This is a genomic window from Fodinicurvata sp. EGI_FJ10296, from assembly GCF_040712075.1.
Taxonomy (GTDB): domain Bacteria; phylum Pseudomonadota; class Alphaproteobacteria; order DSM-16000; family Inquilinaceae; genus JBFCVL01.
The window spans coordinates 7501-65171 of the sequence record NZ_JBFCVL010000001.1; the positions used below are offsets into that span (position 1 = coordinate 7501).

Annotated in this window: 48 protein-coding genes (2 of these 48 only partly in view); 15 read left to right on the forward strand and 33 right to left on the reverse strand. The window is 64.5% G+C overall.

The window, feature by feature from the left end:
- Positions 1–369: the 3' portion of a rhomboid family intramembrane serine protease gene (locus ABZ728_RS00030; protein ID WP_366653474.1), read on the forward strand. 324 nt of this gene lie to the left of the window's left edge; the window shows 369 of its 693 coding nt (coding positions 325–693); its start codon lies beyond the left edge, outside the window; its stop codon occupies positions 367–369.
- Between the two features lie 6 nt (positions 370–375).
- Here the strand turns inward: ABZ728_RS00030 and ABZ728_RS00035 are convergent, their stop codons facing one another.
- From ABZ728_RS00035 to petA, 4 genes are all read right to left on the reverse strand, one after another.
- Positions 376–927 (reverse strand): DUF924 family protein, encoded by a 552-nt coding sequence (locus tag ABZ728_RS00035; RefSeq protein ID WP_366653475.1) that lies wholly within the window; start codon positions 925–927, stop codon positions 376–378.
- A 186-nt stretch (positions 928–1113) separates the two neighbouring features.
- Complete coding sequence (locus tag ABZ728_RS00040; RefSeq protein WP_366653476.1) at positions 1114–1884, reverse strand: cytochrome c1; 771 nt, start codon at positions 1882–1884, stop codon at positions 1114–1116.
- A gap of 2 nt (positions 1885–1886) precedes the next feature.
- The gene (locus ABZ728_RS00045) at positions 1887–3155 is read right to left on the reverse strand and encodes a cytochrome b N-terminal domain-containing protein (RefSeq protein ID WP_366653477.1); all 1269 of its coding nucleotides are present in this window, start codon (positions 3153–3155) and stop codon (positions 1887–1889) included.
- Positions 3156–3183: 28 nt separating this feature from the next.
- Positions 3184–3735, reverse strand: coding sequence for a ubiquinol-cytochrome c reductase iron-sulfur subunit (gene petA, locus ABZ728_RS00050; RefSeq protein WP_366653478.1), 552 nt, complete (start codon positions 3733–3735; stop codon positions 3184–3186).
- 338 nt (positions 3736–4073) lie between these two features.
- On the opposite strand from petA, the gene ABZ728_RS00055 reads away from it, so the two are divergent.
- Together ABZ728_RS00055 and hemF are read left to right on the forward strand one after the other, a co-directional pair.
- Positions 4074–4595 (forward strand): tRNA (cytidine(34)-2'-O)-methyltransferase, encoded by a 522-nt coding sequence (locus ABZ728_RS00055; RefSeq protein ID WP_366653480.1) that lies wholly within the window; start codon positions 4074–4076, stop codon positions 4593–4595.
- Between the two features lie 89 nt (positions 4596–4684).
- Positions 4685–5530 (forward strand): oxygen-dependent coproporphyrinogen oxidase, encoded by an 846-nt coding sequence (hemF, locus tag ABZ728_RS00060; protein ID WP_366654330.1) that lies wholly within the window; start codon positions 4685–4687, stop codon positions 5528–5530.
- A 19-nt stretch (positions 5531–5549) separates the two neighbouring features.
- On the opposite strand, the gene ABZ728_RS00065 is transcribed toward hemF, so the two are convergent.
- The 5 genes from ABZ728_RS00065 to ABZ728_RS00085 all read right to left on the reverse strand — a co-directional run bounded on the left by ABZ728_RS00065 (position 5550) and on the right by ABZ728_RS00085 (position 10545).
- On the reverse strand, positions 5550–7250 hold the full coding sequence (locus ABZ728_RS00065; RefSeq protein WP_366653481.1) for a GGDEF and EAL domain-containing protein: 1701 nt from the start codon (positions 7248–7250) through the stop codon (positions 5550–5552).
- A 266-nt stretch (positions 7251–7516) separates the two neighbouring features.
- The gene (locus ABZ728_RS00070) at positions 7517–8905 is read right to left on the reverse strand and encodes a CCA tRNA nucleotidyltransferase (protein ID WP_366653482.1); all 1389 of its coding nucleotides are present in this window, start codon (positions 8903–8905) and stop codon (positions 7517–7519) included.
- An 11-nt stretch (positions 8906–8916) separates the two neighbouring features.
- Complete coding sequence (locus tag ABZ728_RS00075) at positions 8917–9189, reverse strand: DUF6111 family protein (RefSeq protein ID WP_366653484.1); 273 nt, start codon at positions 9187–9189, stop codon at positions 8917–8919.
- The gene (locus ABZ728_RS00080) at positions 9186–9923 is read right to left on the reverse strand and encodes a CoA pyrophosphatase (protein ID WP_366653485.1); all 738 of its coding nucleotides are present in this window, start codon (positions 9921–9923) and stop codon (positions 9186–9188) included. Before ABZ728_RS00080 ends, ABZ728_RS00075 begins: the two co-directional genes overlap by 4 nt.
- Before the next feature lie 52 nt (positions 9924–9975).
- Entirely contained in the window at positions 9976–10545 is a 570-nt protein-coding gene (locus ABZ728_RS00085) for a DUF1285 domain-containing protein (protein WP_366653486.1), read from the reverse strand.
- Positions 10546–10729: 184 nt separating this feature from the next.
- On the opposite strand from ABZ728_RS00085, the gene ABZ728_RS00090 reads away from it, so the two are divergent.
- From ABZ728_RS00090 to ABZ728_RS00110, 5 genes are all read left to right on the forward strand, one after another.
- Entirely contained in the window at positions 10730–11809 is a 1080-nt protein-coding gene (locus ABZ728_RS00090; RefSeq protein WP_366653488.1) for a MoxR family ATPase, read from the forward strand.
- Positions 11806–12879: a DUF58 domain-containing protein gene (locus ABZ728_RS00095; protein WP_366653489.1), complete on the forward strand. Its 1074-nt coding sequence runs from the start codon at positions 11806–11808 to the stop codon at positions 12877–12879. Before ABZ728_RS00090 ends, ABZ728_RS00095 begins: the two co-directional genes overlap by 4 nt.
- A 19-nt stretch (positions 12880–12898) precedes the next feature.
- Positions 12899–15730: a DUF4159 domain-containing protein gene (locus ABZ728_RS00100; RefSeq protein WP_366653490.1), complete on the forward strand. Its 2832-nt coding sequence runs from the start codon at positions 12899–12901 to the stop codon at positions 15728–15730.
- Entirely contained in the window at positions 15727–17862 is a 2136-nt protein-coding gene (locus tag ABZ728_RS00105) for a hypothetical protein (protein WP_366653491.1), read from the forward strand. The genes ABZ728_RS00100 and ABZ728_RS00105 overlap by 4 nt, the downstream gene beginning before the upstream one ends.
- A gap of 299 nt (positions 17863–18161) precedes the next feature.
- On the forward strand, positions 18162–20999 hold the full coding sequence (locus ABZ728_RS00110; RefSeq protein WP_366653493.1) for a PAS domain S-box protein: 2838 nt from the start codon (positions 18162–18164) through the stop codon (positions 20997–20999).
- 91 nt (positions 21000–21090) lie between these two features.
- On the opposite strand, the gene ABZ728_RS00115 is transcribed toward ABZ728_RS00110, so the two are convergent.
- From ABZ728_RS00115 to ABZ728_RS00155, 9 genes are all read right to left on the reverse strand, one after another.
- Complete coding sequence (locus tag ABZ728_RS00115) at positions 21091–21408, reverse strand: autotransporter outer membrane beta-barrel domain-containing protein (protein WP_366654331.1); 318 nt, start codon at positions 21406–21408, stop codon at positions 21091–21093.
- Positions 21409–21516: 108 nt separating this feature from the next.
- The gene (locus tag ABZ728_RS00120) at positions 21517–23187 is read right to left on the reverse strand and encodes a urocanate hydratase (protein ID WP_366653495.1); all 1671 of its coding nucleotides are present in this window, start codon (positions 23185–23187) and stop codon (positions 21517–21519) included.
- Between the two features lie 52 nt (positions 23188–23239).
- On the reverse strand, positions 23240–24334 hold the full coding sequence (locus ABZ728_RS00125) for a DUF917 family protein (protein ID WP_366653496.1): 1095 nt from the start codon (positions 24332–24334) through the stop codon (positions 23240–23242).
- A 61-nt stretch (positions 24335–24395) separates the two neighbouring features.
- Positions 24396–25940, reverse strand: a complete 1545-nt coding sequence (locus ABZ728_RS00130) for an aromatic amino acid ammonia-lyase (protein WP_366653498.1) — start codon at positions 25938–25940, stop codon at positions 24396–24398.
- 164 nt (positions 25941–26104) lie between these two features.
- On the reverse strand, positions 26105–26842 hold the full coding sequence (locus ABZ728_RS00135; protein WP_366653500.1) for a class I SAM-dependent methyltransferase: 738 nt from the start codon (positions 26840–26842) through the stop codon (positions 26105–26107).
- A gap of 165 nt (positions 26843–27007) precedes the next feature.
- On the reverse strand, positions 27008–28192 hold the full coding sequence (gene nagA, locus ABZ728_RS00140) for an N-acetylglucosamine-6-phosphate deacetylase (protein ID WP_366653501.1): 1185 nt from the start codon (positions 28190–28192) through the stop codon (positions 27008–27010).
- The gene (locus ABZ728_RS00145) at positions 28189–29214 is read right to left on the reverse strand and encodes an SIS domain-containing protein (protein ID WP_366653502.1); all 1026 of its coding nucleotides are present in this window, start codon (positions 29212–29214) and stop codon (positions 28189–28191) included. The genes nagA and ABZ728_RS00145 overlap by 4 nt, the downstream gene beginning before the upstream one ends.
- On the reverse strand, positions 29214–29996 hold the full coding sequence (locus ABZ728_RS00150) for a GntR family transcriptional regulator (protein ID WP_366653503.1): 783 nt from the start codon (positions 29994–29996) through the stop codon (positions 29214–29216). The genes ABZ728_RS00145 and ABZ728_RS00150 overlap by 1 nt, the downstream gene beginning before the upstream one ends.
- Positions 29993–30871, reverse strand: a complete 879-nt coding sequence (locus tag ABZ728_RS00155; RefSeq protein WP_366653504.1) for a BadF/BadG/BcrA/BcrD ATPase family protein — start codon at positions 30869–30871, stop codon at positions 29993–29995. The genes ABZ728_RS00150 and ABZ728_RS00155 overlap by 4 nt, the downstream gene beginning before the upstream one ends.
- Positions 30872–31001: 130 nt before the next feature.
- Here ABZ728_RS00155 and ABZ728_RS00160 point away from each other — a divergent pair, with 130 nt between their 5' ends.
- From ABZ728_RS00160 to ABZ728_RS00185, 6 genes are all read left to right on the forward strand, one after another.
- Positions 31002–31895, forward strand: a complete 894-nt coding sequence (locus ABZ728_RS00160; protein ID WP_366653505.1) for an N-acetylmuramic acid 6-phosphate etherase — start codon at positions 31002–31004, stop codon at positions 31893–31895.
- A gap of 55 nt (positions 31896–31950) precedes the next feature.
- Complete coding sequence (locus tag ABZ728_RS00165) at positions 31951–33222, forward strand: ABC transporter substrate-binding protein (RefSeq protein ID WP_366653506.1); 1272 nt, start codon at positions 31951–31953, stop codon at positions 33220–33222.
- Between the two features lie 96 nt (positions 33223–33318).
- Positions 33319–34257, forward strand: a complete 939-nt coding sequence (locus ABZ728_RS00170) for a sugar ABC transporter permease (protein WP_366653507.1) — start codon at positions 33319–33321, stop codon at positions 34255–34257.
- 9 nt (positions 34258–34266) lie between these two features.
- The gene (locus tag ABZ728_RS00175; protein ID WP_366653508.1) at positions 34267–35112 is read left to right on the forward strand and encodes a carbohydrate ABC transporter permease; all 846 of its coding nucleotides are present in this window, start codon (positions 34267–34269) and stop codon (positions 35110–35112) included.
- 51 nt (positions 35113–35163) lie between these two features.
- On the forward strand, positions 35164–36231 hold the full coding sequence (locus ABZ728_RS00180) for a Gfo/Idh/MocA family oxidoreductase (RefSeq protein WP_366653509.1): 1068 nt from the start codon (positions 35164–35166) through the stop codon (positions 36229–36231).
- The gene (locus tag ABZ728_RS00185; RefSeq protein ID WP_366653510.1) at positions 36231–37304 is read left to right on the forward strand and encodes an ABC transporter ATP-binding protein; all 1074 of its coding nucleotides are present in this window, start codon (positions 36231–36233) and stop codon (positions 37302–37304) included. The genes ABZ728_RS00180 and ABZ728_RS00185 overlap by 1 nt, the downstream gene beginning before the upstream one ends.
- Positions 37305–37799: 495 nt before the next feature.
- On the opposite strand, the gene ABZ728_RS00190 is transcribed toward ABZ728_RS00185, so the two are convergent.
- The 8 genes from ABZ728_RS00190 to bcsA form a co-directional block, all read right to left on the reverse strand.
- On the reverse strand, positions 37800–39059 hold the full coding sequence (locus ABZ728_RS00190) for a HAMP domain-containing sensor histidine kinase (protein ID WP_366653511.1): 1260 nt from the start codon (positions 39057–39059) through the stop codon (positions 37800–37802).
- The gene (locus ABZ728_RS00195) at positions 39056–39766 is read right to left on the reverse strand and encodes a response regulator transcription factor (protein WP_366653512.1); all 711 of its coding nucleotides are present in this window, start codon (positions 39764–39766) and stop codon (positions 39056–39058) included. The genes ABZ728_RS00190 and ABZ728_RS00195 overlap by 4 nt, the downstream gene beginning before the upstream one ends.
- Positions 39767–39791: 25 nt before the next feature.
- On the reverse strand, positions 39792–40397 hold the full coding sequence (locus ABZ728_RS00200) for a Spy/CpxP family protein refolding chaperone (RefSeq protein WP_366653513.1): 606 nt from the start codon (positions 40395–40397) through the stop codon (positions 39792–39794).
- A 136-nt stretch (positions 40398–40533) separates the two neighbouring features.
- Entirely contained in the window at positions 40534–41166 is a 633-nt protein-coding gene (locus tag ABZ728_RS00205) for a hypothetical protein (protein WP_366653514.1), read from the reverse strand.
- On the reverse strand, positions 41144–42679 hold the full coding sequence (locus ABZ728_RS00210) for a hypothetical protein (protein ID WP_366653515.1): 1536 nt from the start codon (positions 42677–42679) through the stop codon (positions 41144–41146). The genes ABZ728_RS00205 and ABZ728_RS00210 overlap by 23 nt, the downstream gene beginning before the upstream one ends.
- On the reverse strand, positions 42664–43701 hold the full coding sequence (locus ABZ728_RS00215; protein ID WP_366653516.1) for a glycosyl hydrolase family 8: 1038 nt from the start codon (positions 43699–43701) through the stop codon (positions 42664–42666). Before ABZ728_RS00215 ends, ABZ728_RS00210 begins: the two co-directional genes overlap by 16 nt.
- 17 nt (positions 43702–43718) lie before the next feature.
- Positions 43719–46370, reverse strand: coding sequence for a cellulose biosynthesis cyclic di-GMP-binding regulatory protein BcsB (locus ABZ728_RS00220; protein WP_366653517.1), 2652 nt, complete (start codon positions 46368–46370; stop codon positions 43719–43721).
- Positions 46367–48835, reverse strand: coding sequence for a UDP-forming cellulose synthase catalytic subunit (gene bcsA / locus ABZ728_RS00225; protein WP_366653518.1), 2469 nt, complete (start codon positions 48833–48835; stop codon positions 46367–46369). The genes ABZ728_RS00220 and bcsA overlap by 4 nt, the downstream gene beginning before the upstream one ends.
- A gap of 397 nt (positions 48836–49232) precedes the next feature.
- On the opposite strand from bcsA, the gene ABZ728_RS00230 reads away from it, so the two are divergent.
- Entirely contained in the window at positions 49233–49619 is a 387-nt protein-coding gene (locus ABZ728_RS00230) for a hypothetical protein (RefSeq protein WP_366653519.1), read from the forward strand.
- 281 nt (positions 49620–49900) lie between these two features.
- Here the strand turns inward: ABZ728_RS00230 and ABZ728_RS00235 are convergent, their stop codons facing one another.
- The 7 genes from ABZ728_RS00235 to ABZ728_RS00265 all read right to left on the reverse strand — a co-directional run.
- Positions 49901–50935, reverse strand: coding sequence for an oligopeptide/dipeptide ABC transporter ATP-binding protein (locus ABZ728_RS00235; RefSeq protein WP_366653520.1), 1035 nt, complete (start codon positions 50933–50935; stop codon positions 49901–49903).
- Positions 50932–51954, reverse strand: coding sequence for an ABC transporter ATP-binding protein (locus ABZ728_RS00240; RefSeq protein WP_366653522.1), 1023 nt, complete (start codon positions 51952–51954; stop codon positions 50932–50934). The genes ABZ728_RS00235 and ABZ728_RS00240 overlap by 4 nt, the downstream gene beginning before the upstream one ends.
- The gene (locus tag ABZ728_RS00245; protein ID WP_366653525.1) at positions 51954–52805 is read right to left on the reverse strand and encodes an ABC transporter permease; all 852 of its coding nucleotides are present in this window, start codon (positions 52803–52805) and stop codon (positions 51954–51956) included. The genes ABZ728_RS00240 and ABZ728_RS00245 overlap by 1 nt, the downstream gene beginning before the upstream one ends.
- Positions 52802–53752 carry an ABC transporter permease gene (locus ABZ728_RS00250; protein WP_366653527.1) on the reverse strand — a complete coding sequence of 317 codons (951 nt, stop codon included), beginning with the start codon at positions 53750–53752 and terminating at the stop codon, positions 52802–52804. Before ABZ728_RS00250 ends, ABZ728_RS00245 begins: the two co-directional genes overlap by 4 nt.
- Before the next feature lie 75 nt (positions 53753–53827).
- Positions 53828–55342: an ABC transporter substrate-binding protein gene (locus ABZ728_RS00255; RefSeq protein ID WP_366653528.1), complete on the reverse strand. Its 1515-nt coding sequence runs from the start codon at positions 55340–55342 to the stop codon at positions 53828–53830.
- A gap of 31 nt (positions 55343–55373) precedes the next feature.
- Positions 55374–56372, reverse strand: a complete 999-nt coding sequence (locus tag ABZ728_RS00260; protein WP_366653529.1) for a P1 family peptidase — start codon at positions 56370–56372, stop codon at positions 55374–55376.
- 60 nt (positions 56373–56432) lie between these two features.
- Positions 56433–57671 carry the 3' portion of an acetylornithine deacetylase/succinyl-diaminopimelate desuccinylase family protein gene (locus ABZ728_RS00265; protein ID WP_366653530.1) on the reverse strand. Its footprint extends 93 nt past the window's final position, so 1239 of the gene's 1332 nt are visible here — the last part of the coding sequence; its start codon lies off the right edge, out of view — the gene reads right to left on this strand; its stop codon occupies positions 56433–56435.

The window sequence follows — 57671 nt, forward strand, 5'->3', positions numbered from 1 at the left end:
TTTGTCTTACTCTACGCCTTCTGCGCCCTGTTGGCCGGATACGCACATATGATCGCTTACCCGACCAGCCACACGCCGGTCATCGGCGCTTCCGGCGCCATCGCTGGCGTTCTCGGCGCCCACGCCAGCCTGTTTCCGACAGCCCGCATCATTCTTCTGATACCAATCGTCTTTATCCCGATCTTTCTGCCGATTTCCGCCTTTTTCTATGTCGCGCTCTGGTTTGGCTTCCAGGTGTGGCAAGGGGCAGGCGACCTGACCCGCGCGACGGGCGGCGGCGTCGCCTGGTGGGCGCATGTCGGCGGCTTCATCGCCGGACTCATATTTGTCCGTGCGCTGACACCGCCGGCCGCACCGTCCCGGCATTAAGGCCGGTCAGAAGCTGGAGTTCGGCTCCTGAAGGAACGCCGCCTCTTCTTCGGTTGTCGGGCGGCCGAGCGCGGCATTGCGATGGGGAAATCGGCCGAAGCGCTCAATAATTTCCAGATGCCTCTCCGCGTAGAGTACCGCTTGCGGGTCACCGACTCGCTCGTGGAACAGGCGCACCGACAGGCGCTGATCCTCCAGCGATTCGCTGTGCTCCAGCGGCAGATAAATGAATGTCCGATTGGTGGGCTGGAAGCCGGGATAAAGGTCGAAACCTTGATCGATCGTCTGTTTCGCCAGCCGCAGGGCCTGTTGATCGGCACGAAATTGGTCGGGCTGGCCACGAAACAGATTTCGCGGGACCTGATCCAGCACGATGGAAAGCGCCAGACATCCCCGCGGGGAGTCCGACCATCTGGCCAGTCTGCCGGCCTCTGCCTCTTCAAGCGCGGGCATCAGCCGGTCACGGACGCGCTGGTCGAACGCGTCGTCCTTCGCAAACCAATTGGCCGGGCCGGATTCTACGAACCAGAACCGCAATACGTCGTCAATGGCTACCATATTCCGCTCCCCCATGAGTCGGCACCATCATTGCCAATATGCCACCGGGCACGCCATCCCTGTCGAATTCATGATCAATCGACAACGGCAATATCCAGATCGAATCCGTCGGCCATTCTCGATCAACGAAAAAGGGGCGCCCGTCGTGAGCGCCCCTTTGTCAGTCATCCGGTGCCAGGGCCGGGATCAGTGGTCGACATCCGACCATACCTTGCGCTTCACGGCATAGAGCATGCCGGTGAAAACGACCAGAAACAGCAGGACCTTCGCGCCCATCCGCTTGCGGTCTTCCATATGTGGTTCTGACGCCCAGGCCAGGAATACCGAGACATCATGTGCCTGCTGGTCGACTGATGCCGGCCCGGACCGCGCATATTCGACACCGCCATCGGAGAGCATATCCGGCATGGCCAGCAGGTGCCCCGGAAAATAGCGATTATAGTACTGACCGGGGGCTGGCTCCACGTCGTCGGGCGGATCTTCATAGCCGGTAAGGAGAGCATAGATGTAGTCCGCTCCCCCGCCCCGAGCCTTGGTGATCAGCGAAAGGTCTGGCGGATAGGCACCATTGTTCGCGGCCCGCGCCGCGGCCTCGTTGGCAAATGGGGCAACGAACGAATCGGTGGCCTCTGCCGGCCGCTCGAACATGTTGCCCGAACCGTCAGGCCCGTCAGTCACTGTGTAGTCCGACGCGACGGCTGTCACTTCTTCTTCCGATAAGCCGATCTGCTCCAGATGGCGATAGTCCAGCAAATCCATCGAGTGGCAGCTGGAGCACACTTCCTGGTAGACCTGAAACCCCCGCTGCGCGGCGGAGCGGTCATACGTCCCGAAGATACCCTCGAACGACCAATTCTGAGACGGGGGCGTCGGGGCTTCACCGGCCGCCAGTGCGGATCCACCGATGAGACCGAATGCAACGCCCAACGCCAGGGTGGCTGTTTTCAATGAACGCATGATCAGCTCTTCTCCATCGGCTTGGCTGTAGCGCCGGCCGGCAGCGGACCGCCGCCCTTGGTCACCGGTTCGCTGATGGAGCGCGGCAGCGGTAGTGGCCGCTCCAGCTTGCCCACGACCGGTGTGATGACCAGGAAGTGCAGGAAGTAATAGAAGGTTGCGACCCGGGAAATAACAACCCAGATGCCGTCCGGCGGATTGGCGCCGGCAAAGCCCAGAACGACGACCGTCAGAACGAAAATCCACATGAACTGACGATAGACCGGACGGAACCGACAAGAACGGACCTTCGACGTGTCAAGCCACGGCAGGAAGAAGAGAACAGCAATTGCCGCGAACATCAGCAACACGCCGCCCAACGCGTTGGGAACGGCCCGCAGGATGGCGTAGAATGGCAGGAAGTACCATTCCGGCACGATATGTGCGGGCGTCACCAGCGGATTCGCCGGGATGTAGTTGTCGGCATGGCCGAGCCAGTTCGGCGCAAAGAACACGAAACCGGCGAAGATCATCAGGAACACGCCGATCCCGACACTATCCTTGACCGTGTAGTAGGGGTGGAACGGGAGCGTGTCCTGGGACCCCTTGGGATCGATCCCGAGCGGATTGTTCGAACCGTGAACGTGCAGCGCGGCGATGTGCAGGACCACGACGCCCACGATCACGAATGGCAGCAGAAAATGCAGCGCGAAGAAACGGTTCAGCGTTGGATTGTCGACTGAGAAGCCACCCCACAGCCAGATCACGATGTTGTCGCCGATCAAGGGGATCGCCGAGAACAGGTTTGTGATCACTGTCGCACCCCAGAAGCTCATCTGGCCCCAGGGAAGCACATAGCCCATGAACGCGGTCGCCATCATCAACAGCAGGATGATCACGCCGAGGATCCAGATGAGTTCCCGTGGCTCCTTGTACGAACCGTAGTACAGGCCCCGGAAAATGTGGATATACACGACGGCGAAGAACATATGGGCGCCGTTCATGTGGATATAGCGCAGCAACCAGCCGTAATTCACGTCGCGCATGATGCGTTCGACGCTTCCAAAAGCCAGATCGGCACTGGGTGTATAGTGCATGGCCAGAAAGATACCCGTGAGGATCATCGTGGCCAGAATGAACATCGCGAGCGCACCGAAATTCCAGAAATAATTGAAATTCCGGGGCGTCGGGAACTGTCCGTATTCCCGATTCAACATTGTAAAGATCGGCAGCCGGTGGTCGACCCAACGCACTACCGGGTTCGAGAAACTGGCTTTGCCCGTACTCGCCATAAGAACCGTCTCCTAGCCCAAGCGGCAATCAGCCGATACGGATGCGCGTATCGTCAAGAAATTCATAAGCCGGCACCTCGAGGTTTTCCGGTGCCGGTCCCCGCCTTATGCGGCCGGATGTATCGTAGTGAGAACCATGACACGGGCAGAACCATCCGCCGTACTCCCCCCGATTGTCGCCGGATCTCTGGCCCAGCGGTACGCAGCCGAGATGGGTGCAAATGCCCACCATGACCAGCCACTGAGGCTCGATGACGCGATCCTCATCGGTTTGCGGGTCTCGCAGGTCATCGATATCCACCGCCCGCGCGGTTTCAATTTCCTCGGGCGTGCGATGTCGAATGAAGACCGGCGATCCGCGCCACGTCACGGTAATTGCCTGACCCTCGGAGACTTGGGACAGATCGACATCGATCTGGGCTTCCGCCAGGGCGTCGGCAGCGGGATTCATCGAATGGATAAACGGCCAGATGACCGAACCCGCCCCGACAACGGCCATGGCCCCAGTCGCCAGATAGAGAAAATCGCGGCGTGTCTCGCCCTCGCCCTCCGGCTTTTCGTCATGGGTAGTGTCGGCCATCGCTTCAAACGATCCTTAATTGACTGTACATCTCACGGTATCGTCGGAGGCGTACCAGGGATGCCCCGGAGCGTAGCCCCCGGTCCCGGAGTCGGGAACCTTTGCAGAAAGTGGGTATACATGGCCGCGCCCCCCGTTGCAAACCGGATGTGACCACATGCCCGCCACATTCGCGGCATGCCGGCCGATCGGAGAACGCATGCGCCGAAACCCGCAGTAACCGAAGAGGAAGGCTCAGCGGCAGAGCGCCGCAGTTACTGACCGGCCAGGATCCGGCTGGTCCATTGTTGGCCACTGTTGACCACTATGGTCGCGAAACTCTGGAAAGATACTAACCGATGACCGTTGACTCGCCCGCTGGTGACCGACCGCCCAATCGGCAGCATGACCGGCTTCCGCGGCTGGTGCTGTTCGAGCCCGACATACCGCAGAACACCGGCACTCTGATGCGGATGGCAGCATGTCTCGGAATTGGCCTCGACATCATCGAGCCCTGCGGCTTCGTTCTGGATGACAGGCGCTTGCGTCGGGCGGCGATGGACTATATCGACCGTCTGGACTGGCGCCGTTTCCGTTCCTGGCGCGCCTATCAGGAGACCGGTCATTCCGGACGGCTTCTGGGACTGACCAGCGGCGGCGACACCTGCTATACGGACTTCTCTTTTGCTGCCGGCGACCGTCTTTTGGTGGGCCGGGAAAGCGCCGGACTGCCCGCCGACGTGCTGGCGCAGGCGGACGCCCGGCTCCGCATTCCGATTGCCGCCCCCATGCGGTCGTTGAACGTCGCGATCGCGGCCGCCATGGTCAGCGGTGAAGCGATCCGGCAGATCGCAGCGGCGACCGGCGCCGACGGCTCCTGATTTCGACCCGTTTCAATCGGAGGCTCTCCATGAGCAATGACGACCAATACCCTGTTGCAAGCAGCCCGTCGGCCGATCCTGCCGCCGACATGACCGCGGAGTCCCGGCTGTCGCGCGCCCAGGAGTGGTTCAGGGAACTGCGCGATGCGCTGTGCCGGCGTCTGGAAGAGGTCGAAGACGAAGCAGCGGGGCCGCTCGCCGACCAGCCGCCAGGACGATTCGAGCGCAAGGCCTGGACAAGGGCCGATGGCGGCGGCGGCGAAATGTCGACCCTGCGCGGCCGCGTGTTCGAGAAGGCCGGAGTGAATATTTCCACGGTCCACGGCACGTTTTCCGAGGAATTCCGCAAATCGATTCCAGGCGCCGACACTGACGGCCGCTTCTGGGCCGCGGGTATCAGCGTCGTCGTTCATCCCCAGAACCCCCATGTTCCGGCGGCCCACATGAACACGCGGCATATCGTAACGACGAAATCATGGTTCGGCGGCGGCGCTGACCTGACCCCCATATTCTCCGACGACCAGGACACACGAACGTTTCACCAGCGCCTACAACAGGCCTGCGACGCGCACGATCCGGAATACTATCCCCGGTTCAAAGATTGGTGCGACGAGTATTTTCACTTGAAACATCGTAACGAAGCGCGCGGCGTCGGCGGTATTTTCTATGACTATGTCGACAGCGGAGACTGGGAAGCTGATTTCGCCTTTACACAGGATGTCGGGTCCGCCTTCTTCGACGTCTATCCGGCCATTGTCCGCCGACATATGAATCGCCCGTTCACCGAGGAGGATCGGGAACAGCAGTTGATCAAGCGCGGCCGCTATGTCGAATTCAATCTTCTTTACGACCGGGGAACGACTTTCGGGCTGAAGACCGGCGGCAATGTCGAAGCGATCCTGATGTCGATGCCGCCGACCGTCCGCTGGCCCTAGCCCGCGAGCCAGCCCTGTTCTAGGGAACGGCGAGGCCGGTCGTCGCCGATCGACGCACTGCCGCCTCGTCGGCATCGTCGTCCAGCCATGGCGGCTGCACGGTCGGTCGCGCGAAGTAGTAACCCTGTAACAGATCGATCCCCTCGTCGACGAGAATGGCGGCGTCTTCGGCGGTCTCGACGCATTCAGCCACGGTCGTCAATCCGAAGCCACCGGCCAGTCCGGCCAACGTGCGCACGAACAGGCGATTATCCCTGTTCCGGCAGATGTCGTAAACGAACGAACCGTCAATCTTGACGATGTCGACCCGCAGCGATTTCAGGTGCCGAAAGCTGGTATAGCCGGCGCCGAAATCGTCGAGCGCCACGCGGCAGCCCAGATCGCGGACCGCCGCCACGAATCGGCCCGTTTCGTCGATATCCTCGATCGCCGCAGTTTCGGTTATTTCGATCAGCAGGCGCTCTGCAAGGTCGGGCCGGCGCTCCACCAGGCGGATCAGTTTGCGCAGCCAGCTGTGATCCGAAGACGTTAGTCCGGATATATTCATCGCAAGGTTGATTCCGGGCGTCTGCTCCAGGGCCTGAACCACGAGGTCGAGGACATGATGGTCCAACAGGCGCGTCAGCCCCATCTGCTCTACCACCGGTATGAACACGCCGGCGGGAACGAACGAGCCGTCGCGCGAGCGCATGCGGATCAGGCATTCGTAGAACGTTGGCTCGAAGTCAGGCGTGCCAACAACGGGCTGGAACGCCAGCACCAGACGATCTTCCTTTAGCGCCTCTTTCACCTGCTCGCCGATTGCGATCGACCGTCGCTGGAAGGTGCGCTGCTCTTCGGTCATCATATAGACCTGATAGGTGTCGCGCCCCTGACGCTTGGCGTTCTGCATGGCCGCCTCGCCCCGGGTCATGATCTCGAACGAGGACTGGACCATGGAGGGGAAGCACACCACGCCGACCGAGACGCTGACATGGATCGAACCGCTCGGCGTCTCGAAGGGGTGATTGCGGAACGCCGAGAGCACGCGCTCGGCCAGCGCGGTTGCCTCGGCCTCGGTCGCTACCGGCATCAGAACGCCGAAGACATCGCCGCCGACACGGCCGATAAATGTGTCCTCGGCGGACAATTCCGAAAGCCGCCGCGACGCGGCAACGATCACGGCATCGGCGGTCAGATAGCCGTAGGCGTCGTTCAACAAGGCGAACTTGTCGATGCCCACGCTCAGATACGCGCCCGAACGATCATAGCGCTGGCTCTGGACCAGGGATTGATACAAGGCATCGCGCAAGTGGTTACGGTTGGAGAGGCCGGTCAGTTCATCGAAATTGGCCAGTCGCTGCAATCGCTCCTCATGCTCTTTGCGCTGGTGGACGACCCTGAGAATACCCCGCATTCGTTCGGCTCGGCCATCGGCATCAAATTCGGCCCGACCGCGGTCATGAATCCAGCAAGACGAGCCGTCGGCCTTGACGATCCGGTACTCGCAATCGAAATCAGCGCGCCGTTCGAAGTGATCCGTCAATCCTTTACGGCGAAACGGCAGATCCTGAGGGTCGATGACGGATTCCAGGGCCGTCACGGATGTCAGATCCTGGGCGCCGAATATCTCGTCGACAGCGCCGCCCCACCGGATCGAATCGTCCTCGACGTTCCACTCATAGGCCACGTCGCCAGACGCCAGCGTGGCTTTGGTGACGAACAGATCCTGATCTGACATGCGGACTTTCCCAATCTGACCTCGATACCCGCCCCACGAATGAATGCGGAGAGACCGCGCATCCCGTAATACGGGTGTAACGGAGCGGTATTGCACCTATCAGATTAACCGGGTAATTCTTGAAAGACGGTAAAAATTGCTGATTACGTAAACGCAAATATCATCGTTAACCGATTGATTCTTCTTAACCAAAGATCGGGCTGATCTTGCATCGCAAAGTAATTTGATGGATTTCTAATCATTGAACATGCACACTGTCGGAATGATCAATCCGAACCCGTCTCGATCCGGCCGATCAGCTCGGCAAGACAGGCATTCCGGTCCGGGCCGCAGTCGCGATCGAGCCACCATTTCCTGATTTCGTCGAGATGGCGACCGACGTCCGGCCCCGGCGGAAGTCCGGCTGCCACGAGGTCCCGCCCCCGAAGCGGGAACGGCGGCGGCGACGATGCCACCTGCACCAGATCTGCCAGATCGGCCCGATCAGAAGGAACGGCGCTCGCGGTGCCCACTTTAGATTCCGCGCCCACAGCGGTTGGCGGCCAGGAGAAAGCCAGAGCGGCCAAAGCTGCGTCGACGCCGCGCTCTACGGCCAAGCGCCGAAGCGGACGACGGTCGCGGCCGATTTCCGCATTCTCCGTCACCGCGGCGAGACCGGCGGCCACGTCGCCCACGCGGCGCTGCTCCTCGCGGCTCAGCCGAAGGCGACTGGCAACGGCCCCGATACGCCCACCGGCAATCGGCGCCAGCACCAGCCCCAGCCGGAAGACCGAATCGGCCCCCTCCAGTCTGGTCAAGCCGTAGCGCAGTGCTGTCTCCAGCGCCGTCGCCCCGCGTTCGCCCGCCTGTTGGTCGCCCGCCTGTTGGTCGCCCACCTGTTGGTCGCCCGACTGGTCATCGTCTCCGGCTGTGTCGGCCGCGAGCACCGCCAGGACGCCGCAGGCCAACATCGACCGCCACGCCGGCAACGGGTCAGCCGCCGCCAGAAGCCGCAGCAGTTCGGCCCTCACACGCTCGCCGGACAACCGTCCGACTGCCCCGCGACGAGCGCGGCACGCATCCGTCGCGCCAGGATCCGGGCGTCCAGACCCATACCAGGCGAAGAACCGGAAGAAGCGCAGAATCCGCAACGCGTCTTCGTCGATGCGGCAGATCGGGTCGCCGATGAACACAACGCGGCCGTTGAGCGCGTCGTCAGCACCGCCGAACGCATCGAGCACTGCGCCCGTGCGGTGCGCGAAAAGGGCGTTCATGGTAAAATCCCGTCGACCGGCATCCCTGACCCAGTCAGTCGTGAAATCGACCACGGCATGCCGGCCGTCGGTTTCGACGTCGCGGCGCAGGGTGGTCACCTCGATCGGACGGCGGCCGCCATCATCACCACCGACCGCCACAAGCGCCGTGATCGTGCCATGGTCGATACCCGTCGGCCGGTGGTCAATGCCGGCCCGATCCAGCGCCGCCATGGTTTGTGTTGGAAGCAGGGTCGTCGCAATATCGACATCGTTGGCCAGGCGGCCCAGCAGCGCGTCCCGGACGCACCCCCCGACGAACCACGCTTGACCGCCGTCAGCTTCCAGACCGTCGAACAGTCGCCCGATCGCCGGGTCGGTCATCCAGGCCGGTGGCTCGACGAGGCAGAAGGTCGTCGTCATCGGGGTGTCTCTCAGGTGAAACCGCCTGGCATGATTTCACCATCCTGCATCCTGGGCGGCGTATAGGTGGACCCCGGCGGTGCCCCGCCGCTCAACCCCCAGATACCCAGGACGACTGCGCAGAGCACGACGCCGGCCAGCAAGAGCCAGAACACCGGTGGCTTGTCCAGCGGATCGTCGACCTCGCGCCCCTCGCGTTCGGCCCGCGCCCGTATCGACCAGGCATAGACGAAATAAAGGACCGTCGGCAACGCGACCAGGATGACGGGTACAAGCCACCTCAACGACCATCTCCTTGACTTGAGTCGCGGCACCGCTGTGGTCTGGCACCGCCTGAATCGTCTGGACCAACGGAGCCGGGACCAACAGAGCCCGGACCAACAGAGCCGGCATGAAGGGTGCCGGGATCGGAGGCCTGCGCCCCCGCCGTAAGTGCGTCGCGCAAATTCACCAGCATGCCGGCGGTCGCTCCCCAGATGTACCACTCCCGATGCGGGTAAGCGTAATAGTATCGGTCGCGGCCTTCAAATTGACGGCTGTGACGCTGAGGGTTGTTGTCGTCGAGAATCAGATCGATCGGTATTGTGAATATCTCCGCAACCTCTTCAGAGGTGATCCGCGGCACGAAAGCGGACGACAGCCATCCCACGATTGGCACAATCTCGAATCCAGTTCGGGTGACATAGGTGTCGAGCCGGCCCAGAGGCGACACGGCAGACGGCTCCAGACCGATCTCTTCCTCGCTCTCGCGCAGCGCCGTCGCGACGTGATCGCGGTCGGTCACGTCGCACCGCCCGCCGGGAAAGCTGATCTGGCCGGCATGGGCCGTAAGGTGAGCCGCCCGGCGGGTCATGACGATCACCGGCCCATCGGCAGCCGGCTGCAGACCGATCAGCACGGCTGCAGGACGAAGGCGCGCCGGGAGGGCTATATCGGGATTGAGGTCGTGGTCGCCTCTGAGGCCGCGCCCTTTTCCGAAGTCATCGAGTTTCGACCTGACGACCGTTTCGTTCAGCATGCCAGCGTTTCTCCCCGCCCCCTGATCATCGCCGACCGGCCGGCGTCCGGTATCACGAATCCTGGTCAAGCGGATGGAATGTGTTCTTGCTCCATACACCGATTCGGCCCGCGTGCGGCTCTGCGACCTCGACCAGTTGGTAGTATACCGAACGCACGATCAAGGCTTCCAGCCCCTCCTTCACCCTGACGTATGGTCGCGGTTCGCCGGTAGCTGAATCGTGAGCAACCCGGATCGGGTGATCCCGGCCGACCTCGACCTGATGGTCAAGATTGGTCCGGAACCTCAGGATCCGGCCCGGACCATCGCCTTCGATCGTCAGCTCCACAGCGACGAAGGGGGCGTCCTCGACCTCGATCCGCCCCTTCTCGGCCGGCGTCACCAGCCAGTAATCGCCATTGTCATCGCGAGTCAGAACCGTCGCGAATAGCTTCGCGATCGCCAATCGCCGGATCGGCGCCCCTTCGTGATACCAGGTGCCGTCGGCCGCGATTCGGATATCGAAGGCCGGCCCCGCGTTCTGGCCGCCGCCCGCAGCGCTGTCCGGCGCCTTTTCGACGCCGTGGCCGCGGTTCTCGGACGAGTTGATCATTGTGCGACGGTCGTCGATCGGGCTACTCATTCGGTGCTTCCCTCTTTTGGACCAGCACGATTGGGCCGGGGTGGATTTGTCGGGGCGAATCGATCGCCGGGCCGCATTCGCGGTCCGCCGAAGATGATGGTGCCCGGCGGTGACTGTACCATTCAGATTTCCGCCATAGTCTTTAGATAGTAAATCCGATCAACGCGGACCAGCGGTGAGCTCAATGCAATCTCGGTTTTCAGACGCCTCCTCCGACGAGGATCGCTCTTTGCTTGCAACGGGGCCCGGGTCGGGAGTCGACTCCGCTTTCGGGGCGGGTGAGACCCCGATCGATCTCGTTGCCCAGGCGGAGCGGGTGGCCGACCAGCTCTCTCGTCTGCGGGGTATGATCGGGCGCGTGATTTTCGGCCAGGAGGCCGTCGTCGAACAGGCGCTGACGACGTTCCTTGCCGGGGGGCATGCGCTGCTGATCGGCGTGCCGGGTCTGGCAAAGACACGGCTGGTCGAAACCCTGTGCACCGCCGCCGGTCTGGAAGGGCGGCGCGTTCAATGCACGCCCGACCTGATGCCGGCCGATATCCTCGGCTCCGAAGTTCTCGACGAAGACGAGGACGGCCGCCGGCATTTCCGCTTCATACCGGGGCCGGTGTTCTGCCAGCTGCTGATGGCCGACGAGATCAACCGTGCCAGCCCGAGAACGCAATCCGCTTTGCTTCAGGCGATGCAGGAACGCAGCATTTCCGTGGCCGGGCAGACCCATGACCTTCCACGCCCGTTCCATGTGCTGGCGACGCAGAATCCGATCGAGCAGGAAGGCACTTATCCGCTGCCCGAGGCGCAGCTCGACAGGTTTCTGATGCAGATCGACGTCGATTACCCCGATGCCGATGCCGAACGATCGTTGCTGATCGCCACGACCGGCGCCGAGGAAGATCCCGTGCGCCCGGTCATGGATGCCGAAGCGCTGCTGGCCGCACAGACGCTTGTCAGACGGACACCCGTGGGCGAAAGCGTCGTTGATGCCATTCTGACCATCGTGCGCCAGGGACGGCCCGAGACGACCGATATTGACAGCGTCAGCCGCTTCGTCGCCTGGGGCCCCGGTCCGCGCGCGGGCCAGGCGCTCATGCTCGCCTGCCGGGCCAGGGCTCTGCTGCAAGGGCGGTTCGCCCCGTCGGTCGACGATATCGTCGCTCTCGCCGCCCCTATTCTGAAGCACAGGATGGCGCTGACCTTCGCGGCGCGGGCCGATGGGCGAACCGTCGACGATGTCGTCGCCGACCTCTGTCAGCGCATCGTATGATATCGCCGATCACATCGATATTCGACTTTATCCGGCGCAGTGGCAGCCGGAACAACGGGCGGCGATCGCCGGGCAACGCTGCAACGGCTCAGGGCGCCGTGCCGGGAATATCCGTTTCCCGGCCGGAAGGGTGGTCGCCGGACAAAAGGCAGCGCTACGGCGCCCCTGATACGCCGACTGCCCGCCGCCAGGCCGATGCCGCCGCCGGAATGCTGCCGTCGCTATTGGTCGAAGCGCAGTACGTCGCGTCGACGGTCGCGCAGGGCGTTCACGGCCGACGACGGGTCGGGCCGGGCGAGAGCTTCTGGCAGTTCCGTCGCTACACCCATGGCGACACGCTGGCCCGGGTGGATTGGCGGCAATCGGGCAAAAGCCGGCATGTTTTCGTTCGCGAGTACGAATGGGAGGCATCGCAGACTGTGGCGTTGTGGCGCGATTCGGGCGCCTCGATGACCTATCGGTCGATGGACACGCTGCCCACCAAGCGCCACCGCACCGACGTTCTGGTGCTGGGTCTGGCGCTACTCCTCAACCGGGGTGGCGAACGGATCGCATTGCTCGGCGCACCGGCCCCGCCCACCGCCGGACGGATCAATCTCGATCGCTTCGCCAGCCAGCTCGAAGGTCTGGGGCCGATCGACGACGCCGCCCTGGCGGCCATTCCCCGTCATGCTTCCGCGGTGCTGATCGGCGACTTCATCGACGCCCCCGAAAGGGTCGAATCGGCGTTGACGACGCTGGCCGCCCGTTCGGTACATGGACACCTTTTGCAAGTCCTGGACCCGGCTGAGGCAACATTGCCCTTTACCGGCCGGATACGCTTTCGCGACGTCGAATCGCCGCGGGAAATGCTCGTGCCTCGCGTTCAGGGAATACGATCGGACTATCTGCGCCGGCTGGCGGAGCGTCAGGACCGGCTGGCAAGGGCCGCCAGACGGGCGGGCTGGACCTTTGCAGTTCACCGCACGGATCACACCGTACAAGCCGGTCTGATCTATCTTTACGGGGCGCTTTCCGGCGATCCGGCGATAACGGGGGTTGCCGGCCGTTCGTCGGCGACCCGGCGATGACGACGGCGAGGTGGAGAGTATGACCACCCTTGGGACCATCCCTGGTATCCCGGTCTGGGGCTCCCTGGTTTTTGTCATGCCATGGATCCTCGCGGCACTGGCCGTGCTGCCGATCATTTACTGGCTGCTGAAAGCCACGCCGCCATCGCCGCGACGCGTGACCTTTCCGGCCATCCGACTGCTGCTCGATCTGCGCACACAGGAGGAAACGCCCGATCGAACGCCCTTGTGGCTCCTGGCTCTGCGCCTGCTCGTGGCGGCATTGATCATCGTCGCCCTGGCCCGGCCGATCCTCAATCCCGGCGACGATCTGCCAGGAACCGGTCCGGTTCTGGTGGTTGTCGATAACGGCTGGGCCGCAGCCGCCGGGTGGGACGACCGTCAGGAGGCTTTGTCGTCGATCATCGACCGCGCCGCCCGACAGGACCGCCGGATTGCCATACTGCCGACCGCACCCGCTGCGGATGCGACGCCCGCCTCGGCGCCGCGTGCCGTCCGTGCCGACGACGCCGACGACATTGCGGCGGGTCTGGCGCCGCTTCCCTGGCCGGTGGACCGGGCAGCGGCGGCCGAGGCATTGGCCGAATTCGAGACGGGCAGCGGCGTGCATTCGATCTGGCTCAGCGACGGCCTGGATGCGCCGGGAACCGATACGCTGGCCACCGTTCTGGCAGACATGGGCAGCGTTCAGGCGACGGTGCCCGACACGACCCAAACAGCCCGGCTGTTGGCGCCGCCTGATCTGGACACTCGGCAGTTAACGGTTCCCGTTCATCGGTCATCGGCGGGCGACGAGGAAGAAGTGGCGATTCGTCTGATTGCCGCCGATGGCCGGCTTCTGGACCAGCGACCGGCACGCTTCGCCGAAGATGCGACGACGGCGAGTGCATCCTTCGATCTTCCGGCTGACCTGCGCAACGAAGCGGTTCGGGCCGAGATCGACGGCGCCTTTACGGCCGGGGCGGTCGCCCTGCTTGACGAACGGTGGCGCCGGCGGCCTGTCGGGATTGTCGGCGATCCCTCCGACAGCGGCGCTCAGCCGCTTCTTGACGAGTATCACTATTTGTCCAGCGCTCTTGAGCCGTTCAGCGACATCCGGACCGGCTCGCTGACGGACCTGGCTGACGGCGGGGCGGCCGTTATCATGGTGCCGGACAGCGTCCCGCTCTCCCTGGCCGACCGGCAGAGGGCCGAAGAATTCGCCCGGACCGGCGGCATCGTCGTTCGCTTCGCCGGCCCCCGGCTCGCTGTCGCCGAAGATCCGCTGGTGCCGGTGCCGTTGCGATCCGGCGACCGTATTCTGTCGGGTGCCCTCACGTGGTCCGAGCCGATGGCGCTCGCCCCGTTTGATGACGCCAGCCCGTTCGCCGGCCTGTCGGCACCGGAGGACATACGGGTCGAACGTCAGGTTCTCGCCCAGCCCACCGGCGACCTCGCGTCCCGGAGCTGGGCGCGGCTTGAGGATGGAACCCCGCTGGTGACGGCCGTGCGGCGTGACGACGGCTGGCTCGTCCTGCTTCACACCACCGCAACGCCTGAATGGTCCAACCTGCCACTGACCGGCGTTTTCGTCGAAATGCTTCAGCGTCTGGTCGCCCTGTCCGAAGGCCGGTCGACAGCAACCGATGCAAACGAAGCAGCCACGCTGGACCCGCTGCAGACGCTGGCCGCAAACGGTCAGCTCGGCCCGGCCCCGCCGACGGCGCTGCCGATTGCCGTCGCATCCCTGGGCGAGCCACAAATCGGCCCGCGGCATCCGCCGGGCTTTTATGGAACCGCCGATGCGCGGCGCGCGGTCAGCCTCGGCGCCGGTGTGGCACCGCCCGCACCGCTCGTGTTCGAACCGGAAGGCATTGCCACGGCAAGTTATGAGACGGCGCCCGAGATCGATCTCATGCCCTGGCTTCTGACAGCCGCGCTGTGCCTGCTTGTTATCGACGGTATCGTGGCTCTGGTGCTGCGTGGTCTCGTGCCGTTCGGCGAGCGCGTTGCGCAGCCGGGCGGCACCGGAACCGTCGGGAGTCTGCTGATCGCCATCATGATCGCCGGCATCGGGGCCGGAGCGGGAATCGGAGCCGGGACCATCATGGTACTGTCGGCCGAAAGCGCCCGGGCGGACACAGGCGTCACCGACGACCGGACACTGAGGGCGGCAACGAACACCTATCTCGCCTATGTGGAAACCGGCATGCCAGGTGTTGATGACGTCAGCCGATCCGGGCTTGAGGCTTTGGCGGCGGTCCTGCGGGGCCGGACATCGGTCGACGCGGCCGGCGCGATGGCGGTCAACCCGGCCAGCGATGACCTGACGTTCTTTCCATTGATCTACTGGCCGGTGCCCCCTGAACATCCCGACCTGTCGTCCGAAGCGGTCGACCGGGTAAACGACTATCTGGCCCATGGCGGAATGATCGTCTTCGATACCCGCGATCGCGGATTATCGACACAGGGGTTCGGTGGAACGCCTGCCGGGCGAAGACTGCAGAGTCTGGCCGGCACCCTGGACATCCCCGCCCTGGAGCGGGTGCCCGAGGACCACGTTCTGACCCGGGCCTTTTATTTGCTGCAGGATTTTCCAGGTCGTTATGCTGAAGGAGACGTCTGGGTCGAGACGCCCGCCGAACGGGTCAACGACGGCGTTTCCGGCGTCGTCATCGGCGGCAATGACTGGGCTTCGGCCTGGGCCCGCGACGACACCGGACGAGCGATGTATCCGATCGCCGGCGGCGGCGAACGCCAGCGCGAAATGTCCTACCGCTTCGGCGTCAATCTCGTGATCTACGCTTTGACAGGCAACTACAAGGCCGATCAGGTCCACGTACCGGCGATCCTCGAAAGGCTGACGCAATGATGTCGATGGCCCCGCTGATCGGCGCCCAGTCCGCGGCCACCGTGACGCGGACCACGGCGATCGATTTCGCGCCGTTCCTGCCGGTGTGGCTCATCGCCGTCTTCGCCATTCTGATTGCGGCGACCTCGGTCTACGGGCTGTACCGGCGGGCGCCGGGCGTCATGGTGCGGCTGGGCGTCTGCACCGTGCTGATTCTGGTGCTGGCCAATCCGTCTCTGGAACGCGAAGACCGCGCGGCCATCGCGGACACGGCCGTCATCCTCGTGGATGAAACGCCGAGCCAGCGCTATGGCGCGCGCCGCGAGCGGGCCGAACAGGCTGCCGCCGAATTGCAGGAACGGCTCGAATCAGAAGAAAACCTTGAAACCCGCGTCGTCCGGGTTGGTCTCGACGGGCCAGCCAGCCTTGAGCAAACGCGCCTGTTCGATGCCCTTGACCAGGCCGTCGCCGATACCCCTCGTCGACGGATCGGTTCGGTGTTCATGGTGACCGACGGTCAGGTCCACGACGTCCCATCGGGCGTGGGCACCCTTGACGGTATCGGTCCGATCCACACGCTGCTGACGGGCGAACGCAACGAGATCGACCGCCGGCTGACGATCGTGCAAGCGCCGTCCTATGGCATCGTCGGGCAGGATGCCTCCGTGACCGTGCGAATCGATGATCTTCCCGAGGTCGGCGCAAGCGGTATGGCCCGCGTCGACGCGACGGTCGACGGTGAGCATGTCGTTACCCGCGATCTGACGGTCGGCCAGAATTACGAGATGACGTTCCCGCTCTCGCATGGCGGCCAAACAGTAATCGAACTGGAGGTGGCGCCGATCGACGACGAGATTACGACCGCCAACAACCGGGCGGCCGTCGTCGTCAACGGCGTGCGGGACCGGCTTCGGGTCCTGTTGGTATCCGGCGAGCCTCATGCCGGACAGCGTGCCTGGCGCAACGTCCTGAAATCGGATCCAGCGGTCGATCTGGTGCATTTCACCATTCTTCGGCCACCCGAGAAGCAGGACGGCACACCGATCAATGAACTTTCCCTGATTTCGTTTCCCATTCGAGAGTTGTTCGAAATCAGCCTGTTCGAGTTCGACCTCGTGATTTTCGACCAGTACCAGCGCCGCGGCGTGCTGCCGTCGACCTATTTTCACAATATTGCCGACTATGTCCGGCGCGGTGGTGCCTTCCTTGAGGCCAGCGGACCCGACTTTGCCCAGCCGTTCAGCATTTACCGGACCCCGCTGGGCAGCATTCTGCCGGGCGAACCAACGGGCGACATCGTCGAGCGGGCCTTTCGGCCCGGACTGACCGAAGACGGCACCCGCCACCCGGTGACGGCCGGATTGTCCGGCGTCGCAAATGGCCTGAACGGATCCGGCGAAGCCGCCGACTGGGGGCGCTGGTTCCGCCAGATCGTGGTGCGGCCGACCGCCGGTGCAACGGTCATGTCGGGGGCCGACAATCAACCGCTCATGATTCTCGACCGCGTCGGTGAAGGTCGCGTGGCACAGTTGATGTCGGATCAGATGTGGCTATGGGGGCGGGGTTACGATGGCGGCGGTCCGCAATCCGAGATCATTCGGCGTGTGGCCCACTGGCTGATGAAAGAGCCGGAACTTGAGGAGAATGATCTGGTCGCTACGACCAACGGGGCGACGATCACCGTCGAGCGGCGCCGGCTCGATGGTGAAGAGGCTACAGTGACGCTGACATCGCCGTCCGGGCAGGAGGCCCGGGTCGACATGACCCGGACGGCTCCGGGACGCTGGCAGGGACAGACCGCAGCAACCGAGCCGGGGGTATACCGCGTCGCGGACAACGACGAGACGACGCTGGCCGTCGTCGGCGCTCTCAACCCGCCGGCATTGCGCGACGTTCGGACCACCGAAGAAAAACTGGCCGGCATCGTCTCATCAACCGGCGGCCGCTTTCATTGGCTGGAGGATGGGGACATGCCGGCCATTCGCCGGGTGGACGCCGGAGCGCCGACGCAGGGGCCCGGCTGGATGGGCGTGCGGCGCAGCGGCGATTATCTGGTCACCGGCGTCAGTGACATTCCCTTGCTGCCCGCGGTGCTGGTGCTTCTGCTTCTCGTCGGCGGCTTGCTGGCGGCCTGGCGCCGAGAAGGGCAGTAAGGCACGCAGGCGCAAATAGCGATCCTGCCGGATCTGGAGCTTCATCCTCCTTGTGTGTGCCTGCTCCTGTGTTACCTTGGACGCAATTGGAGGAACGGGCACAAAACAACTCACGATTTTAACTAAATGCAGAAACTTGAATACGAAAATCAGGGGTTTTTGCCGGCCGTGGTGCGATGATGATCGATCGTATAAATAAGATTACGAAAAAATTGTCATCTGCAGAGAAGGCCGACTTTCCAGCGTTAATAGAGCACATTTTGCTGGAGATCTCTGCTTCTTCGCACTCGGATTCAGCCTTGTTCAGCCAGATATCCGCTGACGCAACTTTATTCAGCATCGCGTCCCCTGATTCTACGGCACTTTCGACCTCACTGGACCGCTACCATGCCGCCGCGATCGAAGACGCACGACGGCGGTTTACGGAATTGAGCATCGAGGAAACAGCCGCGGTTTGTGGATATCGCAGTCTGTCGCTCAAGGGGACGCTGTTCGACTATCGGCATCTGTTTCTGGAAACACCGTCCCAACCGATTGGCATCCTGACGCTCGCCGCGACCGGGCCGGCCGCGGACTTTGAGATCGACAGCCCCGAATTCGGGATCCTGCTGAACCTGTTCGTTATCGCGATGATCCGAATGGAACGCAGCGCAATTCTCAGCGGATTGACGACAGCGTCGGCCGCGTCAAGCGGCAGAACGGCACTGGAGGACATTGCCCATAATGCGAGCGAGGCCCTTGGTGCAGATATCGTCCTGATCGGCGAGACGCGCCCGGAATGCGAGGCCGTCGACGTCCGGGCGATCGTTGATCGACGCGGCCCCCGGCACATCACGTCGTATCCGCTCGCCGGATCGCCGTGCGGGACCATTGTGCCTGATCAATGTCTGATCGTCGCCAATGACGTGGCGCACCATTACCCGCACGACGCCATGCTCGCCGAAGATGGCATCAAGGGTTACGCGGGGCTTGGACTTCAGGACGCAGACGGCAGAAGCATCGGCCTTCTTGTTGCCCTGTTCCGCGACCGCATCATTCTTCGCCATCGGATAGAGAAAGTTATCCGGACCTTCGCCCAGCGTGCCGGATCCGAAATCCTGCGGGAACGAACCGAACGCTCGCACGCCGATATGCAGCAACGTCTGAAGCAGATCGTGGACGAGATCCCGGACGGACTTGTCGTCCTGGACGGTCACGGCCGCATCGCCTTCTGCAACCCGGCCGGCTCCGAAATCTTCGAAACATCGTCGGCGGAACTCGTTGGCGCGCGGATTTGCGAACGACTGGGGGTTTCGGCGGACGCGCTTCCGACATCCGGCTCCGCCGCAGACCACAAGTCGGGTAATGTGCCGGATCCCAGGCCCGTGGGTGCCAAGGCTTCCGATCTTGTAGGGCGAATTCTGTTTGCACCGAACCTCGGCAAGTGGCTCTCGCTGCGCGGCTATGCCAATCAGGACAACCGGACGCTGTTCTTGCGGGATATCAGCGAATACGCCGAACGGGAAAAACGGTATCAGGAGCTCTCGACCCTCAATCGGCGGTTCCTGGAATGCTCGCCTGACATCATTACCACCATCGATCGACAGAGGCGGCTCGTCTTTGTCAGCGATCGGTGCCGGGATGTGCTGGGATACGAACCCTCGGAGATGATCGGCCGCCATACCTGGGAATTCATACATTCCGAGGATCAGGAACTCACCGCACGTCATGCCGCCGACAACCGCACCCACGAGGGGACGGGCACGGTCGAGAACCGCTATCTTCGGAAGGACGGCACTGCAGTGCCCATACTGTGGGCATCGGTCTGGTCAGACGAAGACGACATGGGTTTCGCCGTCGGCCGTGACATGTCCCCCTGGCGTCAGATGGAATTGCGCGTCCGCGAGGCGCAACGGGTCGAAGCGCTTGGCCGTCTGACCGGCGGCATCTCCCATGACTTCAACAATCTCCTTGCCGTGGTCATGGGCAACGCCGAGATGCTGGCCGATGCGCTCGAAGGTCAGGAATCAATGGCGCGCATGGCCAACCTGATACTGTCGGCCGCCGCGCGCGGGCGCGATCTGAACGAGCGCCTGCTGACCTTCGCGCGCCAGAAAGCGCTGACGCCGGCCGTTGTCGATCTGGCTGAATTGCTCGAACGATTCGAACCCCTGATCCAGCAGGCCATCGGTCCGCGCATTCGGCTGGCGCTGCGCTTTGCGCCGGATCTGCCGGCAGTGACCGTCGATGTCACACAGCTTGAGGCCGCCGTCCTGAACCTGGCAATCAATGCGCGGGACGCCATGCCCCGGGGTGGCGTTCTGGGCATTCGCGCTTCCCGGACCGACATTTATCAGGAAGAGCAGATCGACAGCGGGATCCTCGCTCCCGGACCGTATGTTCGACTCTCGGTCAGCGACAGCGGAACCGGCATGACGGACGACGTTCGCAGACGAGCCTTTGACCCGTTCTTCAGCACCAAGGATGCCAGCAAGGGGTCCGGCCTGGGTCTCAGCACGATCCACGGTTTCATGAACCAGTCCGGGGGCGGGATCTCGATCGATACCGCGCCGGATATCGGCACCGTCGTCCATCTCCATTTTCCAGCGCCGCAAATTCAGGACGCCTCCGGAAGAAGCCGCCCCGGCGCCCCCGACGAAAAAACCGATCGAAACGCGGTTTCCCAAACCGATGCCCCGCTGCCGTCATCCATGCCGGTTGCCGCCGGCAGCGCTGAACAAACCTGCATTCTGGTCGTCGAGGATGACCCGATGGTCTGGGAATATGTCACCGGCCTTCTGGAGGGGCGGGGCTATGACGTTGTCGCCGCCGAAACCGCCACACAGGCGCTGACAATTCTGGAACGCCGCATCGCCGGTGCGCATGATCCGGGCAACGGCCATCCCGTCGACCTCGTCCTCAGCGATATCGTGCTGCCCGACGGCATGGACGGCATAGCCCTCGCCCGACGGCTGCGCGACCTTTATCCGGGCATTCCGATACTGCTGACGACCGGGTATTACCAGAATGCCGGTGCACAGACATCGGACGGATTGGCCGAGGCCGGTCTCGGCGACGTCGAAATCATCCGCAAACCATATCGGCCCGGCGATCTTACGTCGAAGATCGCCGAGGTGATGAAGCAGCAGTTGTCCTGACCGCCCGCCATCCCGGCCCCTTATCCCCGTCCGATTACCACTGGAGCCGGAGGCCTGCCTGACCGCGGTGGTCCCGATAACCTTGGCCGAACTATCCCTCATGCGCCGCGAACAGCCTCACGCCGTTGCGAAGGACAGCGTCCAGAGACAGGCCCGCCTCGGCCAGATTGCGCGGAAGCGACTGTCCCTCGACTTCGAACGTATCGCTTCCCAGCAGCGATACCCGAAGGCTGGATGACGGCGAGGCCAGTTCGTGGCTCCATGCCGCCCGGCCGGTGACGGTCACCCCCTCGATACCGAGCGTACTGCCGTCCAGACGCCCCTCGACACCCAGACGGGACCGCAGACTTTCCGAGCCGAAACCGGCCACGGTCAGACCAGCGGTGCCGTCTCGGTGAATCCTTCCAATTCACCTAAAGGAGATAATCAGGCCACGCCGAGGCGATGTCGCGCCCCCTCCATCAAGCTTGAACAAGGAATAGCCTGTTCAAGCTTTCTCGTGCCACAGCCTGGACGCTCACTCCTCGGTGCGGATCAGGCCGATTCCGTGTCGGCCGGCGGCGTCGCGGGCGTCGTCGTAGCCGGCATCGGCATAGCGGATCACTCCCAGCGCGGTATCATTGGTCAAGGCATGTTCGATGCGGCGGTCCGCAGCCGGGGTTCCGTCGGCAACCACGGTAACACCAGCGCTGGTCATATAGCCGGCATAGCCGCCACCGCCGGAATGCACGGCCACCAGATCGGCCATGGAGGAGCACAGGGTCATGGCGTCGAGCAATGGCCAATCGGCGATCGCGTCGGAGCCGTCGGCCATGTTCTCGGTCATGATGTTCGGGTGCGCCATGGCCGCGGCATCAAGGTGGTCGCGGGAGAAGGCCACCGGCGCCCGGACCTCGCCCGTTCGCACCAGATCGTTGACCGCCAGCGCCAGGCGCGTCCGCTCGCCATGCCCCAGCCAGGCGATGCGGGCGGGTAGCCCTTCGAACGGCACATGCGCACGGGCAAGTTGGATCCAGTTGGTCACGATCCGGTTGTCGGGAAACAGGTCCAGTACCAGATCGTCGATCCGGGCAATGTCTTCCGGTGCGCCCGACAGCACCATCCACCGGAATGGCCCGATCGCGCGGCAGAACAGGGGCCGCAGATAGGCTTCGGTGAAGATCGGAATGTCGAAGGCGTTCTCCACACCCCCCTGTTTTGCCTGGGTGCGGATGAGATTGCCGTTGTCGAACACCTCCGCCCCGGCGGCCTGGAACCCCAGCATCGCCTGCACATGGGCGGCGATCGAGGCTCGCCCCTCGCGGATCAGCCGGTCAGGATCAGTGTCGCGCAACCCGCGCACCTCGGCCACCGACATGCCGCGGGGGATATAACCGAAGACCAGATCATGGGCCGATGTCTGATCGGTCACCACGTCGGGGATGACGCCGCGCGCCAATATCTCGGGGTAAATCTCGGCCGCATTGCCGATCAGGCCGACGGAAAGGCCAGCCCCCTCGGCAGCCGCCTGACGGATCATCGACAGCGCGGTTTCCAGGTCCGGCGCGATCCGGTCGAGATAGCCGATTTCCCGGCGTTTCTCCGCACGGTCAGCGTCGACGTCGACACAGAGAATGGCGGCCTTCGCCATCTTTCCGGCCAACGGTTGCGCGCCGCCCATGCCGCCCAGACCGGCGGTCAGGACGAACCGTCCCGCCAGATCGCCGCCGAAACGCGCCTCGGCGATCCGCATCAGGATTTCGTAGGTCCCCTGGATGACGCCCTGACTGCCTATGTATTGCCAACAGCCGGCGGTCAGGCCGCCCCAGCAGATCAGACCCTTTTTCTGAAGATCGTAGAACACATCGGCCTTCGCCCACTGGCCGACGATATTGCAGTTGGCCATGATGACCAGCGGCGCTTCGGCATGGGTTTTCAACAACCCGACCGGCTTGCCCGACTGGATAATCAGGGTCTGGTCCTCGTCCATTGCCAGCAGATTGGCTACAATTGCCCTCAGTGCCGGCCAATCGCGCGCCGCCCGGCCCAGCGCGGCGTAAACGACCAGATTGTGCGGATCCTCGGCCACCGACAGCACATTCTCCAGCAGCCGCAACAGCGCCTCCTGCCGCCAGCCCCGGGCGCGGAGGGTCGGACCGCCGGGAACCGGGAAGTCGGGATGGCGGGGGGGCGAAACGGCGTAGGCCATGGTCGCGGGCTTTCGATTAGTCTGAATCGGGGTTCAATTTCCTGGTCCGGGCTCAGGGGGCGAGCGCGTAATCGGCGATCGACAGGCCGAGCGCCTTTTCCACCGGCGGATAGACGCTGGCGTCCCGCACACCGGCCGACAACGGGATCACCGATTTCGGCACATGCAGAATGTGAACCTTCATGCCCGGGCGAAGCTGCCCGACGCTGAGCGGCTCACCCTTCGGCGTCAGGGTGGTGATGATATCGGGAAACGTCGCCAGACGGCGGCCATCGGCGGACACGATGGCCATGTATTCGTTCATCACATGCAGGGTCAGCGCCTCGTCGCCGCGCCCGACCGTGACCGTGCCGATGTCGAAAGCTTCGGCGGTGTAAACGATATCGACGGCCGTGACCTCGCCCCCGGTGGCAAGCAGCGTGCCATCCACCGCCTTGACGATGGCGTCGACGACGGCCCGGCCGCCCGATGGCTCGGCTGCCAGAATCGCCTCACCAAGCGACAGCGCCAGTGAGATACCGCCAAGCGCGGCGTTATCGCGGACATAGGCGGCCGAAACCGGATTGCGGCACGAGGCGATGAACCCGCCGGACATATCCGCCGCCGTACGCAGTACCGGCGACACCCGCCCGGTGGCGCCGCGGATGACCATTTCGATATAGCGATCCACGTCGCGGTTGCCGCCCACGGCGGTCTGGATCATCGGTTCCGGCGATCCGGCCAGCCCGATCGCCCCCATATCGCCGGTCGGATGAGCGCGCATGTCGCCGACAGCGTCGACAACCCTTGTCCCCAGCACCGCCGAGGGCAACCAGCCGTTCAGCGTCGACGACCGGCCGTTCTGGCCGACCATCAGCCCGGCGACCGGTTCGCCCAGCGCATCCTGCAGCAGTTCAACGGCCTTGATATAGTCGACCCCGCGCATTTCCCACGGGGTGGTCGAGGCCGGCGCACCGATGGCGGCGGCCGTGGCGACCCAGTCGGCGTCGTCCAGTTCATCGACCGAGACCAGCTCCGGCTTGCCGATACTGACGGCGGCATTGCCCAGCATGCGGCCGTGGTCGGCCCAGCCGCCACCACCGGCGGCATAGACGGAACCGCCCCTGACAGCGGCCTCGACGTCCTTTTCGGTCAGGATGCGGCCCATCGATCATTCTCCTCGGTCCGTTTGACGAAATGCAGTTTCGCGCCGGCGTTTCCGCCGCAGGTTACGGGTTCAGATCGAGCGCGAAAAATGCGTCCATCTCGGGCAGCGGCGCCATCTCGATCAATTCCTGAAGCCGCTCTGCCGATCCCAGATCCCGCTCGATCGCCTCGACTTCGGATGAGAGCGGGCGATCGACCTCGTAAAAGGCCGCATGCTGGCGCACGACATCATAGATCATCCCCGGCACACCGCGCGGGCGATCATCCAGAATGTCCATCGCCTGTGCCGACAGCAGGCCTTCCAGCGCCGCGAGCCGGCGCAGGGCGCGGACCTGGCGCTCGAAGCGCTCGACAACCAGCGGCAGGAAGGCGGCTTCGTCCTCGACCCCGCCGGCGACGACAAGCGACTGCGCCGACACTGGTGCCGCCATCGACAGCACACGGGCGAACAACTCACCCGCCAGTTTGATGATCGGCCCGAAACCGGTGGCGATCTTTCCGGCCGGGACCAGATTGACCGGCAGACCGCGACGGTTGCCGTTGCCGAGAATGACGCAGCGATTGAACGAATTGCGGGCAGCGTGGGAAAGCGCGATCTGGGCCGACTGCAGGAACACGGTGACATCCAGCGGCAGCGAGCCGCCGGAGGTCAGAACCTCGCCGCCGACGACCACGGGGTTGTCGTCGGTCCGGCCGGTTGCCGCCAGCACTGTGTTGCCAGCGTTGGTCAGAGTCTGAATCGTGGTGCCGAAAACCTGCGACATCATCCGCAGCGAAAGTTGATCCTGGACATGGGTGGCGTCCGGCCACTCCCAGCCGCGCGCGTTTTCGACCAGCCATGCGCCAATGCTGGCTTCGTGCTCGGTCCCGACATGGGCGACCGCCTTCCACGGATCGCGCGAGGCCCCCAGCGCCCCGGCGGTGGTCAGGCTGGTCGCCATCAGCATCCGCACGGTCCGGGCGGCGCGGCTAATGGCATCGGCGGCCGCGGCATAACCAACGGCGTTGACTGAAATCGACGCCAGGCTGTCACGCGGCTCCATCGGCATCGGCGACAGCCCCGCCTCGGCCAGCGCCGCGTCGGCCGGCAGACGACGGCCCTGATAGACCGCTTCGCCGACACCGGTCAGCACGGCGCCGATCTGGCCCATAAGGCCGATATCCGCGCAGCCGATGGAACCGGTGCGGCGAACGACCGGGATCACGCCGGCTTCGAGCAACTTGATGAACGCATCGACGAAGGCGGTGGACACGCCTACCCGGCCGGTCAGCGCGGTGTTGACGCGGATCGCAATCGCATTGCGCACGACCGACGGCGGGAACGGGTCGCCGGTGCCGAAATGGTGCGCACGGACCAGACCGATGTTGAAGGTTTCGTAGTCTTCTGGCGACCACTCGACATCCTTCATGGCGCCGACACCGGTCGTGGCTCCGTAGACCGTCAGCCCTGCCGCGATCCGATCCTCGACCACCAGCCGCGCCTGGCGGACCCGATCAAGGGCGGCGGGGTCCGCTTTTGGTACCGCTGCGCCCGATCCGATGCGCGACAACGTGGCGAAGTCGAGCGCCGACCCCTTCAGCACGATGCTGTCTGGTGAATAACTCATGGCCGCCTTGCCTGATGCCGTTTCGGGAGGTTTCCCCGATCTTTGACATTAAGACATTCTATCCCTGCCAAGGGATATCCCAAATGCCGAACACATGGCACTAGCGCCCGAGGGATGGCCGCGGCCGCAATTCAAGGCTCAGTCGTGGCAGTGCAGCAGCGCGATCACGCAGCAGGCTTGTGTCCGATGAAGATACATTCGTCCCGCTTGAGGCCGTAATGCACTTCTTCATCCATCGGGCGTCGATAGGCCAGCGTCGAGAAGCCGACGCTGTTCAAGCGGTCGGCGAAATCGGCACCATAGAAGCGGCGGTGGTCAGTACCGGCAAAATGTACGAAACGCTTGGCCGAATCGACGATCGACGGATTCTCATAGGTTTCATCTCGGCTCAGATTGATGGGCACCGATAGCAACGCTATGCCGCCCTGCTTCAGGACACGAAAAAGCTCCGCCATGGCCTTTCGGTCGTCATCGATGTGCTCCAGCACATGATGGGCAATGACAAAATCAAATGATCCTTCGTCACGGTCGATGCTCGTCATATCGAGACGATTCTTCGCAAGCGACGCAAACAGATCGGCCGACTGGTAGTTCCGATTGTCCCGCTGAAGTTCGATGAAATATCGTTCCGGCCCGAAATGCAGAATTCGCTTTCCATCAAGGTCGATGCCGTTTTCCTGCAGGTACAGGTGCAAAAGACGGTGCCGCGGCCGGCTACCGCAACCCGCGCAACGCGTGTCCCAGGTGGATGGTTGGCCGGTCGATATGAATACGCCTGCATAGTCGCAAATCGGACAATGTCGGCGCACTTTCGTATGCTTGAATTGGTATCGATCTCTCCACCATGCCCCGGCAAGCCGACGTAAGATTTGCCCGCGACCCGGCGCCCTCAGCCTGTTCACTATGATATTCCCTGATTTCCTGACAGCATAATTCCGATGTATCGCTGAACATATCTGAAATCAAGGCGAGAATACTTTTCATACTATAGTAATAATCCTTTCGTGCCATACGTTCACCGGCCCGGATTACTGGGCCGCCGCCCGTCCGGCGCCGTGCCAATGTTATCAGCCCCAGCGGCCACCGCGCCAGACGCCGCCGACCTCGAATGCCGGCGTCAGATGGACAATATCGGCCGGCCCGCCGGGCACGAGCCGGCCAAAGCCCTGGTCGGCGAGACCGAGGAACTGCGCCGGGTAGAGCGAGGCCATGCGCAGCGCCACGTCCCGTTCGACACCAACCTGATCGATCATGAACCGCACGGCACCGATCATGGTCAGATCCGACCCGGCCAAGGTGCCGTCGTCGAGCGTCAGGCGGCCAGCGTCGCGGCGCACGCGGCGGCCGTTCAGCATGAAGCTGTCGGCATCGACCCCCACTGTCGACATCGCATCGGTGACCAGTATCCCCCTGCCCGTTCCGCGCTTCGCGCGCAGCGCAATGCCAAGTGCGGCCGGATGAACATGGAACCCGTCGGCGATGAGGCCGCACCAGACATCGCCGGCGTCCAGCGCCGCGCCAACCAGACCTGGCGCCCGATGGCCCAGCGGGCTCATGGCGTTGAACAGATGGGTGACCGATCGCGCCCCCGCCGCAAAAGCGGCCATCGCACCGTCGTAATCGGTGTCGCTATGACCAATGGAAACAAGAATCCCGGCATCGACCAGCCGACGGATCGTCTCGGGCGGCACCGTCTCGGCGGCGACGGTCAGTACCAGTGGCGCAACCCCCGCCTCTGTCAGCACCTGGACGTCATGCGCGTCCATGGCTCGGATCAGCGCCGGGTCGTGCGCGCCCTTGCGCGTCGCGGCCAGGAACGGCCCCTCCAGATGCAGGCCGAGACAACCCGCCACGCCCTGGTCAAGCGCCGAACGGACGGCTGCGATCGCCGCATCGGTCACCGCCGGGCGGTCGGTGATCAGGGTCGGCAGCAGGGCGGTGGTGCCGAAACGGGCATGAGCATCGGCCATCGTGCGGATGCCCTCCACAGTCGGCGCGTCATTGAACAGAATGCCGCCGCCGCCGTTCACCTGCACATCGATGAAACCCGGCGCCAGAAGACCACCGCCAAGCTCGACAATCGCAGCATCCGCCGGCACCGCGTCCCGAGGCATCAAGGCGTCGATCCGGCCATCGCGGATCACCAGCGCCTGGTCGTGCCAACACTGCTCGCCGTCGAATATCTCAACACCGCACAGGGCTGTTACCGGGGGAGTTACCAGGGGAGTTACCGGGGCTGTAGGCTGGGTCATCGCGTTTCCGTCACCTTCTTCAAATGGCGCGGGCGATCGGGATCGAGGCCGCGCAACCGGGCCAGCGCTTCCACCGCACCATAAAACGGCACGATCATCGCCAACGCATCGGTCAGCGGATGTCCGGTCGCGATAACCGGCAGCCGGTTTCCCCCCTCGTTTCCGCCCCCCGCTACCATCACGCTCGCGCCATGGCCGCCGAGCAGTGCCAGCGTCTCAATCATCGATGGGCGGGCCGGGTCATCCGCCAGAAATCCGACAACAGGAAATCCTTCGCCGACAATACTCATCGGACCATGGCGCACTTCCGCCGCGCTGAACGCTTCGGCATGCAGGCAGGCCGTCTCCTTGAATTTCAGGGCGGCTTCCTGGGCGATGGCCAGTGACGGTCCGCGTCCGATGGTATAGAGCGAACCGCCCGCCACCAGCGGCGCGAACGCCTCGGTCCAATCCAGGGTCAGGGCGCGGGCGAACTGGCCGGGCAACTGGTCCAGCGCCGACGCCAGCCCGGAATCGCCCCGCCACGCGGCGAGAAGAGCCAGACATGCCAGGACTGACGACACGAAGCTCTTCGTCGCGGCGACACTTTGTTCGGTCCCGGCGCCGAGCGGGATCACATGATCGCAGATATCCGCCAGCGGTGAGGCCGCGTCGTTCACCACCGCCACCGTCAGCCCCCCGGACCGGCGCGTCGCCTCGGCCAGCGCGATGATATCGGGACTGCGGCCCGACTGGGATACGGCGATCAATGCAGCCTCCGACAGACGCGGCGGCGTCGCATAAATCGACGCGATCGAGGGGCCGATCGAGGCGACCGGCACGCCGGCCGTGATCTCGCAGGCATATTTGAAATAGGCCGCCGCGTTATCCGACGACCCCCGTGCCGCGGTGACGATCACGGGCGGATCCTTGCCGGCCAATGCCGCACCGGCGGCCAGGATGCCGGTCCTCGCGGAAAGGCACCGTTCGGCGGCCGCCGGGATTTCGTCGATCTCCCGGCGCATCAGGCTGATTTCGGCCATTATTGCCCTCCCTCTCTCGCGACGTTCGGAACAAGGTTCAATTCGGCGACAAAATCATACGTGTCGCCACGATAGATCGACCGCGTGAATTCCACCGTCCGCCCGTCGCCATCATAGCTGATCCGGACGATGGCCAGCGCGGCCGCGCCGTCCGGGGCGCCCAGAAGATCGGCATCGGCGGCGTCCAGCGCCTCGGCCGACAGCCGCTGCAATGCACGAACCGGACGCGCGCCGTTGCGGTCGAGTGCCTCGTACAGCGAGGCCGAGACTGTCTCGGGATCCGGCAGCAGACGGGCGGGAATGACGGCCCGCTCGATCGCCATCGGCTCGCCGTTCGCCAGTCGAAGCCGATAGAGCCGGGCGACGCGGTCTTCCGGCGACAGGCCCAGGGTCATCGCCTCTTCCGGGGCGGCGTGCGTTACCGAGCGCTCCAGCCACCGCGCCGTTGGCACCAGCCCCCGACTGATCATGTCCTCGGTGAACGAGGTCAGCCGCGACAATGGCTGCTGCACCCGTTCCCGCGTCCGGGCGACAAACGTGCCCGAGCCGTGGCGGCGGCGCAGCGTACCATCGCGCACCAGCGCCTGAATTGCCTTGCGCACCGTCACCCGCGAAACGCCGATGTCGCGCGCAATGTCGCGTTCGGCCGGCAGGGCGTCGTCGGGCAGAAGCCGGCCGTCCCCGATCGCCCGGGCGATCGCCGATTGCAGGCGCAGATAGAGCGGCCCGCCATCGCCGCGCATGCCATCCCGGTCGTCCGGACGGAAGAATCCTCCGCTCATGAAAATTCCGCCGGCAATCCGGCGGCCTCGCGTGCCAGTGCAATGCCGCCGGCCATCGCATCAGCGGCGGGATCGACGATCGCCGGCGCGATACGGCCCGCCAGACGGCCCCGATAACGCGGCGCCAGTCCACCCAGCAGCGCCACCGCCGACACTCCCAGAACCGCCAGTCGATCGACGGCCGCCGCGATATGGCGAACGCCGTCCTCGACGATCGCGGCAGCCACCGGTTCGCCGGCGTCGGCGTTATCGAACACCAGCGGCGCAAAGGTTCCGAAGTCGCGTGGCAGTCCGCTTTTGGCGAACGCCACCATGGCACCGGGATCATGGTCGAACCGCGCCAGAACGGCATCGGTCAGACCATCCGCCGGTCCGATCCGGTCGTGGGCCAGCAGCGCCGCCCGCAACGCCGCCCGGCCGATATCGGCGCCGCTGCCCTGATCCGAAAGGTCGAAGCCCCAGCCGCCGAGTGATGTGAATGATCCCTGCAGTCGGGCGACATAGGCCGACCCCGTTCCCAGAATGGCGATCGCGCCGTCGGCGTTGCCATGGGCGCCGCGACAGGCCACGAAGGCGTCGCTTTCCAGCGTGAACCGGGCAACCGGCAGACCTGCCGCCACAAACGCCCGGTGCAGGCTGACGACATTCGCCCCGGCCAGGCCGAGTCCGACCTCGCAGTCACCCAGTACCGAGGGGGGCATACCGCCCTTCGCCAATGCGGCGGTCATCGCGGCCACGACATTGACCCGCGCCTGATCAAGCCCGGCAAGCAAATTGGCCGTGCCGGTCTCAGCCTCGCCGATGATCCGACCGGCGGCGGTCACCGCCCGTGCCCGGCACAGCGTCCCGCCGCCGTCTACGCCCATGAAGATCATGGCATTCCCGCCCGATTCCGCCCAGCCCAGCCGTTCACCACCAAAATACCAAAACGATACCAATCAGGGAAGTGGACACTTTGGTATGATGTTGGTATTATCCCCGGCAGCATATCAGACGGGGTGGCGGATGTCTTGGCCGGCAACAGAAGCGGCGGATGAACGGTATCGGGGGCTCGACACCTGGCAACCGGCAGCGATCCTGTCGGCGCTGGCCGACGGTCACGACCGCGCGATCGACGCCGCCCGTAGCGCGCTGCCAGCGATCGCCCGCGCCGCCGAAGCAGCGGCCGACGCTCTTCGCGGCGGCGGGCGGCTGGTTTATCTGGGCGCCGGCAGTTCCGGACTGATCGCCCTGCTCGATGCGCTCGAAATCCCTCAGACCTATGGCATTGCCCCCGACCGGATCGTCATGATCCTGGCTGGCGGCGCCGAAACCGCAGCCAACCTTACCGGCATTAGCGAGGATGACGCCGACGAAGCCGTAGCGGCCATCCGGCGCCAGGATATCGCTGCGGGCGACGTCGTGGTCGGGGTCTCGGCCAGCGGCTCGACCCCCTATACGGTCGCCGGGCTTCAGGCGGCGCACGACGCCGGGGCGACAACGGTCGCCATTGCCTCGAACGCCGAAGCGCCGCTGCTTGCCATCGCCGATATCGCCATCGCCACGCCGACCGGCGCCGAGGTCATCGCCGGATCGACCCGTATGGCGGCCGGCACGGCGCAGAAAGCCGTGTTCAACATGCTCTCCACCCTGACCGCGATCCGGCTGGGGCATGTCCACGACAACCTGATGGTCAATCTCCGCGCCGACAACGCCAAGCTTCGTCGGCGCGCCGGCGCGATTATCAGCCGGGTCACCGGGGTCGATGCCGACAGGGCGGCCGACGCCCTCGGCCGCGCCGGCGGCGATCTGAAAACCGCGATCCTGCTGGCCTCGGGAGTTGCCGATCCGGACGAGGCTCGCCGCAGGCTTGCCGACAGCCAGGGCCGCGTGCGCCCGGCGATGGCAGCAACGGACTGAACCAGAACCCACTTTAAAACCCCGGCTGCGGCCGCAATGAACAGGGAGCACCAAGATGACGAACCGCACCTCAAGAACCCTGCTGATTTCCACCGCGATCGCGGCCATGGTCGCCGGCGCCGGAACGGCCGGCGCCCAGGAAACCACGCTGGTGATCGAAAGCTGGCGCAACGACGATCTGGCCATCTGGCGCAACGAGATCATTCCCGCCTTCGAAGCCCAGCACCCCGATATCGCGGTGGAGTTCCAGCCGGCCGCGCCGACGGAATACAACGCCGCACTCAACGCCAAGCTCGATGCCGGGTCCGCCGGCGATCTGATCACCTGCCGGCCGTTCGACCAGTCGCTGCAGCTTTACGACGACGGCTATCTGGCCGACCTCACCGATCTGCCGGGCATGGGAAACTTCTCCGACGTCGCCAGGACGGCGTGGTCGACCGATGACGGCTCCGAAACGTTCTGCGTGCCGATGGCGGCCGTGCTGCACGGCTTCATCTATAACGCCGAAGCCTTCGAGGAAGTGGGCGTCGAACCCCCTGCCACCGAGGAAGAATTCTTTGCTGTCCTGGACGCCTTTCAGGAAGAGGGCACCTATATTCCCCTGGTCATGGGCACCATCGACCAGTGGGAAGCCGCCACCATGGGCTACCAGAATATCGGCCCGGCCTATTGGGGCGGCGAGGAAGGCCGCACCGCGCTGATCGCGGGCGAACAGGCACTGACCGACGAGGGCTGGGTCGAGCCGTTGCGCGTTCTTGCCCGCTGGTCGGACTATCTGGGCGACGGCTATCAGGCCCAGAGCTACCCCGACAGCCAGAACCTGTTCACGCTCGGACGCGGCGCCATCTATCCGGCCGGATCCTGGGAGATCTCGGTATTCGAGAATCAGGCCATTTTCGAGATGGGCGCTTTCCCGCCGCCGACGGCGCCGGGCAGCGACACCTGCCATATCTCCGACCATCCGGATATTGCGCTCGGCCTTAACGCAGACAGCCCGAATCAGGAAGCCGGCCGGACATTCCTGGAGTGGGTGGCCTCGCCGGAATTCGCCGAGATCTACGCCAACCAGCTGCCGGGCTTCTTCCCGCTGATCGACGCCGAGGTCGAGATCGACAACCCGCTGGCTCAGGAGTTCGCATCCTGGCGGGCGGACTGCGAGTCCACCATCCGCTCGACCTATCAGATCCTGTCGCGCGGTACGCCGAACCTGGAGAACGAGACCTGGGCTCACACCGCCAATGTGATGAACGGCGTTGAAACGCCCGAAGAGGCCGCCGAGGCGCTTCAGCAAGGGCTGGCAGAGTGGTACGGCCCGCAGCAGGACTAGGGTTGAGCAAGGCCTGACGGTTCCATCCCGCACGCCGACACCAGCGTGCGGGACCGGACCCGTGGCCGGGGGATTGGCTACGATCGCGGGTGATCAATGACGGACGAGACCGACCTGAAACCACCGCCGCGCCCCTGGCGCTGGCACATCGCCGTCTTTCTGGCGCCGGCGGTGCTGGTCTACACCGCCGTGATGATCATTCCGCTGTTCGAAACGCTGCGCCTGTCATTCTTCAACCGGGCCGACGGTCAGACATTCTTCGTCGGCATCGCGAATTATGCCCGCCTGTTCGGCGACCCGCGCTGGGCGGCCTCGTTCTGGAACGCCCTGTGGAACAACGCCTATTTCTTCCTGATCCATATGGTGGTCCAGAACCCGCTCGGCATCGCGCTGGCGGCGCTGCTGTCCGTTTCGCGGCTTCCGGGCCGCGCATTTTATCGCAGTGCCATCTTCCTGCCGACGATCCTGTCCTTCGTGATCGTCGGCTTCATCTGGAAGCTGATCCTGTCGCCGCTCTGGGGCGTCACGCCCAGTCTTCTCGACCTGATCGGGCTCAGATGGCTGTTCGCGCCCTATCTCGGGCTTGAAACCTATGCCCTGACGACGGTGGCCCTTGTCTCGGTCTGGCAATGGGTCGGCATTCCGATGATGCTGATCTATGCCGCCCTACTCACGATTCCCGAAGACCTGATCGAAGCCGCGGAGATCGACGGCATCACCGGATTTTCGCAATTCTGGCGCATCAAGCTGCCGCTGATCCTGCCGACCATCGGCATCGTCTCGATCCTTACTTTCGTCGGCAATTTCAACGCTTTCGACCTTGTTTATTCGATGCAGGGCGCCATGGGCGGGCCGAACGGGGCGACCGACATCCTGGGGACGTTCCTTTACCGGACATTCTTCGGCTTCCAGCTTCAGGGCGGCGATCCGCATATGGGCGCCACCATCGCGACCGTGATGTTCGGGATCATCCTGGTGGTGATCTCGATCTATCTGTTCATCATCCAGCGGCGCATGCGCCGGTACGAATTCTAGGGGGCGGGCATGAGCCTGTCGACAGCCCGCACCAGCACGCCGCGCGCGATCACGGTCCACGCCGCGCTGATCCTTTACACCGTGATCGCGGTCGCGCCGGTACTGCTGATCGTCTACAACTCGGTCAAGGACCGCCGGGCCATTTTCGGCCAGCCGATGACCCTGCCGACATGGGACACGTTCACGCTGATCGGCTACGAGACGGTGTGGACGCAGGGAAACTTTCCGCTCTATTTCCAGAACAGTCTGATCGTGACCGTGGCCTCGGTCTTTCTTGTGTTGCTGTTCGGCGCAATGGCAGCGTTCGCGCTGTCGGAATACCGGTTCCGGGGCAATTTGTTGATGGGGCTTTACCTGGCGCTGGGCATCATGATCCCGATCCGGCTGGGCACGGTCGCCATTCTTGAAATGATGGTTGCCACCGGACTGGTGAACACGCTGACATCGCTGGTACTCGTATATACCGCGCAGGGGCTGCCGCTGGCCATTTTCATCCTGGCGGAATTCATGCGCCAGGTGTCCGGCGACCTGAAGAACGCCGCCCGGGTCGATGGCCTCAGCGAATACCGGATCTTTTTCCAGCTCGTCATGCCGCTGGTGCGCCCCGCAATGGCGACTGTCGCCGTGTTCACCATGATCCCGATCTGGAACGACCTGTGGTTCCCGCTGATCCTGGCGCCGAGCGAGGCGACCAAGACCGTGACGCTGGGCGCGCAGATGTTCCTTGGCCAGTACGTCACCGACTGGAACGCCGTGCTGGCGGCGCTGTCGCTGGCGATCCTGCCGGTTCTGGGTCTCTATCTGCTGTTCTCGCGGCAACTCATTCGCGGCATCACCGCCGGCGCGGTCAAATGACCGCACCTGCATCGCCGCTTCCTGACGCCCAAGAAGATTGAGAGTGCCACAATGTCAAATGCCGCCCCGCTATCCGTCTTCGTCGCCGGCCTCGGACAGATGGGCCGGTCCCATGCGCTGGCGTATCACCGCAATCCGGGCTTCAAAATCATCGGCCTTCACAACCGCTCACCGGCCGATCTTTCCGGCGGCCTCGAAGGCTATCCGCTGATCGCGGACTTCGATGCCGGGCTGGCGCTGAAACCCGATCTGGTGTCGATCAACACCTATTCCGACACTCATGCCGATCTGGCCGTGCGCGCGCTGGAGGCCGGGTGCCATGTCTTCGTGGAAAAGCCGCTGGCGACGACCGTCGCCGATGCCAGGCGCGTGGTCGACGCCGCCCGGGCCACAGGCGGCAAGCTGGTGATCGGCTATATCCTGCGTCACCACCCGTCATGGATGGCGTTCATCGACAAGGCACGGGCCATGGGGCCGCCCTATGTCATGCGCCTGAACCTGAACCAGCAATCGGCCGGCGAGGCCTGGGACATCCACAAGCGGCTGATGGCGTCAACCTCGCCGGTCGTCGACTGCGGCGTTCATTACGTCGACGTCATGTGCCAGATCACCGACGCCCGGCCGATTCAGGTGCGGGGCATGGGCGTGCGGCTGTCCGACGAGATCGCCGCCGATCAGGTGAATTACGGCCATCTGCAGGTACTGTTCGACGACGGATCGGTCGGCTGGTACGAGGCGGGCTGGGGCCCGATGATCTCGGAAACGGCGTTCTTCGTGAAGGATGTGATCAGCCCACGCGGCGCGGTCTCGATCGTCATGGACGAAGGCGCCAAATCCGCCGATATCGACACCCACACAAAGACCGCGACGATCCGGCTACATCATGCAGAAACCACACCGGACGGCCGCTTCGCGCGCAGCGACGAAACCATGTCGATGGCCGACGAACCGGGGCACCAGGAACTGTGCGAGCGCGAGCAGGCCTTTGTCCTGAAAGCGATCATCGGGGACGTCGATCTGTCCAAACACAACGAGGACGCGGTCCGGTCGCTGGAAATCGTTCTGGAGGCCGATCGCAGCATGCGCGAAAACCGCGCCATCGATCTGGAGGCGCGCTGATGGCCGGGAAAGACGGCGATGCGACCGATCTCGCCCTGACGTTGACCGGCATCACCAAGGCGTTCGGCCCGGTGAAGGTCATCAACGGCATCGACCTGCAGGTCCGCAAGGGCGAGTTCGTCGTCTTCGTCGGCCCGTCGGGATGCGGGAAATCCACGCTGCTGCGGATCATCGCCGGGCTGGAGGACCAGAGCGCCGGGCGGATCACCATCGCCGGCCGGCCAGTTGACGGCGTTCAGCCGGCCAAACGCGGCATCGCCATGGTGTTCCAGTCCTATGCGCTGTATCCGCACCTGACCGCCGCCGGGAATATGGGGCTGGCGCTGAAGCAGGAAGGCGCACCGAAGGCCGAGATCAAGCAGCGGGTCGACCACGCCGCCGCGCTGCTCTCGCTGTCGGACATGCTGGAACGCCGGCCCGCCGAATTGTCCGGCGGCCAGCGCCAGCGCGTCGCGATCGGCCGCGCGATCGTGCGCCAGCCCGACCTGTTCCTGTTCGACGAGCCGCTGTCGAACCTGGACGCCTCGCTCAGGATCAACACGCGGATCGAAATCGCCAACCTGCACCGGACCCTCGGCGCGACCATGGTCTATGTCACCCACGACCAGATCGAGGCCATGACACTGGCCGACCGCATCGTGGTGCTGAACCAGGGCCGCATCGAGCAGGTCGGTTCGCCGATCGACCTCTATAACCATCCGGCCAACCTGTTCGTCGCGGGCTTCATCGGCTCGCCGAAGATGAACCTGATCGCCGGCGCCGAGGCCGAGAAACACGGCGCATCGACGATCGGCATCCGTCCGGAACACATCGCCGTCAGCCGCGACCGTCCCCTCGATGGGAACACCGGGACGGACAACGCCTGGACCGGCACCATCGGCCACGCCGAACATCTGGGATCGGACACTTTCCTCTATGTCGACGTCCCGGACATCGGCCCCGTCACCGTGCGCCTGGCCGGCCAATACGCCCACCATGTCGGCGAAACCGTCTACCTTACTCCCGACCCCGAACGGATGCACCGGTTCGGCGCTGATGGCCTCGCGATCCGGCAGCCCGCCGGACTCGATTGACGTCAGGGGTCATCATTCGCATGAGGCGGATCGGTCAAAGTCTGGCTGGCCCCGCCCCGTGCCGCCAGAAGCCGCGTCACGATCTGTTGTTCCACGCTATCCAGATCTCGAAGAGCGAGGGCGCGATGCATAAAAGCTCACCGTATCTGCTTGAAAAGATTGGGCGATTTTTCAGCTCTAACCCTGTGAATTAACTATGGATAAATCAGCGCGTCAATTGGCCCGCCATAGACCCTACGGCACTGACACAACGAGATCGACAGCGGAACTGGTGATTTCCACACCCTGATCGTCCCGGGCGCTGCGCGGCCACGAAGTGACGCGCTGCCGAACCGGGATCTTGGCAGCAGCAACTTCCCCACGTCGGCACGCGAACCGGGCTCATCCGGGTCCGGGTCCCCGATCGATGTCGGGGGCGATCAGGAGGGGGTTGGCGCTGCGCGGCCGATCTGTGAATCGCGTAGGCCATAGACCGGGGCGGCCAAACCAGACCACTCAATCAGGCGCAGCGTCAGTGGCGCGGGGCAGGGTAACGGTGAAGCAGGCGCCGCCGTCTGCGCCCGGGGTGTAGTCGGCGGTTCCGCCGTGGCGCTCGGCGATCTGGCGCACAAGGGCCAGGCCCAGCCCCCACCCGCCCGACGTTTCGCCATGGCCCTGCGGCCGGTAGAAGGCTTCGAACAGGCGCGCGCGGTCGGCCTCGGGAACACCGGGGCCGTGGTCGGCGACCGTCAGCCGGATCGCGCCGTTCAGCCGGTCGGCGCGGGCGTCGATCGGCGGCGCGCCGTGGCGGACGGCATTGGTCAGCAGATTACGCACCAGCCGGCGCAGCAGACGGGGGTCGCCCTCGACCACCGCGTCGGCACCGTCGATCTCGACATCGACCCGTGCGGCTTCCTCGGCCAGCAGCGCCACCAGATCGACGCGCTCGCGGCGCTCCAGTCCGGCGACATGGTCGAGCCGGCTGGCGAGCAGGATTTCCTCCACCAGTTCGTCCAGTTCCTCGACACTCCGCAGGATCTCGCGCCTCAGCGGCGGCGTCGGGCCGGATTCATACAGGTCGACCGCCACCCGCAGCCGGGCCAGCGGTGACCGCAATTCGTGACTGGCGTTGGCCAGCAGCGACCGGTGGGCGGCGAGCAGCGCCTCGATCTTGGCCGCCGACCGGTTGAAGCTTTCGGCGACGCTGGCGATCTCGTCCCGGCCCTCGACCGGGACACGGGCGACCAGATTACCGTCGCCCCACGCGTCCACGGCGCCGCGCAGCGTTTCCAGCCGCCGCGTCACATGACGGATAACCGGAAAGGCGGCCAGTCCGATCACGACCGCGATCAGGGCCATCGCCGCCAGCGGACTGCGCATCGGCGGCAACCCTGCGTCAAAGCGGGCGACGATGGTACGGCCGTCGTCCAGCATATGCTGGTGCAGGTTATGGGCCGCATCCCCATGGTCGTGCATGCGGCCATCGCGGCCGATCTGGCCGATCTCCATCGGGAACGGCCGGCCGGCCGCCAGCATGCGGCGGCCGTCAGGGTCATAGACGGCGATGTCGGCGCGCATCCCGCGTGCCAGCCGCCGGATTTCAGCACGCGTCGCGTCATCCGGCACCAGCGACATGACCAGTTCCGACCGACGGTCTCGCCACTGCGCCGCCTCGTCGTCGAATGTCAGCCGGACCACCAGGCCCATGGCGAGGGTGACGAGCAGCAGCGCGGCCAGCAGCGTCAGATAGATCTTCCAGAACAGCGACCGGGTCATGCCTGATCGCCCTCGTCCTGCAACCCGGCGAAGACATACCCCGCGCCCCTGACAGTGATGATTCGCCGGGGATGTTTCGGGTCGGTTTCGACGGCCTGACGGATCCGCGAGATATGAACGTCGATCGACCGGTCGAAGGCATCGAATTCGACACCCCGGACCAGATCCATCAGATGTTCTCTGGTCAGCACGCGCCCGGGTCGCTGGGCCAGCGCGACCAGCAGGTCGAACTGGTGACTGGTCAGCACCCGTTCCTGACCGTCGACCCGAACCGTGCGGGCGGCGCGGTCGATCTCCAGCCGGCCAAAACGCAACGGCGCCGGCGCCGCGCTGTCCGGTCCGGCCTGTCGCCGCCGCATGACCGCGCGCAGCCGGGCCAGAAGTTCGCGCGGGCTGAACGGCTTGGGCAGATAGTCGTCGGCCCCGATTTCCAGACCGACGATGCGGTCGGTTTCGTCGCCGCGCGCCGTCAGCATGACGATCGGCACGTCCGAACTTGCCCGGATCCGGCGACAGATATCGAATCCGTCGCCGTCGGGCAGCATGATGTCGAGGATGACGGCATCAGGTGCCGTCCGGTCGGCCGCCGCGAGACCCGCCGTGGCCGTGGCCTCGCGGTGGACGGTATAGCCCGCATCGGAAAGATAGCCGGCCAGCATGGCGGTCAGACGCGTGTCGTCATCGATGATCAGCACCGTCTGCGCCATGCTCGACTCCCCGGAAGGATGAGGCTTACCGCCCGCGGCGAGGGCCGTGCTCCTCCATCATCTCCATCAATTCCACTCGTTGCTCCGGCGTCAAGACCTCGGCGGCGTCGAGCAGGCTGTTCAGCATTCGCTGCGAAGCAGCATCCATTGCCGCGATCCGCTCGGCCCGCAGTTCTTCCGCAGCGTCGCGATCGATTTCCGCTGCGCCCAGCACCTCGGCCATCTCCGCGCGGGTGCCGCGCATTTCCTCGAACATCGCGCCCATTTCTTCATGAGCCGAGTCCATGATGCCTTCCAGTGCCTCGCGCTGTTCGGGAGTCGCGTCGATTTCATCGAGCATGCGCTCCATTTGACGCTCGCCCCTGTCACCTCGACCGCCACGGCCCATATCACCCCAGCCCATATGGGCGGGACTCATATGCCCGAAACCCCCATGTTCGGAATCCATGTGGGCGGGCCCCATGCCGGGGCCACCGGACATCGGGCCGGCGGCCACCGCGATGGTTCCGGCGCCGACGACGGCGGTCAACGCCACGGCACTGATGGCGAGATAGCGATAGCGCCGGCGTGCCGGAACCACGTTCTTTTGGGAACCGGTGCCTTCGGCGTTTGCGTTTTCCATGTCGGTCATTCGATCTCTCCTGTGGCGAGCGGCCCGGCCGGGCCGCGATCAGGGAAATCTAGGCACCTTCTGTTTCGGCCATGCGCGGCCAATGTAAAGTTTTGTAAAGCAGCGCCCCACCCGGAAACTGAATCAGGAAACCTGATCAGGAAACCGGGTCGAGAACGATGGAGGCCGGGCGCACGGACAAATCGGTGAACGGCGCCAGCGCCAGACGCGGATCGCTGCCGGGCACACAGTTCTGACCGGACATCATGATCGGCCGCGCGCTGGCGGGCAGCGACCCCGCTCCCGGCGAAAGCCGCTGAAAGGCGAAGACGCAGATCGTTCCGCCCCTCGGCGTTGCACCGATATAGAAAAGCGGGCCGTAGGCGGTGTTTTCCTGTTGCAGGCGGTCGGATCGGATCGGCCCGAAGAATGGCGCTGCCCGATCGGCGACCTCTTCGATCTCGACGACGTTGCGCGACATTCCGATCTGGCGGCTGGCCTCCAGATCGATGCGGTTCTCCGCCGGCACCAGGGTATCGTTCTGCAGGACGATGCGCTGCTGATGACGGTCGGGTGTGGACCGCTGCGAGGCCGCGAGCGCATCGTCGACCCGCAGCCATGCCTGCTGGATGCCGATGCTGCGCCATGAGGGTATGGATGCCGCGCCATCCCGATTGGCGCCATTGGTCACGCAGCCTGCCAGCAGGCCGGCCAGGGCCGCCAGCACGATCACCGAGCCGGGCCTTGATCTGGCCCGGCGGGCGCTATCATTGACGACTTGAGCGGACAATGCGCAAACCCTCCCGGCTTTCCGGTGTCGACAGTTCCAGATCGAGACGCCGGAATACCCCGCCGGCCTCGGCAATGCGGCCGAGATTATAGAGCGCGAATCCCTCGATCATCGACAGGTCACGGCGGTCCGGCGCCATCGCGCCGCGGGCATCGATCAGGACCAGTGCCCGCTGATCCTGTCCGGCTTCATAGGCAAGAACGGCCTTCTGCGCCAGTATTTCGGCGCTGACGTCGGTCTCGTATTCCTCCGGCAGACCCGCCTGCACCAGCCGCTGCTCCGCCTCGTCGACCAATTGCCGGCGGAGCATGGCCAGCAACTCGCCGAACCGGCTATCGATTCGCTCCTGCGGGTCGGTGGTTCGTTCCTGGACGGCGGCAAAGGCCAACTGGGCCTCGGTCGGGCGGTCCATCTCGTAAAGACACCAACCCCGGATCAGCAGCGCCGACGCCGATTCCGCGCCCCGTGTCGCGGCCAGGCAGCGTGCATAGTCCCGGCCTTCGGACGCCGCCGACGCCACCTGAAGATCGACCGACGAAGAAGACGAAGGTCCCGGGTTTTCCGGCATCGACTGCGTCAGCGAGCGCGGCAGCGGCGCGGCCACGTCATCGTCAGTCGCGGATGTGGGTGTGGGTGCAGACGCGGTCTCCTCGTCCGGTGAGGGATCGTCGGCGGCGCCGTTATCCGCGTCGGGGCCTCCTACCCCTGCTTCCCGGCCAGCCGCCAGACGATCGCGCAGGGCTTCGAAATCGCTTTCCCGGCCGATTGATGCGATCGCCGCATCTGTCAGGTCGTCCATCGCCTGCTGCGCCAGAAAGGCGTCGGCCTTTTCGATCGTCGCTTCGGCGATATCGTACCGCCCGCAAAGGTCGATGGCCTGCCGCCAGACGCTGGCTGCATCGCCGGGGCGATCCAGACGCGCATACGCCTCGCCCAGCGACCAGACATTGTCGACACGCCCGCAGGTGATGATTTCCGGCGCGGCCTCTGCCGCCGATACCGCGCCGGCCCAGTCCCCGGCGCTCATCGCTTCGCGCAGGCGCTGTTGGCTCGACGCCCGACGGATCTCGCCGGTCAGTTCCTGAGATGGCGTGAAGTCGGGATAGTCCCGCTGTAATTGCTCAAGCGCCCGGCCTGCCCGGTCGATATTGCCATCTTCCAGCGCGGCCCAGACCGGCGCCTCATCCGGACCGAAGGATCGGGTAAGGATGTCGTCGGGCACTTCCCAGCTGGGGTCGATGGCCCGCAGCCGCCGGATTTCCGCTTCGACGCGATCGTATTGTTCGTTCTCCAGATAGTAGCGAAGCGCAAACATGTCCTCAGCAGAGATGCGCGCGCTTTCGCCCGCTTCGCCGGTCAGGCCCGGCGCTTCGGGAGCCTGCGCAAGCACCGGCGCTGCGGTCGCCACCAGGGTGCCGGCCACCATAGCCGCCGCCGTGGGACGGCAGGATTGCCGGATCATGCGCCAGGCAATGCGCCGCAACCGGGTACGGATATTCAGAGGGGGGCGCATCTCGGCCACTTTTCTCGTTGTGCGACGCGGGAAAGCAGGGACAGCGTCGCCGGGAAATAGGGCTCTTCGAGCGTCACCCTCGGCAATGCCGCACCGCGCGCATCACCCAATATGCAGGACACCACTGCCGGCGTCGCCCGATAGCCCGGATTGGGGCTTTCCTCAAGCACGGCGCCGGTTCCGGCCTCGACCACTGTCGGCATGGCTTCACCCCCGGCACGAGACCATATCTCGTGCCAGCGGATAACAGCCGGATGGTCGCCCTGTCCATCCCAGATCAGGTACAACGGCACCCGCAACGCGTCATAGCCGGCATTGTTCGACAGATCCGCCGCCGGGACCGGACCATCGGCGGTCATCTGCACCCAGTCTGGCGGCAGGCCGTCGGCCGCCAGATCGGCCAGAATCGCCGATCCATCGTCAGCCAGTTGTCCGAGTTCGGCAATGCCGGTGGCGGCTGCCAGTTCGCGCAGCGCGGGCAGGACGATATAAGACGGGTTGAGAACAGGCCCCTCGTCGCGTTGAAAGCCCTCGACGGCCGGCAGCAGAAAGCGCCGGCCCGTCGCCGGATCGGTGGCCATGCAACGCGCGATCAGGGTTTCGGCCAGCGATGATGCCAGGTCCATATAGTATTGGTCCTGAAACCGGGCTGCCGCCCGCGCCGCCGCCCACGCGATCAGCAGATCGCCATCCGACGCGTTGTTGGTATCGGCAATCGCCGGTTCTGCGCCGGGCCGCCACCGCCAGGCAAACAGCCCGTCATCGCGAACGCGCAGTGTCGAAATCGCCCAGTCCAGATACGAGTCGAAGGCGGGACGGTCATTGTAAGCGAGGGCTAGCAGCATGCCATACCCCTGCCCTTCGGAATGGCTGACATCGCCCTGCGGCCCGTCTATGACGCGCCCTGCCTCGGTATAGGCACCCTTCCAGAAGCTCCATTCGAGTTCGCTGGCCACGGCGGGCCGGCCACCAATGGGTGCGATCGACCCCGCAATCGCCGCCATTGCGGAGAATTTCATCATCAAGCGCCGTCCGATCACTAATGATCCCCTCTGTCTCCCAGGCGGGCGAAGATCCGGCTCGTTGCGACCGCCGCCAGGGCCAGGGCCGCAAGAACAAGGATAATGAACCCCACGGGATAGGCCGACGCAAGCGTTCCGGCAGCGGGAAACACTCCGGCTATCGAAATGGCCCCCGTCTGCTCGACGGTTCGGGCGCCGCCGCTATAGTTGATCCACCGGCCATCGGCGGACACAAGGGCAAAGGCCCCGCGCGGCCCGCCGCCGGATATCCCTGTCGCCATGGCATTGGCCGTCCGGCGCAACTGCTCAGGACCGTCCGCCACGACGAGAATCGTTCGGCCGCTATCGCTCGCTCGATCGAGAATCATCGACGACGCCGGTTCGTCCAAAGACGCCATCAGCATGGCCGGGTCAGAACTGGTGACCCAGCCGAGCGAACCGGCGAAACGCCACAACCGATTCGGCAGGCCCGACACCTGGATCATCAGCCGGTTCAGCAGGCCGGCATCGCGACCGTCGTCGGTCGTTTCGGAGTCCGCGCGGTCCCAATATTGTCTGGCGGAATCGCCGTTATCACGCGGATCGGTGAATCGCGCGGGCGTGGCGGTGTCGGCGCGCGGAATCAGCCCCGATCGGCGCAGGGCTTCCATCGGCGGGACGTCCCCCTGCGCCGCGTCGGCCGCATCGAATACTGACGGCAATCGGCCGCCGCCCGTCGCCAGACGCGGCAGGACATCGGCCAGTGTCAGACCGAAGCCCGCCAGGTCGGCTTCGGTCAAATCGACAGGCCGCACCACCCGGAGCGCGACGCCCGCCGTCGTCGATTCGCCCCATTCTCCCGTTTCACCGACCCGGATACCCGCGGCTTCACCGAGTGAGGACGACAGCGCCCCGGCAACCGTCAGCAGCCGCTCAAGGCGGTCGGGGGCGCCGGGCGTGGCATCGACCGTGATCACCGTTCGATCGGGCGCGCCCGGCGGCGATGTCAGCGGCGCCAGGTTCGGCGTCGACCTGAAGGGGGATCCGTCGGGAATGGTCAGCGTCGAGGTCCGGAACACCGCCGCCATCGGCGGGCTTTCCGCCGCGAGAATGTCCGGGCAGGCCGATGTCTCCGAGCGGCCGGGAATGCGTATTTCGACCGTGACGGCATTCGGGCCCGGCGACAGCAGGCGCGCCGGGAACCGGATCGGAAAGCCGTCGATTGGCTGCCCGCCGCCACGATCCAACGGCAGCAGCCGGATCGTGCTGTCATTGACCGAAAGGACGAGCTGACTGCCCTCGGGCAATCCCCGCACAAAGGCATAGTCCAACGAGATTTCGGCCTGGCGATCGTTCTCGACCAGCCAATCCTCCGGCAGCCGGAACGCGATATCCTCGCGGCGATAGCGTTCCGAAACCTGGATATCCGGCCCATCGAACGCGGCAAAGGAGACGGCGCGGCCGGTCATCGGCGTGAGCGCCTCGGGCACCGCAGTCATCGGAAACGCGGACCGAATGGCCTCGGCGGCATTTCCGTCCGTATAGTCCACGGCCAGCACGACGGCGCCGTCGCCACCGCGTGCGATCCGGACGGCGTTGCGCTCGGCCGGAAACAGCCGAATGCGCACATGGTCCGCAGCCTCCCCCGGACTGGCAAAAGGATCGGCGCGAACGACATAATCCGGAACGCGGCCGCCCATCAGCACGCCGATTTCTTCCGCCGCCGCAATCGCTGCGCGCACCGCGTCGATGCTGGCCCCGTCCTGAAACGATACGGCGATCGGGCGCCCGTCGGCGATCGTCCGCGCCGTCGCGATGGCCAGCGACGCCGGACCGACAGGCGTGTCGAAATCAGAACCTCCCGCCGGTCCGCTCTCCTGCTGTCCACCCGTCGCCATAAGTCCGCTCTGCCCGGGATCGATGCTGGCCCAAAGGTCGAAGCCGGCTTCGGCGCTGCAAGCCACGCGGTGGCGTTGACGGCCACGGATTTCGACGATGTTCCGGCCGACAGTCAGGGTTTCTCTCGGCACATCCAGTGCGACATTGCGCGGGCGCAGCGAGGCATCGGGCCGAAAGGCGCCGACGAAAACACCGTTGACGAATACCGACAACTCAGAGGCCGTGGGCAGGATATCCACGGCCGTCTGATAATGAATCTGCAGGCGCGGGGCGCGCGGTACAGATTCAGCGAACAGGTGGAATCGCGCTGCCGGGGCTTCACCGACGATGCGGGCGTCAGACCGTGCGGTGTCCATCCCGCCGACCGGCAAAAGCGGGCTTTCGATACCCGGGAACGCGGCGCCCCCGGCAACGGGGCTGGACCCGGTGCCGAAAGCAGGGGGCGCCAGCGTTTGCTGGACCGGACCGTCGGTACCGGGCGGGTTTTCGATCCGCAAATCCGGCACACCGATTGGCCCGTCGGTGGCGGCGGTCGAGCCTTCGGATTGCGACGGCATCGAGGGAATTTCAGGCCGCAGATCGTTGACCGGGCCGCCCGTCGGGCCGGTTTCCGCCGACTGGCCGGGCAGCGGAATCATGATCGAATCCAGTGCCTCGAAATCGTTGCCCCTCACGACCTGTCCCTGCTGGGCTACGGCTCCCGGCGGCGCGATCGCCAAAATGGCCGATACGGCAATCGCGGCACGGGCACCGGCACCGATCGATCTCCGGTTCCGGAAAAGCGACTTCATGATGCAGACCTGTCGTGAACGGTGAATTCGGGCTGCGATCGGCGATGCGGCTGCACCACTGACGGGCGGAGCGGCTGGGTGTCGTCCAGTTCGGACGGCGCCCCCGGGTCGTGATGCCGCGCGGCGGGCGAAAGCCCCTCGGACTGCGCCGCCCAGCCCCCGTACTGCCCGCCCCCGTACTGACCGCCTCCAGCCTGACCGGCATATGCCGGCTCAGGTTCGAGATCCAGGCCGGGCAGAGCGGGCGCGTCAAAGACGCTCTTGTCGCCCTTCGTGGTCGCGGTCGATCTGGACCGTTTTGCCTGCTGCACGATAAAGGTCAGCGTTTGTGTGCTGTTGACGACGATGAAATACAGGAAGAAGGCGAGACCCGCCAGCAGACCCGGTCCCTTGAGTATGGCCGTGCGGCGCTTGTGCCAGCGTTCGCTGTCCGAGAACATCACCCGCGCAATCATGCGCAGGCTCTCCGCCGACTGCTCTTCAGGAAAGGACAACCCGAGCCGGATGACGCCGCCATCCGATGCCACATTGGCCACCACGCTATCGATCGCCCGCCGCGCATCGTTGCGGGGGGCGGCGGGGACGATGCGGACCTCCTTGCCCGCCGTCAACCGGGTCGCGGCGTCGGAATAGGGGATGCGGACCTGCAGCCCGGTCATCGAGATATCGATCAGACGTCCGCTGATGATCTCGCCGGTCGGCAGTATGAGATCAGCGGCGCCGTCCAGGTCGACTCGCGGTGCCCGGCGCCGCTGACGGCGCTCGCACATGGCCCCGCTCGCGGTGACGACCAGCAACAGGTTGAAGAAACACCAGCCGCCGACCAACGCCACGATCGCCCGGTCGCCGGGAAAAGCCGACCACCGCCACAGCGCCACGACCACGCCGACGGCAAGCAATCCGGCAAGGATGAATATCGAACTGGCGATCGGCGCAAGGTAATCTTCGTCCAGGGTTTCATCCTTGGCCGTGACCTTGAACGTCGGCGCCCTGGGCTTGCGGATCGTCGACAGGATCACACGCCAGAGATAGGGCGTCAGCACCGTTTCGTACACCTCGGATATCAGCGGCCATCGGACCTTGCGGAACATGGCGTTCTGCAGCAGAAGGACGGCCGCCAGATAAATGACCGTGTACGACATGAACTGTTCGACGGTGGCCACATAGATGTCGAAGCCGGTAAACAGGTAGATCAGCGGCGCCATCAGAAACGTCAGCCGGATCAACGGGAAGAACCAGAAGGCCGACGACGACGTATAACACAGGCGTTGCGCGATACTCAGGCCGGGCTGCAACAGCGGGTTCTTCAGCAGGAATATCTGGGTCATGCCCTGCGCCCACCGCGATCGCTGTGCAATGAACGACGTCACCGTCTCGGGCTGCAGGCCCGCCAGCATGGCCCGATCGACATACATGCTCTTCCAGCCGCGGGCGTGCAGCGCAAGCGCGGTCTCGGCGTCTTCGGTGATGCTTTCGCCGGAAAAGCCGTTGTTCTCCTGAAGCGCGACCCGGCGCATGACCGCGCCCGACCCGCAGAAGAACGAAGCATTCCACTTGTCCAGGCCCTTTTGAATGACCGAGTAGAACATCTCGTTTTCCGGCGGGATCTTGTTCATCACGCCGATGTTTTTTTCAACCGGATCGTAGTTGAGGAAATAATGCGGGGTCTGGACCAGGAACAGTCGCGGGTCCTGAACGAAATACCCCACGGTCCGCTCCAGGAAATCGTTGGTCGGGACATGATCGGCGTCGAACACCACGATAAGATCGCTGTTGGAGCGGGCGAACGCGGCCGACAGGTTGCCGGCCTTGGCGCTGGTGTTCTGGAGGCGCGTCAGATAAGTCGCGCCGAGTTTGCGGCAGAGGCCCTGTAGCTGGACCCGCCGCTCTATGGCGGCAGCAGCCTTTTCCGGATCGGGATCGTTGCAGCGCTGGTCGGTGCCGCCGTCGTCGCAGAGATAGACAGTAAGCTTGTGGGCCGGGTAGCGAAGTGACGCCGCCGCCGCCAGCGTAATCGCCAGCATCGATGCGGGTTCGTTGTAGCTCGGCACGAAGATGTCGACCGTCGGCACCTCCGCGACGGTTTTGATCGGGTTGGGACGCGGACGGTTGATCGGATCAGCGACGACGAAGCTGGTCAGGAAAAAGAAGCCGATCGCAAACATTTCCACGGCATACAGCAGCAGCGCCAGCGTCAGTGCGACACCGTGCGTTTCCCAGGGAATCGTCTCCATCGTTCGCCAGAAGGCGTAGCGCAGCACGACGAAACCGCCGGCCCCCAGGATGACGAAGCGGGCTACCCGATGATGTGCGAACGGTTTGGACATCGCGATGACGGCCAACGCGACCAGACCGACGCCCAGTTGCGTCGACCATGATGTCGGCAATGCCGCCAAGGCGAACACCGGCGAGACCACCACAAGCAGGGACAGAACAAGAAAAAAATCACTACTTTTTGTCATCATAACCACCGCCAAAAACAACTTTTAATCGAAATCCGACCCTCTAACGTCTTAATGGTAGCTTCCCTGAAATTACTCTCGCCCCGCGTTCAGTCCCATCCAGTTGATCGCTCGCCGGACCTCCATTGAGTTATGAGTGTAGCCCGATGGAAACTTAACAATTACCCAACATTCCATATTGACTTCGAATTTTGTCAAAGGTTTGACGACCCAAAATTGTATTGATCTCAGCTTTACCACCAGAGCGGACAATAGTTGGAAACCATATTTCCGCGAAGGTGCAAGGACATGGGCAATTTTTGCCTAGGCTCTTTTCCTCAATTTAAGGTAAAATCGCCAGACCACCGAACGCTGTACGGACCGGAACGAGATTGATGGGCATTTTATGATGGCGGCAGGCATGACCGGCTACAGGGAAAGCCGCAACCGTCGCCGGAAACTGCGCGAGATCGCGGGGTCGCTTTCCCGAATCGATAGTAATTATTTCGTCCAGGACCTGATCAGGCTTGCCAAGCAGGACCCCGAATACGGCGAACTGGTTGATAGCCTGAAGCTGTCCGAAGACAAGATATTGAGCTATTATACGTTGATCACGATCAACTTCCCCGACAATGATCTGCTGTGGATCGACGGCGAATACCTGCCGGCCTGTATCATTTTTTACCGGCCCACACTGTTTCACGTTCACACTGCCCTGCAGGCGGGCGAAACCATCGACTCGATCGTGCGCTCCTGTCATCGCTACCTCGCGGCCGGCCGCCGCGGCGCCGTCCGCAATTTCACCTGAATACCGTCACCCTGGTCTACACCCCGCTCGATTCACACATCGAGTTCGATAGCGGGAATGATGATTTCCACACCCTGATCGTCCCGGGCGCTGCGCGGCCACGAAGTGACGCGCTGCCGACCCGGGACCTCGTGCGTCAACTCTCGATCGTGACACGCGAACCGGGTGCCTTCGGCCGGGGGTCCCCGATCGGTGTCCCGGGACGAAAAGGGCGGGGACGATCAGGATGGGGGTGAGGATGCACGAGAGATCTGTGAATACCGTAGGGTCTACCCCCACGCCTATCGTAGCGCCGCCTGATCCGGCTGTGCGTCGGCCATGACCCTCTCGGCGTGGTGGCACGCGGCTTTGTGCCCGGCCGCCACGTCGCGCAGCGGCGGCGGCTCGTTCAGGCATCGGCCGGTCGCGAACGCACAGCGCGGTGCAAATGGGCACCCATCGGGCGGCGGCGGCGCCGGGTCGGCGATTTGGCGCCGCTCGCGTCGGCGGGACGGATCGAGACCGGGCATCGCCGCCAGCAGCATGCGGGTATAGGGATGGGCCGGGGCCGCAAAGATGTCCGCCGTTGCGCCCGTCTCGACAAAATGGCCGAGATACATGACCGCCAGCCGGTCGCAGACCTGCTCCACCACCGCCAGATTATGGCTGATCAGGACATAGGCCAATTGGTACTGGTCGCGAAGGTCGAGCAGCAGATTGAGCACCTGGGCCTGAACCGACACGTCCAGCGCCGAAACGGGTTCGTCGGCGACGATCAGGGCCGGACGGGTAATCAGCGCCCGCGCGATGGCGATGCGCTGGCGTTGTCCGCCTGAGAATTCATGCGGATACTTGTCGCCGTCGCGCGGCGCCAGCCCCACCGCCGCCAGCGCCTCGTCGACGCGCTGGCGCCGGTCGGCCGACGATAGTCTTCCCGTTTCCAGGCGCAGAGGCTCCGCGACGATCCGCGCGACCGTCTGGCGCGGATCAAGCGATCCATACGGGTCCTGGAAAACCATTTGAAAACCGCGCCGGATCGCCTTGAGCCGGCGCCCCGACAACGCGAACAGATCCTCGCCCCGAAACCGGACGGTGCCGCGTTGCGCCGGTTCCAGCGCCATGATCATACGGGCCAGTGTCGATTTCCCGCACCCGCTTTCACCAACGACGCCATAAACTTCGCTCGAATTCACGTCGAAGCTGACGCCGTCGACGGCCTTGAACACGGATTTTTGCCCCATCAGTCCCGTACCCGGAATCGGATGGTGGCGCGCCAGATCGTCCACCGACAAAAGCGGCGACGCCGCATCGTGCGGGCGGTCAAATCGGTCGCTCATGCCCAATCCCCCAGGCTCATTTCCGGGATATGCGCATCCTCGCGCCGAACGTCGTCAAGTCGGATACACCGGGCGTGCCAACCCTCTTCAACCAGCCCCCCATCAATGGAATACCAGCCGGGGAATTCGGCCGAACAGGCCGGTATCGCGAACGGGCATCGGGGTGCGAACCGACACCCGGGTGGCCGGTCGGAAGGGTCGGGCACACTGCCCGGTATCGTCGCCATGCGGCCGGCTCGCGGTCCCTGACGGCCCGGCATCGCCTTGAACAGTCCGCGCGTATAGGGGTGGGCCGGGCTGGCGAAGATCGGCGGCGTGGCGCCGCGCTCGACCGCACTGCCGGCATACATGACCATCGTCTCGTCCGACGTCTCGGCGATGACGCCGAGATCGTGGCTGACCAGGATCAGGCCCATATTCATTTCGCTAACGAGATCATGCAGCAGATCGAGGATCTGGGCCTGCACCGTTACATCAAGCGCGGTCGTCGGCTCGTCGGCGATCAGCAGTTTCGGCCGGCACGCCAGCGCGATCGCAATGCCGACACGCTGGCGCTGGCCGCCCGACAGTTCGTGGGGATAATCGTCCAGCCGCCGCGAGGCTTCGGGCAGACCGACCTTGTTCAACAGGTCCAGCGCCACCGCCCGGGCCGCCCGGCGGGTGATCCCCTCGTGCCAGACCAACCCTTCCGCGATCTGATCGCCCACGGTCATGACCGGATTCAGGGCCGTCATCGGCTCCTGAAAGATCATGCCGATGCTCTTGCCGCGGCGATGGCACATCTGGGCTTCCGACAGGGCCGTCAATTCCTCGCCGTCCAGCATGACGCGGCCCGTCGTCTCCACACCGCCCGGCAAAAGCCCGATGATCGCCAGCGATAACATCGATTTGCCCGACCCGGACTCGCCGACGATGCCGAGCGTGCGCCCCGCCGCCAACGAAAATGTAATGTCCTCGACCAGTGCCAGACGCCCGTCCGCCGTGCGAACGTGAACCCCGAGATTTTCTACCGATAGCATCAGCGCCGCCGTCTCAGTTTCGGATCGATGGCATCGCGCAGCCCATCGCCCAGCATGTTCAGGGAAAGGACGGTCACAGCGATCGCCAGCCCGGGGAAGATCGCCAGATGCGGCGCCTGCGCCAGATAGGTCTGCGCCTCGCTCAGCATCCGTCCCCACGACGGCGCTGGCGGCGGCAGCCCGATGCCGATGAAGCTGAGCCCCGCTTCGGCCAGAATCGCCAGCGCCAGCTGGATCGTCCCCTGCACGACCAGCAGTCCGGCAATGTTCGGCAAAACGTGATGCAAAGTAATGAGCACGGGGCCCTTGCCCGCCGCCCGGGCAGCCAGCACATAATCCCGTGACAGAATCTGGAGGGCTGAGCCCCGCGCCACACGGGCGAACACAGGGATATTAAAGACACCGATGGCGATGACGGCGGTCAGCACGCCGGGGCCGATGAGGGCGCCGAGAATGATCGCCGACAGCACGGCCGGAAATGCCAGCGTCACATCGGCAATACGCATGACCGCCTCGTCGACCCAGCCGCGCAACGCCGCCGCCGCCGTGCCCAGTGCCACGCCGGCCGAAAGCCCAAGAGCGACGGCAATCACGGCGATCGACAGCGAGTTCCATGCCCCGGCCATCAGCATCGATGCGACGTCGCGACCGAAATGATCGGCGCCGAACAAGCCAGCTTCGAGAGGTGCACCGAGCCGGCCGGGAATGTTGATGGCGGTCGGATCGGCTGGCGTCCAGAACCGCGACACGATCGCCGCCGCGACCAGAACCAGCGTCGCACCACCGCCGATCGCCAGCGTCGGGTTGCGCCAGAGCGCGCCACCGGCTCCCCTGGATCGAACCGCCATCATGACCGAGCCCCCCGGAGACGGGGGTCGAGCACGCCGTAAAGCAGATCGACGACGAAGTTGACCACGATGACCAGCGCCGCGAACAACAGCACCACGTCCTTGATGACGATCAGGTCGCGCTGGGCCAGAGCCTGAAACAGCAGGCGGCCGAGACCGGGTAGTGTGAACACGTTTTCAACCAGGATCGCCCCCGCGACCAGAAACGAGAATTGCATGCCCATGATCGTGACCACGGGAATGAGGGCATTGCGCAGGACGTGACGGCGCAGCGTCGTGCGGCGGGTCAGGCCCTTGGCGCGGGCGGTGCGCACGAAATCCTCGTCCATCATGTCCAGCACCGACGACCGCGTCACCCGGGCCAGGATCGCTGCCTGGGGCAGCGCCAGAGCGACCGCCGGCAAAAGCAGCGCCATGAATGCCGGACCGATGCCATTGCCCCAGCCGGGGAACCCGCCGGCAGAGAACCACCCCAGTTGGACCGAGAACACAAGGATCAGCAGAATACCAACCCAGAAATTCGGGATCGCCACACCGACCTGGCTGAAGATCATGACACCGCGATCCGCCGCCCGATTGTGATGGGCCGCCGCAATCACACCCAGCGGAATCGCGATGGCGGTCGACAGGACGATCGCCATCACCGCCAGCGGCAGACTGACCACACCCCGCGCCGCGACGAGCTGCGATACCGGAACATCATATGTCAGCGAAAGCCCGAAATCGCCGGTCAGCGCCCCGCCCAGCCAGGCCAGATAGCGGATCGGCGCCGGCCGGTCGAGACCCATCTCGGCACGCAAGGCCGCCAGCGTTTCCGCAGTCGCCTGGGTCCCCAGTTGGGCGGCCGCCGGATCGCCGGGGACGATCTCCAGCAGAATGAAGATCGCCAGCGACGCGATCAGCAGCGTTACCGCCAGGGTGATCAGCCGCCGCAAGACAAATCGTGCCAAGAATCATCCTCAACTGTATTAATCGGGGCCTGCCAACCAGGGACGGCGCGGCCGAACCGCGCCGTCCCTCGCGCATCACTCGGCCCAGCGGACCTCGGTCACGTCGTTCGACGGAATGGGTGTGTCTTCCCACATACCACGCAGATCGGCATCCCAGACGCCCAGCTTCGGCAACTGGAACAGGAACAGGGCCGGGACATCTTCTGCCAGCGTCCGCTGCGCCTCGGCATACAGATCGAAACGGGCCTCCTCGTCGGCCGTCACCGAGGCCTCGTCGATCAGGGCGGCGAAGTCCGGATTGTCGTACTGGAAATAGTAGTTCGGGCGGGCAAAGATTTCGATGTCCAGCGGCTCGGTATGCGCCACGATGGTCATCTCATAGTCCTTGTTGGAAAAGACTTCCTCGATCCATTGCGCCGGGAACTCGCTAGGCTCGATCGTCACCTGGACGCCGATCTGCCCCAGCAGCGCCTGCATCAGTTCCGCACTGCGGCTGGCATACGACATCTGCGGCGCCTTGATGGTCAAGGACAGCCCGTCGGCATGCCCGGCCTCGGCCAGCAGTTCCTGCGCCCGTTCCGGGTCGTAGGGCAGAACATCGGTTGTATCGACATAGGCCGGATGGTTGGGCGAGAAATGCGACCCGATCGGCTGGCCGTAACCGCTATAGGCGCCATCGATCAGCATCTGGCGGTCGATGGCGTGCATCAGCGCCTGACGCACCCGGACATCGTCGAAGGGCGGCGCCTGATTGTTGATACCGGCGACGATCTCGCCCTCGGTGTTGCCGGCAACGGCGTCGAATGCATCGTCCTGCTCGAACTCGGCGAACAGTTCGGGCGCGCCCATATTGGGGAATGCGTCAATGTCGCCCGCCCTCAACGCCGAGGCCTGCGCCGGCGCGTTGTCGATGAACCGGAAGGTGACGGCATCGAGATACGGCAGCTCGGGATTCCAGTAATCGGGATTGCGCGTCAGCGTCACGCTGTCGCCGCGCACCCATTCCTCGAACATGAACGGACCGGTACCCACGGGGTCGGTCTGGTTGGTGTCGGCGGTCTCCGGCGACACGATCACGGCGTCACCCCAGGTCAGGTAATAGAGGAAGTTGCCGGATGGTTCCGACAGCGTAATGACGACTTCGTGGTCGCTCGGTGTCTCGATGCTCTCGATCGGTTCGAAGATCTGCTTCTGGGCGTTCGTCGACTCCGGCGCCATCGCCCGCTCGAACGAGAACGCGACATCGGCGCTGGTAAAGGACGCGCCGTCGTGGAAGCTGACCCCTTCACGCAAGTCGAAACTGTAGGTCAGGTTATCGTCGGAAACGGTCCAGCTTTCCGCCAGCAGGGGCTGGATTTCGCCATTGCGATCGAGCTTCACCAGACCTTCGTACAGATTGGCCCAGGTCACCTCGCGGATCGCAACCGGCGCTGCGGTGGTCGGGTCGAGATTCGGCGGCTCGATGGCCATGCCGACGACCAGATCGTTGCGGTCCTGAGCCTGGTCCTGGGCCTGGGCCGTGCCGGCCGCCGTTGCGGACCCGAGCGCCAGGGCGAGGCTGCCGGCCGTCAGGAGCAGAGTTCGTTTCATTGATTTGCCTCCGAGTTGCTTGCGACTGTAATCAGTATTGTGACAGGCCGTATTGAGCGCGCCAGGAAGGATAAACCCCGAGGCTTTCACCGTGCCAGACGGCGCGGGCAACGGCGCGGGCAACGCAGTCTGCGGCGGCGCGGCCGATTCGCGTGAGTCCATTCATATCGGGCGCCGGATGCTGTGCTGTCGCCACTGCGAAAACGCTGTCACCGTCGAGGGGCGAGTGAACCGGCCGCAGGGCAACGGCCAGCCCATCCTGCGCCATCACGGCCATACGGTGGCAGTCGGCTTTGGAGAGGCCCGCGCTGGTCGCCACGACGGCCAATGTCGTATTCGAACCGGCGGGCACATCGCTGGCCCCTTCCGTATCATCCAGATCGGCCAGCGGCGACGTCGGCGGCGTCAGCCCGCCGAATTCGGCGCCACGCTCAAGCATCCATGCGCGAAACCGCCCCCCGGTACCCGGCAGAACCGCACTGCCCATGGCGTTGACCGCGACCAATGCGCCGACCACGACGCCGTCGGGTAGCGTCCACGAGGCGCTGCCCAATCCGCCCTTCAGCGCTCCGGCCTTGCCGCCGGTTCCGGCACCGGCATTGCCGAGCTCAAACGACGGTCCCGCCGCAGCGACCGCCTGCCGTCCAAGATCGAAATAGGGTGGCATGTCGCCCCAGTTCTTGTCGCCGCCATTGACGAGATCGAACAGCGAGGCCGCCGGCACGATCGGCACCCTGGCCGACCCGACGGCGAAGCCACGTCCCATCGAAGCCAGGGCGCTCACCACGCCGCCGCGCGCGTCGAGACCAAAGGCCGAACCGCCCGACAAGACAATAGCGTCGACCTGCGGGACCGTCGCCGACGGCGCGAGAAGATCGGTCTCGGCCGTTGCCGGCCCGCCACCGCGGACGTCGACGGACGCCGCGACGGCGCGATCGGGCAGCACCACGGTCACGCCGCTCATGAGGCGGGGATCGGTGGCGTTGCCAACGGCGATACCGGGAACGTCGGTCAGCAGATTGCGGGTCACAAGCCTGCGCTCCCGGCAAGGCGGCTCAAGCCGGCGCCCCGGTTCGTCATGCACGGATGTTCAGTCAAGGCTGCCGGTAAGGCGCAGTGTCGTTGCCGCCATGATCTTGGCCGACGCGACCAGATCATCGATGCCGACCCATTCGTCGGGCTGGTGGGCCAGGTCGAGAATTCCGGGTCCATAGGCGACGCAGTTGTGAAGATGACCGATACGGGTGACATGCTTTTGATCATAGGTTCCCGGCGAAGCGACGTGGCTGGCATCCTTACCCAGAATCCGGCGGATTTCCAGATCGAGTGCCTGGACGAGTGGCGATTGCGGGTCGGTCATGGTCGGCAATACCGAGAACATCTCACGCATCCGGTACGCGAAGCCGGGAGTCTCCGCCTGCAGCCGATCCAGCACGGCAGCGACTTCGGCCCGCACCTCGTCCAGATTCTCCTCGATCAGGAAACGCCGGTCCAGGACCAGCCGGCAGCTATCGGCAACGCAGGGACTGGGCAGCCCGTCATGCCCCTCCTCTTCGCCGCCATGAATCGAGTTGTAGTTCAGCGTCGACTTGCGCGCGCCCTCCGGCACCACGGGCATGACCGTTTCCCGGCTGTCCAGGCGGGGATAGATCTCGCGCTCCATCTGTTCAAGGAACAGCGCCATGTTGCGGATCGCCGAGACGCCCAGAAACGGCATGCAACCATGCGCGATGCGCCCGGTGGTTTCGATTTCCGCCCACCAGACGCCGCGGTGCCCAAGGCAGACGCGATCGGGGTTGAGCGGCTCGGGCATGATGACGTGATCGACGCGCGGCTTGGAAAAGTAACCCTTCTCCGCCAGCCAGGCGACGCCGCCATAGCCGCCGGACTCCTCGTCGACCGTGCCGGATATTTCGATCGCCCCGTTGAAGCCGACGCCCGATCGAAGGATTGCCTCCACCGCCATCATTGACGCCGCCAGACCGCCCTTCATGTCGCAAGCGCCCCGGCCATAGACCCGGCCATTGTCGACCGTCCCGCCAAAGGGGTCATAGGTCCAGCCGCTGCCGGCCCGCACGACATCGATATGGCTGTTGAAATGAACGCAGTCGCCGGGTCCGGCGCCTTCGATCCGGGTAACGACATTGGTGCGCGGATACCGGTCGCTATCGCCGATGGCGCCTTCAGCGCGCAGATATTCCACGGAAAACCCGGCGCCGCGCAGCCTTTCGCCGATGAATTCCGCGCATGGCGTATAGGCGTCGCCCGGCGGATTGACCGTCGGTATGCGGATCAGATCCTGCGTCAGGGCGACCAATTCATCGCGGCA

What these genes read in the sequence shown, in the direction of transcription:
- ABZ728_RS00090 (WP_366653488.1), top strand. Translation starts at nt 10,730, where the DNA reads ATGCAATCTCGGTTTTCAGACGCCTCCTCCGACGAGGATCGCTCTTTG.
- ABZ728_RS00145 (WP_366653502.1), bottom strand. Translation starts at nt 29,214, where the DNA reads ATGGCCGAAATCAGCCTGATGCGCCGGGAGATCGACGAAATCCCGGCG.
- ABZ728_RS00130 (WP_366653498.1), bottom strand. Translation starts at nt 25,940, where the DNA reads ATGAGTTATTCACCAGACAGCATCGTGCTGAAGGGGTCGGCGCTCGAC.
- ABZ728_RS00045 (WP_366653477.1), bottom strand. Translation starts at nt 3,155, where the DNA reads ATGGCGAGTACGGGCAAAGCCAGTTTCTCGAACCCGGTAGTGCGTTGG.
- nagA (WP_366653501.1), bottom strand. Translation starts at nt 28,192, where the DNA reads ATGACCCAGCCTACAGCCCCGGTAACTCCCCTGGTAACTCCCCCGGTA.
- ABZ728_RS00165 (WP_366653506.1), top strand. Translation starts at nt 31,951, where the DNA reads ATGACGAACCGCACCTCAAGAACCCTGCTGATTTCCACCGCGATCGCG.
- ABZ728_RS00220 (WP_366653517.1), bottom strand. Translation starts at nt 46,370, where the DNA reads ATGAAGTCGCTTTTCCGGAACCGGAGATCGATCGGTGCCGGTGCCCGT.
- ABZ728_RS00175 (WP_366653508.1), top strand. Translation starts at nt 34,267, where the DNA reads ATGAGCCTGTCGACAGCCCGCACCAGCACGCCGCGCGCGATCACGGTC.
- ABZ728_RS00125 (WP_366653496.1), bottom strand. Translation starts at nt 24,334, where the DNA reads ATGGGCCGCATCCTGACCGAAAAGGACGTCGAGGCCGCTGTCAGGGGC.
- ABZ728_RS00240 (WP_366653522.1), bottom strand. Translation starts at nt 51,954, where the DNA reads ATGCTATCGGTAGAAAATCTCGGGGTTCACGTTCGCACGGCGGACGGG.
- ABZ728_RS00185 (WP_366653510.1), top strand. Translation starts at nt 36,231, where the DNA reads ATGGCCGGGAAAGACGGCGATGCGACCGATCTCGCCCTGACGTTGACC.
- ABZ728_RS00245 (WP_366653525.1), bottom strand. Translation starts at nt 52,805, where the DNA reads ATGATGGCGGTTCGATCCAGGGGAGCCGGTGGCGCGCTCTGGCGCAAC.
- ABZ728_RS00040 (WP_366653476.1), bottom strand. Translation starts at nt 1,884, where the DNA reads ATGCGTTCATTGAAAACAGCCACCCTGGCGTTGGGCGTTGCATTCGGT.
- ABZ728_RS00055 (WP_366653480.1), top strand. Translation starts at nt 4,074, where the DNA reads ATGACCGTTGACTCGCCCGCTGGTGACCGACCGCCCAATCGGCAGCAT.
- ABZ728_RS00070 (WP_366653482.1), bottom strand. Translation starts at nt 8,905, where the DNA reads ATGACGACGACCTTCTGCCTCGTCGAGCCACCGGCCTGGATGACCGAC.
- ABZ728_RS00150 (WP_366653503.1), bottom strand. Translation starts at nt 29,996, where the DNA reads ATGAGCGGAGGATTCTTCCGTCCGGACGACCGGGATGGCATGCGCGGC.
- ABZ728_RS00085 (WP_366653486.1), bottom strand. Translation starts at nt 10,545, where the DNA reads ATGAGTAGCCCGATCGACGACCGTCGCACAATGATCAACTCGTCCGAG.
- ABZ728_RS00255 (WP_366653528.1), bottom strand. Translation starts at nt 55,342, where the DNA reads ATGAAACGAACTCTGCTCCTGACGGCCGGCAGCCTCGCCCTGGCGCTC.
- ABZ728_RS00120 (WP_366653495.1), bottom strand. Translation starts at nt 23,187, where the DNA reads ATGGCCTACGCCGTTTCGCCCCCCCGCCATCCCGACTTCCCGGTTCCC.
- ABZ728_RS00035 (WP_366653475.1), bottom strand. Translation starts at nt 927, where the DNA reads ATGGTAGCCATTGACGACGTATTGCGGTTCTGGTTCGTAGAATCCGGC.
- ABZ728_RS00235 (WP_366653520.1), bottom strand. Translation starts at nt 50,935, where the DNA reads ATGAGCGACCGATTTGACCGCCCGCACGATGCGGCGTCGCCGCTTTTG.
- ABZ728_RS00170 (WP_366653507.1), top strand. Translation starts at nt 33,319, where the DNA reads ATGACGGACGAGACCGACCTGAAACCACCGCCGCGCCCCTGGCGCTGG.
- ABZ728_RS00160 (WP_366653505.1), top strand. Translation starts at nt 31,002, where the DNA reads ATGTCTTGGCCGGCAACAGAAGCGGCGGATGAACGGTATCGGGGGCTC.
- ABZ728_RS00195 (WP_366653512.1), bottom strand. Translation starts at nt 39,766, where the DNA reads ATGGCGCAGACGGTGCTGATCATCGATGACGACACGCGTCTGACCGCC.
- ABZ728_RS00155 (WP_366653504.1), bottom strand. Translation starts at nt 30,871, where the DNA reads ATGATCTTCATGGGCGTAGACGGCGGCGGGACGCTGTGCCGGGCACGG.
- ABZ728_RS00080 (WP_366653485.1), bottom strand. Translation starts at nt 9,923, where the DNA reads ATGCTGAACGAAACGGTCGTCAGGTCGAAACTCGATGACTTCGGAAAA.
- ABZ728_RS00230 (WP_366653519.1), top strand. Translation starts at nt 49,233, where the DNA reads ATGACCGGCTACAGGGAAAGCCGCAACCGTCGCCGGAAACTGCGCGAG.
- petA (WP_366653478.1), bottom strand. Translation starts at nt 3,735, where the DNA reads ATGGCCGACACTACCCATGACGAAAAGCCGGAGGGCGAGGGCGAGACA.
- ABZ728_RS00180 (WP_366653509.1), top strand. Translation starts at nt 35,164, where the DNA reads ATGTCAAATGCCGCCCCGCTATCCGTCTTCGTCGCCGGCCTCGGACAG.
- ABZ728_RS00105 (WP_366653491.1), top strand. Translation starts at nt 15,727, where the DNA reads ATGATGTCGATGGCCCCGCTGATCGGCGCCCAGTCCGCGGCCACCGTG.
- ABZ728_RS00065 (WP_366653481.1), bottom strand. Translation starts at nt 7,250, where the DNA reads ATGTCAGATCAGGATCTGTTCGTCACCAAAGCCACGCTGGCGTCTGGC.
- ABZ728_RS00100 (WP_366653490.1), top strand. Translation starts at nt 12,899, where the DNA reads ATGACCACCCTTGGGACCATCCCTGGTATCCCGGTCTGGGGCTCCCTG.
- ABZ728_RS00095 (WP_366653489.1), top strand. Translation starts at nt 11,806, where the DNA reads ATGATATCGCCGATCACATCGATATTCGACTTTATCCGGCGCAGTGGC.
- ABZ728_RS00210 (WP_366653515.1), bottom strand. Translation starts at nt 42,679, where the DNA reads ATGCGCCCCCCTCTGAATATCCGTACCCGGTTGCGGCGCATTGCCTGG.
- ABZ728_RS00200 (WP_366653513.1), bottom strand. Translation starts at nt 40,397, where the DNA reads ATGACCGACATGGAAAACGCAAACGCCGAAGGCACCGGTTCCCAAAAG.
- ABZ728_RS00190 (WP_366653511.1), bottom strand. Translation starts at nt 39,059, where the DNA reads ATGACCCGGTCGCTGTTCTGGAAGATCTATCTGACGCTGCTGGCCGCG.
- hemF (WP_366654330.1), top strand. Translation starts at nt 4,685, where the DNA reads ATGACCGCGGAGTCCCGGCTGTCGCGCGCCCAGGAGTGGTTCAGGGAA.
- ABZ728_RS00215 (WP_366653516.1), bottom strand. Translation starts at nt 43,701, where the DNA reads ATGATGAAATTCTCCGCAATGGCGGCGATTGCGGGGTCGATCGCACCC.
- bcsA (WP_366653518.1), bottom strand. Translation starts at nt 48,835, where the DNA reads ATGATGACAAAAAGTAGTGATTTTTTTCTTGTTCTGTCCCTGCTTGTG.